The sequence below is a fragment of the Acinetobacter sp. NIPH1876 genome, assembly GCF_022808535.1.
GTDB classification, from domain to species: domain Bacteria; phylum Pseudomonadota; class Gammaproteobacteria; order Pseudomonadales; family Moraxellaceae; genus Acinetobacter; species Acinetobacter higginsii.
This window is the reverse complement of record NZ_JALGBR010000002.1, coordinates 288,358-346,028: the sequence shown is the minus strand read 5'-3', so window position 1 is coordinate 346,028 and position 57,671 is coordinate 288,358. Positions and strand designations below refer to the sequence as shown.

Sequence of the window (57,671 nt, the reverse complement as noted above, 5' to 3'; positions counted from 1 at the left end):
GTTGTAATTGTTGAGCATGATATTCAGCTGTTCTTTGTTAAATCCCAGATTACGTAAGCCTCCACTGCCTAAGCGACAATCATAACTGCTCATAATATTGGTTGGCGTGGTTTTGGTGGCTTTAGGTGAACAAACATGGCTGAGACCGAAGGCGTGTCCCATTTCATGGATACTGGCAGCTTGGGTTTGGTAATTCAGACGTTGCCAATCAATCAAAATAAATGGTTGTCCTTGATTGCGGAATCCCCAACTGGTGATATCAGCATCTTTTAATTTTTCACCATAAGAATCATAAATAATAAACAGCACTTCTTTGCTCTTTCGGCGAGGGAAGCAAGTTCTGACCGCACTTGGCAGATTGTCTGGAACAATTGCTTTCGCTTGGCTTAATTGGTTGGCGAGATCACATTTGCGTTTACTAAAATCTTGATAGGAATAATAACGATGAATTTTAAACTTAAAGATTTTTTGATTATTTTCATCGACAAAGTATTGGTTCAAGATCGCCAGTTCTTTATACATTTGTGCTTTACGATCTAGGGCTTTTACTTCTGGACGATTGCTGGTCACAATAAAACTGACATTGACCACAGGTAAATGGTCTGCATCTAGCGGATACTGATACGGTAATTTTTTTATCGGGGCTTTTTGAGTGGTACAAGATGCACTAAAGATCAGACATAATAGCGTCAGGGCAGTGATTTTTAACCGCATTTTTTGTTCTCTCAAATGGTCGCGTTTTAATTATTGTAAAGCTAGCTTTTCGCATGATTTTGATTATCTTAGCAGATTTTTGGAGCTTGTATGGTGCAAGATACCAATGAACTACATCGGCAAATTTTAGAAGTGATTGCCTTGATTCCTTATGGAAAAGTGGCAAGTTATGGACAAATTGCCAAATTGGCTGGTTTACCCAAACATCCACGTTTAGTGGGTTATGTACTCAAGCATTTAGATAAAGACAGTGAAATTCCTTGGTATCGTGTGATTAACTCACAAGGAAAAATCAGTGTGACCCGAATCAATGAGAAAGGTGAAAATGTTCAGCAATGTTTATTAGAAGCAGAAGGGGTGTATTTATTAAATGGCAAGGTCAGTTTAAAAATATTTGCTTGGCAGCCTTAAATCGTTTTGGACAGATCAGAATTAATATTGAAATTAATTTACGGTTTATTTACAATCTGGATACATAAAGTTACATTGAAATAATTTTGGTATTTAAATGAAAAAACTGTCTGTTATTTTCGGGGTTGTCGCACTGAGTTTATCTGGATGTGCAAGTATTATCTCGGGTAAAACCCAAACCATGACTTTCCAAAGTACGCCAGAACTTAGTGATATTACGATTTTAAATCGTGATGGCAAGAAAATCCATGTTGGAAAAGCACCTGTAACCGTGAGCCTGAATCGTGGAGCCGGTTTCTTTGTTCCTGAAAGATATACAGTTATCTTTGAAAAAGAAGGTTATGAAAAGAAAGAAATCAAAGTTACTTCGAGCATGAATGGTTGGTACATCGGGAATATTTTATTTGGTGGGGTAATTGGCTTGTTAATTGTCGATCCTGCGACAGGGGCGATGTATAGTTTAAATACAAAAGATACCAATGTTGTTCTAAATAACTTAAAGAAAGAAAATCTTCAAGCCAATGCTCAATCATTAACAATCGTTTCTACAAATGTGCTTTCTGAAGAAGTTTTAGAAAAAGCAAAACCAATTCAATAAAAAGCTTAGTAATAAAACAATTAAAAAGCATGATAAATATTTATCATGCTTTTTAATATATCTAAATGATTAATATGAATTATCAACGCACAATTAATACTGGAATGTGGCTTTCTGCTAAAACTTTCTGTGCCACACTACCGAGTACAAATTGTTTAAAACCTGTGCGGCCATGAGAACCCATAATAATCAAATCTGCACCTAGGTTTTGCGCTGCACCAATAATTTCCTGATGGACTGAAAAACCTTCCAGAATTTGGGTTGCAACGGTCAGACCGTGTTCTTCAAATTTTTGCTCAGCTTTCGTTAAATTCTCTTGAACATAACCTCTGACACGTTCAATCAAATCATTGCTTTGTCCCATACGAATATAGGCATCTGCAAGATAAGGATCTAAGGTCATCACTTCGACAACCGTCAGTTCACTGTTTAAGGCTTTGGCCAGTTGTGCTGCTTCTCGAATGACATTTGCTGCAATTTCAGAGTCATCGATCGCCACTAAGATTTTTTGATAAGCCATGAGGGATACTCCTTATATTTATGATTTTGAATTGAATTTCGGGATTAAAAATTGTTTAAAATACAGACTATATTTCTATATTAAACCTGTTGTTAAAAAAATAAAACCTAGCATTTTTATAGGGATAGTTATTATTTATAGCATTATGGTTAAGCTTGAAAGAGTTTAAGAATAGATGAAATTTCCATAAAAATAAAAGCATGTATCATCATGATTTATCTATAAAAGCTGGCTTAATTGCACTCAAAGAATTGAATCAGCGCATCCACATCATCCGTCTGTAATTGTTCACGCATTTTTAAAATCTGCTTTTCATCTAAATCATAAAGTTTAAGGGAAAGCAGTTTTTCAATGTCTTGTTCAGGAAAGCGGTATTTGATGACTTTGGCTGGGACACCCCCGACAATGGCATAAGGGGGCACATCTTGGGTGACCACAGCACCTGTTGCTATCACAGCACCTTCACCGAGTTTCACCCCTTGCATGATCATGGCACGGCTGCCAATCCAGCAACCATCGGCTATGACTGTATCACCCGCAGGTTGAAAGCTACGTGTATCAAAAGGAAAGGTTGAAATCCAGTCAGGGCGGTGCAGTTGGTTGCCACCCATCATAATCACGCATTCCGCGCCAAAGCAGACAAAGTTACCGATATGCAGCTGATCAATTGGCTTTTCAGGTGTAGCCGCTTTGTCATGCAGATAACGCACCACACAGCGTTCGAAACCCTGATCCCAGTAAGCTGAATAATAGGAGTAATTGCCTTTGATATGGATATTTGGATTGTTTACTGTTTTAGCAATAAATTCGAACTCGCACCAGTGTTTAACAGGAGAGTTGATTAATGGATCCATATCTAGACAAAATATTAAAAGAAAGCCGTAGCATTATAGCTCTTATATAAGGAGAGAGTGCTAGTAGGAGAAAAATTTCCAAAGCCAAGTAAACAAACGTTGAATTTGATTGGGAAATACAAAGCCTAGAACTGCACAAAGTAGAGCTGTATTCAAAATAATGAGCGCAGAGCTGGTCGTAGAATTCACATGAAACCCCCATGTGATGGCAATCCCAATACCCAGAATAATTCCTGCAATTGCATACATAAATGCACTTATGAGTCGATCTTGCATTCTTTATCTCATTGTTATTGTATTTAGAAATAGAATGCCTGAAACAAAAGAACTCTTCAAATAATGAAGAGTTCTTTAATCACTTAATCAGGTGGATGAATTAGATATATTCCACACTCACAATTTCGTATTCAACTTCACCTTGAGGTGTTTGAATTTTTGCTTCGTCGCCTTCGTTTTTACCTAGAAGACCACGTGCAATCGGTGAGTTCACTGAGATTTTATTGATTTTAAAATCTGCTTCATCATCACCGACGATTTTATAAGTCTTACGTTCTTCGGTATCAAGATTTTCAATCGTTACAGTCACGCCAAAGACAACACGGCCATTTTGCTCAAGTGTTTTGACATCAATTTCTTGTACTGCGCCCAGTTTACCTTCGATATCCTGAATACGACCTTCGCAGAAACCTTGCTGTTCACGCGCAGCATGATATTCAGCATTTTCCTTTAAATCACCGTGTTCACGAGCTTCAGCAATCGCTTGGATAATACGTGGGCGATCCACTGTCTTGAGCTGTTGTAATTCTTTCTCTAAGGCAACCTTGCCTTCGGGAGTCATAGGATAACGTTGCATTATGGTCCCCTCTAAATTGGTTGGGAAAATACAGGATTAAAAAAAGAAAAAGCCCGCCACCGATAAGGTGACGGGACTTTATCGGTAGAGAATTAACCTACAGTTTGTAAATCTTGCAAGCGGTATACATCCATTGGCAATTTCACAGCAAATGCTTGGCAAACTGCTTCTGCACCGTTAATTGTCGTGGTGTAATACACCTTGCCTTGGAGGGCAGCACGACGAATCATGGCAGAGTCATACTGAGCTTGTTTGCCTTCAGTTGTGTTGACAATAAGATGAATTTCACCATTTTTCAAGCGGTCGACAATATGTGGGCGACCTTCGGTCACTTTATTGACGGCTTCGCACTCAATGCCTGCTTCTTTTAATACACGATGTGTACCATTGGTTGCAACAAGCTTAAAGCCATACTCGATCAACTGTTTCGCGATGTTGGCAATGTATTTCTTATCTGATTCACGAACCGATAAGAATGCATGTTTCACTTCGCCTTCAGTTGGTAAGCCAGGTAAACGTTCATTCGAACCAAGAACCGCTTTATAGAATGCTTCGCCAAATGTTTTACCAACGCCCATCACTTCACCTGTAGATTTCATCTCAGGCCCAAGCATTGGATCTACGCCAGGGAATTTAGCGAATGGGAATACTGCTTCTTTAACTGCAAAATGCGTTGGAATGATTTCTTTGGTGAAACCTTGTGATTCCAACGATTGACCCGCCATACAGCGAGCAGCAACTTTTGCTAAAGAGTCACCAATACACTTCGATACGAAAGGAACGGTACGTGATGCACGTGGGTTCACTTCAAGTACATAAATGTCGTTGCCTTTAACAGCAAACTGAACGTTCATCAAACCGATAACGCCAAGTTCTTTTGCCATCGCAACAGTTTGACGACGCATTTCATCCTGTACTTCTTGAGAAAGCGAGTACGGAGGAATCGAACATGCTGAGTCACCTGAGTGAATACCAGCTTGTTCAATGTGCTGCATGATACCGCCGATCACAACGTCTTTACCGTCAGATACGCAGTCCACGTCAACTTCAGTTGCATCGTCAAGGAAACGGTCAAGCAGGACAGGGGCTTCATTCGACGCTTGTACTGCTTCACGAAGGTAACGTTTAAGCTCTTCTTCGTTATAGACGATTTCCATTGCACGACCACCCAATACATAAGATGGACGAACAACCAGTGGATAACCCACTTTAGCTGCTTCTGAAATACCTTCTTCAGCAGATTTTACAATGCTGTTGTTTGGTTGACGAAGTTGAAGACGTTGAATCATTTGCTGGAAACGTTCACGGTCTTCTGCACGGTCAATTGCATCAGGAGATGTACCAATGATTGGTGTACCTGCTTCTTCCAAAGCACGTGCCAATTTCAAAGGTGTTTGACCACCGTACTGTACGATCACGCCTTTAGGCTTCTCGGTACGTACGATTTCAAGTACATCTTCAAGTGTTACAGGCTCGAAGTATAAACGGTCAGATGTGTCATAGTCGGTTGAAACCGTTTCAGGGTTACAGTTCACCATGATCGTTTCATAACCGTCTTCACGCATTGCAAGCGCAGCGTGTACACAGCAGTAGTCAAACTCGATCCCTTGACCAATACGGTTAGGACCACCACCAATCACCATGATCTTGTCACGGTTTGATGGATTCGCTTCACATTCTTCATCGTAAGTTGAATACATGTAAGCAGTACCCGATTCAAACTCGGCTGCACAGGTATCAACACGTTTGTAAACTGGATAGACACCCAAGTTCCAACGTTGCTTACGGAATTGTTTTTGTGAAATACCCATCAAGCCAGCAATACGAAGGTCAGATAAACCTTTGCGCTTGAATGAACGGATATTGTCAGCGTTTAAGTCACCAAAGCCTAAAGTCTTCACTTGTGCTTCAGTTTTAATGATGTCTTCGATTTGGATCAAGAACCAACGGTCGATCTTGGTTGCTTCGAATACGTCGTCTAATGAGAAACCATGACGGAATGCATCCGCAACGTACCAGATACGCTCTGGACCAGGAACTTTAAGCTCTTTTAGGATGATGTCTTTGGCATTGGCAGTACCAGCTTCAACTTTCTCGTCAAAGCCACTAACACCCACTTCAAGACCACGAAGTGCTTTTTGTACAGATTCTTGGAAGTTACGACCAATTGCCATCACTTCACCCACAGATTTCATCTGAGTCGTTAATACTGGCTCAGCTTGTGGGAATTTTTCGAAGTTAAAACGTGGAATCTTAGTGACAACATAGTCAATCGATGGTTCGAAAGATGCTGGTGTAATACCGCCAGTGATGTCATTTTTCAATTCATCAAGGGTATAACCTACGGCAAGTTTCGCTGCGATTTTTGCAATCGGGAAACCTGTTGCTTTAGACGCAAGTGCAGATGAGCGAGAAACACGTGGGTTCATCTCGATCACAACCATACGACCGTCTTTCGGGTTAATACCGAATTGAACGTTCGAACCACCAGTCTCTACACCGATTTCACGAAGAACTGCAACAGAGGCATTACGCATCAATTGATATTCTTTGTCTGTCAATGTTTGCGCAGGTGCAACCGTGATTGAGTCACCTGTGTGTACGCCCATTGGGTCAAAGTTTTCAATCGCACAGACGATGATACAGTTGTCGTTTTTGTCACGAACAACTTCCATCTCGTATTCTTTCCAACCAATTAACGATTCATCAATCAATAATTGTTTGGTTGGAGAAAGATCGAAACCACGTTCACAGATTTCTAGGAATTCTTCGCGGTTATAGGCAATACCACCACCTGAACCACCCATCGTGAATGATGGACGGATGATGACTGGGAAGCCAAAACCTGCTTGGATTGCCAAAGCCTCTTCCATTGTTTCTGCAATGGCTGCTTTTGGACATTCCAAGCCAATTTTACGCATCGCGATATCAAACAGTTTACGATCTTCTGCTTTTTCAATCGCGTCTTTTGATGCGCCAATTAGTTCTACATTATATTTTTCGAGAACGCCGTGCTCATCTAAGGCAAGGGCACAGTTCAATGCCGTTTGACCACCCATGGTTGGGAGGACTGCATCTGGGCGTTCTTTTTCAATGATTTGTGCAACTGTCTGCCAAGTGATTGGCTCGATATAGGTCGCATCCGCCATTGCAGGGTCAGTCATAATGGTCGCTGGGTTAGAGTTCACCAAAATAACGCGATAACCTTCTTCACGAAGCGCTTTACATGCTTGCGCACCAGAATAGTCAAATTCGCAGGCTTGACCAATGACAATAGGACCAGCACCAATAATTAAGATGCTTTTAATATCCGTACGTTTAGGCATTATTCGCTCCGTAATTACTTCTTAGCTGCTTCGATAAGTTCGATGAAATGATCGAACAATGGGGCACAGTCATGTGGACCAGGGCTGGCTTCAGGGTGACCCTGAAAACTGAATGCTGGTTTGTCAGTGCGATGAATACCTTGGTTTGTACCATCAAACAGTGAGCGATGTGTCACTTTTAAGTTTGCAGGTAAAGTACTCTCGTCAACAGCAAAGCCGTGGTTTTGAGAAGTAATCATCACTGTACCTTCCTCAAGGTTTTGTACAGGATGGTTAGCGCCGTGGTGACCATGATTCATTTTCATGGTTTTCGCGCCAGAAGCGAGAGCCAAAATTTGGTGACCCAAGCAAATACCGAATACAGGTAGATTGGTTGTATCAACAATGGTTTTCACTGCTTCAATTGCATAATCACATGCTGCTGGATCACCAGGACCATTTGATAAGAACACGCCATCTGGATTGAGTGCGAGCACTTTTTCAGCAGGAGTTTGTGCAGGAACAACAGTCAATTTACAACCACGGTCTGCAAGCATACGTAAGATGTTGGTTTTGACACCATAATCGTATGCAACAACATGAAATTTTAATTCTGGTTGAGTGAAACCTTCGCCCAAAGTCCAAGAGCCTTCAGTCCATTCAAAACCTGTTGGATCACAGCATTCTTTCGCAAGATCTAAACCGTTTAAACCACCAAATGCACGTGCTTTTGCAATTGCTTCTTCTTCTGTAATATTTTCGCCAGCAAGGATGCAACCATTTTGTGCACCTTTGTCGCGTAGAATACGAGTCAATTTACGCGTATCAATATCAGCAATCGCAACAACATTATGTTGTTCTAAATATTCACTCAGTGATTGTTCAGCACGGAAATTACTATGTAATAAAGGCAGATCACGAATAATTAAACCATTCGCCCATACTTTATGGATGCGACCTGATTCAACGTCTTCACTATTACAGCCAGTATTTCCAATATGAGGATAAGTCAACGTCACAATTTGTTGTGCGTAGCTTGGGTCGGTCAAAATTTCTTGATAACCAGTCATGGCAGTGTTAAAAACGACTTCACCAGTCGTACTACCCGATGCACCGATAGACGTTCCTTTAAAGATCGTTCCATCTGCGAGGGCTAAAATGGCGGGGGTGCTCAAACCAAAGCTCCTGAACTAAGACCACAAAAATAGGGCTGTAAAAAAGCGAGAAGACATAAAAAAAGGCAGGCCGTCTTTAAAAAAACATGCCCCTCCTTCCAGTCTGCTCGCTTGTAACTTAACAGCGCATTATACGCATGAGTCCGTGAAAAGTCTATGTGTTTTATTTATTAAAGTCAGAATTTCCCAATTTCTTTTATAAGCATTCGCTGGGCAGTGTCTATTGCAAAATCAATCATCCTTCTATCGATATCATGAGATATTATGCAAATTGTCAGACAATTTTTTTTGTGTTTGGGATGTGGCCGTTTTATCTTATATCTAGCCAAAAAATCAACAATCAATAAAGAGGGTAATCAAAATGGCTGAGAATCAAACGACACCTGCAACTGCTGAAGAAGTAAAAACTGCTGTAGTTGAAAAAACCACGAAAGCGAAAGAAGCTGTTGCTGAAAAGACTGCTGAAGTCAAAGAAGTGGTTGCTGAAAAAACTGCAAAAGCGAAAGAAGTCGTTGCAGAAAAAACAGCGAAGGCAAAAGAAGTGATTGCGGAAACTCAAGAGCAAGCGAAAGAAGTTATTGCTGAGACCCAAGGCCAAGTGAAAGAAGCGTTAGCTGAAACTCAAGAAAAAATTGAGGCTGAAGCGAAAGAATTGAATCAAAACATTCAAAACCAGCTGACTCAAATCAAGCAAGATCTTCTAGAGCGTATTGAAGTGATTAAGACTCAACTTAATTCATCGCAAGGTAACTTACTTGAACTTAAAAATGCATTGAAAATTGAATTAAATGCATTGATTGAAGACCTGACCAAGGTAAGCAAAGAACTGAAAGATGACATTAGCCAGATTTCAGTGAAGCACAAAGATACGTTGGTGGGTAGCTTTAAACGCACTAAAGAACAAGCGGTTGAAGCTTGGAATAAAGTACGTGCTAGCTAATTAATTGCAGGCATAAAAAAAGCGAGAATTTTTCTCGCTTTTTTTATTTTTAAATTTAAAACTGATGTAACCAATCACGTTTGTTATGAAAGTCAGCTTGAGGACTACTGTGTTGCATCGCAAAATACTGCATACCTTGCGTAGTTTCCAGAACAGCAGTCAAACCAAGATATATGTCAGCCCATTTTAATTCATGCTCGCGCATAAATTGTGACAAATCTAAACTGACATTTAAGCCATAATGAGTGCGCTGTAAATGATTCAATTCAATGTCATATGCTGCAATCGGCGGCATATTTTCAGGAAAACGATATTCTTCAAATTGATAAACTTGCCAAGCCTGAGAAGGTGATAGATTAATTTCCCGATAGAAATCTTGATCTTTCACGCCGACAAAAATTTCAAAGCAAGTGTGTTCCCATAAAAAGTCTTGACGTGGATGTGCTGTGACTTGATTTGGGTAAATCAGAAATTGATTTGGGTCACGAACCCAAAAACCAACATTTAAGGTTGCTGGTGTTTGTTGTTCAATTGCTCCAACGACCGTAATGGCACTAAAGCGATCAAAGGCAGACAGTTCATAACTTGCCATCGTAATTACTTATTATTTAAATGAGCAAAACGAACCAAGTTAGACAGGTGTTGGTTTTGTTTCGCTGCTTTTTTATAGAGCAAAACAATTTTACCAATTTTCTGTACAGATTCTGCACCAGTTGCTTCAACAATCGCGTCAATCACTGCTGCACGTGCGTCACGATCTTCACCTGCAATTTTGACTTTAATGAGTTCATGATCATTCAGCGCACGATTTGTTTCTTCAATGACGTTTTCTGTAAGACCTTGGCCACCAACCATTACTACTGGATTAAGTGCATGACCAATTTGACGTAAACGTTTACGTTCATGGATAGATAAAGCCGCCATTAAAAATACCTGATTGGAAAAACGACCTAGTATAACTTGCATCCCGATTCTAAGATAGATTCAGAAGGCAGGCACTTGAAACAAATATGTGAAAATTGCTGAAATATCCAATGATGATGATCGAAAAAAATCTGTAAAAGTTCGTGTGAATGAAGTACATCCGTACTGTAATGAGAGTAATTTTCACGTACAATGACTCATCAGAAGTTTTTTGAAATTTAGTGAGTTATGGCGACACGCATTACCAATCAAAAATTGTCTAAAAGCAGTCGTGTGTGGATGCGAGAGCACTTAGATGACCATTTTGTGAAGAAAGCACAAAAGGAAGGTTATCGCGCACGCGCGGCATATAAGTTACTTGAAATCCAAGAAAAATATAAAATGATCAAACCTGGGATGACGGTTGTCGACTTAGGCGCGGCACCAGGTAGTTGGTCGCAAATTGCAGGTAAATTGGTCGGCTCAAAAGGTCTAGTGATTGCTTCAGATATTCTGGCAATGGATGCTCTTCCAGATGTGACCTTCTTGCAAGGTGACTTCCGCGAGGAAGAAGTTTTCGAAAAATTGTTAAATATTTTAAATGGGCGTCAAGTAGACGTTGTAATTTCAGATATGGCCCCCAATACATCAGGTAATAGGGCTGTTGATCAACCGCGTCAAATTTACTTATGTGAATTGGCTTTGGATTTTGCTCAGAAAGTACTCGGACCCAACGGACAGTTTCTTGTTAAAGTGTTCCAAGGTTCAGGATTTGATGAGTTCAGAAAACAAGTGGTCGATGGTTTTGATGTATTAAAAACAGCCAAACCTGCGGCTTCACGTGCTCGATCGAAAGAAGTTTTTTTGATTGGTCAAGGTCGTAAAAAGGCATTGCAATAAAAGTGTACTTGCCAAGTTGTTAAAAATTGTGCATTTTGTACCTTTTAAGTTTTTTGCAACGCAAATTCATTGCTGTTTTTGTGAAGGTCAGCCAAGATTAGGTATGATCAAATTAGATTGATATGGGAATAAAGCCTTGAGCGATTACTTCAAGAATGCCGTATTGTGGCTCATCATACTCGGTGTTCTGATTTTGATTTTTAGCAACGTCAGTGACCGCAATAAGCCTGCAGCGATGAAATATTCTGATTTCGTTGCAGCGGTGAATGCTGGGCAAATTAAACAAGTCACAATTGACGGTTTAAATATTAATGGTGAAAAAACCAATGGCTCTGCCTTTGAGACGGTTCGTCCTCAAGTAGAAGACACTGAGTTGCTACCAAGCTTGAATAAACAAAATGTAGTTGTTGAAGGCACAGCGCCACAACGTCAAGGCATTTTGATGCAACTTCTCATTGCGAGTTTCCCTGTATTGCTCATCATCTTATTATTCATGTTCTTCATGCGTAATATGGGCGGTGGTGCAGGTGGCAAAAACGGTCCTATGAGTTTTGGTAAGTCAAAAGCAAAAATGTTATCTGAAGATCAAATCAAGTTAACATTTAGTGATGTTGCAGGCTGTGACGAAGCAAAACAAGAAGTGGTTGAAATCGTTGATTTCTTAAAAGACCCTGCTAAATTCAAACGCCTTGGTGCAACCATTCCACGTGGTGTACTGATGGTTGGTCCTCCAGGTACTGGTAAAACATTATTGGCGAAAGCCATTGCTGGCGAAGCTAAGGTTCCATTCTTTAGTATCTCTGGTTCTGACTTCGTTGAAATGTTTGTTGGTGTCGGTGCATCTCGTGTCCGTGACATGTTCGAGCAAGCAAAACGCCATGCGCCATGTATCATCTTTATTGATGAGATTGATGCAGTTGGTCGTCATCGTGGTTCGGGTACAGGTGGTGGTCATGATGAGCGTGAACAGACCCTGAACCAGATGCTTGTTGAAATGGACGGTTTTGAAGGCAATGAAGGCGTTATCGTTATTGCTGCAACCAACCGTGTTGATGTATTGGATAAAGCATTACTTCGTCCAGGCCGTTTTGACCGTCAAGTAATGGTGGGTTTACCAGACATTCGTGGTCGTGAACAAATCTTGAATGTTCACTTGAAGAAACTTCCTTCTGTTACAGGTGTAGATCTTAAAGTTCTTGCACGTGGTACGCCAGGATTCTCAGGTGCGCAACTTGCAAACTTAGTCAATGAAGCTGCATTGTTTGCTGCTCGCCGTAATAAAAATACGGTAGATATGCATGACTTTGAAGATGCAAAAGACAAGATCTACATGGGTCCAGAACGTAAATCGATGGTGATTCGTGAAGAAGAACGTCGTGCGACGGCTTACCATGAAGCTGGTCATGCGATTGTTGCTGAAATTTTGCCAGGTACAGACCCAGTGCATAAAGTAACGATCATGCCACGTGGTTGGGCATTGGGTGTGACTTGGCAGTTGCCTGAGCAAGACCAGACCAGCCACTATAAAGATAAGATGTTGAATGAACTTTCAATCTTGTTTGGTGGTCGTATTGCAGAAGAAGTGTTCATTAACCAAATGTCGACAGGTGCATCGAATGACTTTGAACGTGCAACCAAAATGGCACGTGCAATGGTAACCAAGTATGGTATGTCGGATCGCCTTGGTGTCATGGTGTATGAAGATGAAAACCAAAATGGTTTCTTCGGTAATGTGGGTAGCCGTACGATTTCTGAAGCAACTCAACAAAAAGTTGATGAAGAAGTACGCCGTATCTTGGATGAACAGTATAAAGTTGCACGTGACATCTTGGAAAATAATAAAGATATCGCTCATGCAATGGTGAAAGCGTTGATGGATTGGGAAACAATCGACCGTGATCAAATCCGTGACATCATGGAAGGTCGTGAGCCGCAACCACCTAAAGTTTATGTTGCTGAAAATCCAGTGGCTGCATTTGAACCACCTAAAGATGGTCCATCTACTCCACCACCATTACCGGCAATGGGCTAATCAAAGATAAAATAAAAAGAGCGACTTCGGTCGCTCTTTTTTTGTCTCAATTTTGGCCTAAACTGAAAATAAATCATCAACGTTCTAGAGGCGGTCTTGTTAAAATAAGCCTGTCAAAGTAGGAAGAGTCTTGATCATGCAGTTGATGCCCTTATCACAATGTCAGTTACAGTGTGGCCGTTTTAGCTTAGACCTCTCCCAACCCCAAGTGATGGGGATTTTAAATGTCACGCCTGATTCATTTAGTGATGGTGGGCAACATCATCAAAAAGACCAAGCTATTCAACATGCATTGCAGATGATGCAAGATGGTGCCAGCATTATTGATATCGGTGGCGAGTCGACTCGTCCGAATGCTTCAGTAGTTGCATTGGAAGAAGAAATTCGTCGTGTGATTCCTGTGGTTGAAGCATTATCTAAATACGATGTGATCATCTCGATTGATACCAGTCAGCCAGAAGTGATGCGTGCAGCCGTTCAAGCAGGAGCGCATATCTGGAATGATGTGCGTGCATTAACTCGGCCTCAGGCCTTAGAAACGGCTGCTGAATTAAATATCCCAGTGGTGTTGATGCATATGCGCGGTGAACCCACCAATATGAACCAGTTGGATCAATATCAGGATGTGACCGAAGAGGTAATTTACGAGCTACAACAACGCTTAGATCAAGCGATTGCAGTTGGGGTGAGAAAAGAAAATATTATTATCGACCCTGGTTTTGGCTTCGCTAAAAATGCACAGCAAAATTTCCAATTACTGAATGAGTTCTGGAAACTCAATCGCATGGGTTATCCGATCTTATCGGGCCTATCACGTAAACGTTTTATTGGTGAAGCCTTAGATGGTGTGCCTGCACAGGAACGTGCTGTAGGGAGCGTAATGGGGCATCTATTGAGTATTCAGCAGGGAGCAAGTATTGTTCGGGCGCATGATGTTAAAGCCACCAGCGATGCGATTAAAGTCTGGAACAGGATGCAAAATCATTAAGCTTGTATGCGTCAGTAGGGCCCAAGGGCTCTATTGACTTGCTGAATCAGATTAAATATAACAAATGTATAATGAAGATGAGTAATATTAAAAATGGAAAATAAAACAATCACATATAAAAGTTTATGGGTGTTTGCCCTGATTCTGAGTCTTGGTTTCATTGTTTCTGCCGGTGTGATGGGTTATGCGCTTAAACAGTTTAATAGCACTAAAAATTCAATTACAGTCAAAGGCTTAGCTGAAAAGCCGATTCAAGCCGATTCTGCACGTTGGGAAATCAACTTACAAACCAACCACACTTCTGACACGATTCCAGAAGCCTATCAATTACTTGATCAACAAATGAAAGCATTACAGGCCTTCTTTGTTGAACATGGTTTTAAAGCCGCAGATATGCAACTCGGAAATAAACGTTCTGATTCTTATTATGAGGAAGTCGATACAGGTGAAGGGCGTACCAAGCGGGAGTTTAAAGGCTATATTGCCTTGCAGTCTTTGGTGATCAGCAGTCGAGATATCAAGAAAATAGAACAGGCGGCAAAAGATGCTTATTTACTGGATGAAAAAGGCATTTCGATTGAACAAAAACCTGAATATCTGGTGTCGAATTTAGAAGAAATCAAAATGTCCTTGATTGCCAATGCCACCAAAAATGCCTATAGCCGAGCCAATGAGTTTGCCAAAGTTGGTGGGGTAAAGGTCGGGATGATGCGTTCAGCCAGCCAAGGTGCATTTTATATCCTGCCTGAAAGTGGTTCTGACGATGACAGTGATTATGGGGGCGCTTATGACAAAGCCACCATTAATAAAATTGCCCGCGTGGTGGTCACCATCAATTATGCGATTGAATAACGTTTCAGTCTTGAATTAAACCAAGCTCCTTTAAATTAAATAGATCGAAGGAAAGATACATACAAATACCATGTATCTTTCTTTTTTTGCATACAATCTTTGAATATCACCTTCATTTGAAAAGACAAAATAGAATTTAGGAATTTAAGCATGCACCAATCCACAAAAATATTAACACTGAGTTTGCTCAGTTGCATGATCATGGCTTGTAGTAGTCCTGTCAAACACAATGACCAAGTGATGATTGAAACAACGATGCCTGTATCGCCGTCACCGATTACCCAGTCAAATCAAGGCTTGGCTCAGACGCGTAAAATGATTGCACCTGCATCTTATATTGCAGTGATGCCAACGATGGAGAGACCACGGTTAGAGCAGAATACTGAAAAATACCAAAAAAATGAGGTCAATCCGGTTCATCGCGTGGCGGATCAAGCTGTTTCAACTTTTAGTATTGATGTGGATACGGGTAGTTATACCAATACCCGCCGTTTTTTGAATGATGGTCGTTTGCCACCTGTTGATGCGGTTCGTGCTGAGGAGATGATCAATTATTTTGATTATCAATATCCACAGCCGAATAGCATTCATCCATTTTCTGTCACCACGGAAACTGTAGATTCGCCTTGGAAGGAAAATGCCAAGCTGATTAAGATTGGTATTCAGGCTAAAGATCTCACCACCAAACAATTACCTCCTGCCAATCTGGTATTTTTGGTGGATGTCTCAGGTAGTATGGATGCGCCTGATAAGTTACCTTTAGTCAAACAAACCCTGCGTTTACTCACCGAGCAATTACGTCCTCAAGACAAAGTCACCATTATTACTTATGCCAGCGGTGAAAAACTGGTTTTAGAGCCAACGTCTGGAAATGAAAAAGACAAGATTTTAGCCGTGATTAATGCCTTGCAGGCAAGCGGAGCAACCGCGGGTGAACAAGCGATTCAACTGGCCTATAAACAAGCTGAAAAAGCTTTAGTGAAAAACGGAATTAACCGAATTTTATTGGCGACAGATGGTGACTTTAATGTAGGCATCACTGACTTCAATACCTTAAAAGGCATGGTTGCGGAGAAACGTAAAAGTGGGATTTCTTTAACCACATTGGGTTTTGGTACGGGCAACTATAATGAGCAGTTGATGGAGCAATTGGCAGATGCTGGGGATGGAAACTACAGCTATATCGATAATAAAAATGAAGCGAAAAAAGTAGTACAGCGTCAGCTTTCGTCGACATTGGCAACTGTTGCTCAGGATGTCAAAATTCAGGTGGAATTTAACCCTGCAACGGTGAAAGAATATCGCCTAGTCGGTTATGAAAATCGGATGCTAAAGCAGGAAGATTTCAATAATGATAAAGTTGATGCTGGTGATATTGGCGCAGGCCATAATGTCACTGCAATTTATGAAATCATTCCAGTTGGTCAGCAAGGTTGGCTCAATGATTCACGTTATCAGGAATCTTCGAAAACAGATACAGCGAAAAAGTCTGAATATGCTTTTGTAAACTTGCGCTATAAATTACCAAACCAAGAAAAAAGTATTTTGCTCAATCAAGCAGTCAAGGCTGAAAGCAAAACCCTTGCACAGGCCAATAACGATACTCGGTTTGCGATTGCAGTAGCGTCGTATGCGCAGCAACTAAAAGGTGGGCAATATAATGGTGCCATGGGCTGGGATCAAATTATTCAGTTGGCACAACAATCTGCCAAGCCTGATCCTTATCAAATGCGAGAGGAGTTCGTAGAGCTGGCGAAGATTGCCAAAAGCTTGAGTGCGAAAAAAGATTAAACATTGTTTTAAAAAAGCGGTTAGAAAAAACCGCTTTTTTTATGACTTAATATCGTGATTTTGGCTAAATTATGTTATAAGCATGGCGTTTTATTGGCATATTATTTTTTATGTTTGAAAATTTACTCCTCCCCATGTTTGACGATGAATATTATCCCGATATTCTCGTTGCCGAAGTGAAACAGCATATCCAGCAGTTTTCAAAAAAGGTCAGTCGTACAGACCTATCTGAAACGGAAATCTATCGTTATGCACATCAGACCATGATTGAAATTAACGAGATGAAGCCGCAGTTTGAAGATTTGGAATCAAGCTTGGATGACACCGCCGCAGATTATATTGCTGAAGCGATGATGATGGTGGTGCAAGATGTCGGCTACCTAGATGTTGAAATGGAAGAATTGATTGCCAATCGAGAGTGGTAAATTTCACTCTCGTTGGTTTTTATAATAACAACAACTAATTCGTAGCTGCTCCATGCCAAAGTTTTGGTAACACAATTTGCCCTGAAATCCATGCTTCAATTTTGGGCTGTTGTATTTTTTGATAATACAGACTTTCGCTATTGATCAATAAGCCTAGCGTATCTCCCTCATTGAGTTGTCCATACACACTCGGTAATTCGATGCTTTGTGTTTTGCTGTTTTGAGCCGCTAAACCCAATCGAATCTGATCGTAACTTTTCTTCTTCGCTGGATTAAACGGCACAGTTTGATCATTTAAAATCGTATATTTCTCTGTCATCTTTGATTTGATCGCAACTGAGATAAATAAGGTTGTATCTGCATATTCAGGCGTTGTTTCCATATTTAAGGAAACAACTGGCGAACCTGTCATCGATGCTGATTGCTGTGCTGTGTGAATCGGTATAAATACCGCTTGGTTTGCTGTCGGTGCGATCCAAGTTTTTTTCAGATCGTAGCTGGTTACAGGTTTAAGATCGGCAAAATGATTGACAGGACTTTGATCGACACATAATTCAGGTAATGATTCGGCTGGTGGTTGATCTTTTAGCTTCTGGTTAAACCAAGTCAAAATGGTTTTTTGTAGATTGTACTGCTGTTGATTGCCACAGCGAACCGATTTGCCAATATACCAAAAAGGGGTACTGCCTAAGGGAGAGTGCTGGGTAAAGGGCTGTAAATGGCCGCCTTGTACCCCAATCAAATGCACTTCATGTTGCGCCTGTTGGATACATTGTGCTGCTTTAATCCCTTCATTAAAAGGGAAGAGCACATCTCTGAAGCCTTGAATAATTAAGGCATCTGCCTGAGGGGCTTGATTATGACTGCAAAACCAGCTGGCTTGATGGGTGTTGAGAAAATCATAAGTCGATTGCTTTAATTGACCTTGCTGCGTATCCAGATAGGCCTGTTTCAATTCAGGATCAAATTTATTCCAATTCCACCAGTCGCCTATTAGATTGAGGAAAGCAATCCAGTTACTTTTAGGCACGCCATTGGGGGCGAGGCTATGCACAATGTCATACCACGTGGTAATTGGTACAATCGCCTGTAAACGTGGATCTAAAGCTGAAGCTAGATACTGCACACCACCGGCATAGGACTCACCAATCATACCGGTACGGACGCCGTTTTGATTTTTGGTTAGTTGCGGCAGGTTTTTTTCTGCCCAGTTCATCATGGTGATGACATCTTGTGCTTCTTTTTCTGGATCAGTCAGACGAATTTTTCCCTGACTGTCTCCATGTCCACGCTGGTCATAGCTAATCACCCAATAACCATTCTGCCAAGCGGTTTTTGCCACTTGGCCTGTTGGCAAAAGAAAGCCATATAAACTGAGTTAGGGCCGTTTCATTCGAGACAGACCAAAGCCATGCGTATGTAAAAGTAATGGAGCTGTTTGATCTGATGTTAAATGCGGTTGATACACAGTAAATGCGAGTACTGTGCCATCAGGTGCAGTGGTTTTTGCTTGATAATAGCGCTGTTTGAGTTCCGCTGTTTTAAGCGTTATTGAATTGGGCTGTATCGTCGCATGCACACAACCCTGTAACACCAATACCAGACTACAGCAAAGCCATAAAACGTAAGAACGCATCGATTATTTCATCCTTGAACAAATCTTTGAGATGTCACGCAGAGCGTTGGGACAGTGTACTTGAGCCGATCAATAGATACTATCACGGATCGGAGGTGTTACCTGACCGATCCGTTTGCATATTTATTGTGGGCGTGGTCGGTTTCGATAGGCATAAAGAAACAGACCGAAACACAGCAACATTAAACCTATGATCAGATGTGAACTGAGAGGCTCATGATTGAACAAAAAGCCCCAACAGGTGGCAAACACAGGCGTCAGAATGGTGATCAGCATCACTGTAGTTGGGTTGAGTTTTTGAATTAAATGAAAGTAAAAAATCATGGCCAGCACAGAAGAAAATAAGGCGCTATACAGCAGGGCCAAACTGGTTTGCAGACTCGGGAACTGCGTTGGTGCCTCAGCGAGAAAAAAAGGTAATAAACACAGATAGCCAAACCATGAAACCAGAGTTGAGCCTGTGGTTTGAATGATTGGATGAATTTCTGCGCCAACTTTGGCAACGCTAAACATTGAAAGTACATAGAGTAGAACCGCAATGATTTCATATAACACCCCAACTGAATCCAGCTGAATATGATCAGCACCTATACCGAGTGTCAGAGACAAGCCAAAAATTGCTAGTGTGAGTCCGTACCATTGACGTTTTAAAAAACGTTCGCGTTTTAGAATAAAGACGGCAATCAAACCTGACCAGAGTGGCGCCGTACCATAAATAATCGAAATCATACCCGATGAAACACGGGTTGCGCCCATATAGCAGAAGGTCATAGAGCCAAATAAGCCAACCGCACCTGCGCCATAACTGATCAAGGCCTGAGGTGTCAGAATAAGTTTTTGTCGGAAATAAAACAGGCAAATTAATGCCAACGGAATGGCGATACTAAAGCGGAAAAACAGTCCCCAAGCCCAATGAATTTCGTGCACAGTCAAAACCGCGGCCAAAGGCGTGAATGACCAGATCAGCACGACTGCAATAAATTGACCGACTGTAGCAAGGCGAGGGGAAACGAGGGCCACAGCCGGTTGTATCTGTGTGCTGGATATAAAATTCTTTTCGGGTAACTGGCTCATGTTGAGGTTCCTGTTATAACAACGGTAGATGGGGTTAAAAAATTTAGGCAACAAAAAAGGTCGCTGTTGAGGCGACCTTGGGATTCAAATGATGCTTTTTTAATGGGGCATCGGATGAAGTTGTACAAAGTCTCCTCGCATAAAAATGCAGACACGTCGCCATGCTGCATGGGCAGAAATAGCATGCGAAATCACGATGACGGGTGCGAAAGACACTTTGTTGCTGAACATATCAACATTCTTAAATTAGCTTTAGATTTTTATAGCATAGGCTTTGGGTGAAAAATAGTCGTTTTCTCAAATAAAGATAAAAATATAAGCAAAGTAAATAAACAATTGGGCATTGCTAAAATTGCAGATTTTTCCATAATGTTGCCATCAAATTCTGAAAGATGTTTGCTCTTGTCTGCCTTTGAAATTTTTGCGGTAGTGATTAGTCTGATTGGTGTGACCTTGACCATTCGACGCAATATGTGGTGCTGGTGGTTTAACTTTTTGGCGTGTAGTTTGTATGCCTATTTTTTCTTTACCATCAAGTTATATGGTGAAACGATCCTGCAATTTTTCTTTATTGCGATGAATCTTTATGGATTCTATTACTGGCTTAAAGGCAAACGTCAAGACCATGATATTCGGATTGAACCGATTGCCAAGACCACTGTATTGGCGCAAATGTGCTTGCCGCTGATTTTTGGTCTGTTGTTTGGCTTGATTCTTAAACACTTTACCGATGCTGCTGTACCGATGTTAGATTCACAATTGGTGGCATTTAGTTTACTTGCTACCTACTGGACCAGTCGTAAGCATATTGCCACTTGGATTCTCTGGATTTTTGTCAACATTATCTATGTCGGTATGTTTATTTACAAAGAGGTTTTCCTGACCGCGGGACTCTATGCGGCTTTTGTTGGATTGGCAGCCTATGGTTGGTGGCAATGGCAACAGGTCAAACAAAAACAAAAGTTTCAGCTATAAATAACAAGGGCAGCTTAGCTGCCCTTGTTATTGTGGATAAAGATTATTTCGTCGTTGCCTGATAGATCTGTACGGCTTGACGGCCTAAGGCTGGATCATCGGTAAATACGCCATCAACCCCCGCTTTAAAATAAAGCTGCATTTCTTTAATGGACCCTGTGCTGCAACGCTCAGCTGCTTTTGCAACATCAGCACTACATTTCAGTGTATCGGGTAGGAAGTTGTTTTCTGGACGGAAGGTATAAGGATGTACTTTTAAATTCACTTTATGTGCATCCGAAATAAACGAAGTGGTCTGTGTCATTGCTGCATCTTTAAATACATAGACTTTCCATGGACCGACACCATTGGCATAAGCCGAAACATCTTTAAGACCCTGTGCCGTTGCCAGATCCGCATAGGTTTTAGGATTATTTTGCACAACATAATCTGCTGGTCTTGCTTCTGGCGCATCATAGAGCTGAATCAATTGTGCATGCTTAACACTCTTGTGTAAGTCGAGTTGGCTCTTTAAGTATTTTAAATTTCCAACTTCAAACGACTGTAAATAAATAGGCGCAATATCTCGGCTGTATTGATACTTAGATAAGGTTTTTAGTAAAGCATCTTCCATCGCCAAATTCTGTTGCTGGAAGTAGGTCGGATGTTTAGTTTCAATATATAGACCAATGATTTTGCCTGTTTTTTTATAATGTGCTTCTGCCAGTTCAATGATTTGTTCTAAGGTTGGAATAGCATAGAGATCATTATACTTCTGGTTGTCTGGTCGGAATTGTGGAATACGTTCACGGGCTTTGAGTTGCTGTAACTCTTTTAAAGTGAAGTCTTCGGTAAACCAACCTTCTAAAGTGACCCCATCAATGACTTTGGTTTTTTTACGATCTGCAAATTGAGGTAGGGTGGAAACATTGGTGGTCCCACCAATTTCATTTTCATGGCGTGCGACCAAGACACCATCTTTGGTTGAAACCAAGTCGGGTTCAATAAAATCAGCGCCGTCATCTATGGCTTTTTGATAAGAGGCGAGGGTATGTTCTGGTCGAAGTGCACTGGCACCACGATGTCCAATCACTAAAATTTTTGGCAATTGATATTCAGGTGGCGTGGTCTTACTTTGATTATTATTGTCATCATTACAGCCTGCAAGACTGAGCAGGCAGAGACAAAGCGCAGCTTTTTTTAACATGAACAAACTCATCAGTTTTTATTTAAGCGGCTAGTTTGAAAGCGAAAGTTATCAAATCAATGACAGTTGCATGATGCTTTTATGAAATTATCAAGAATTTTAAAATGTCTGTGTGATTTATAGCAAATATCCAGTCGCAGGATTGCTCACAACTGGATGTCTAATCATGATTTTAGGATTTATGCTTCCAATACGGCCAATTGATCTCAGGGATAAACTGATAGTCTTTATCTTGCCAATAAGATTGTCCAAGCGATGATTTATCTTTTAGTCCCATAATGTGCATTAAATTGTTATCAAGTTCGGCGGTATTGATGGTTCTGTCTTTATTGACACCAGTGGCGAGCATTTTATCTGCCCACATGATCACCGGAACCTGATAGCCTGCTTTGGTATTGGGACTATGCCCAGCATAGTCAATCTCATGCCCCACTTCATTGCCGTGATCTGATACAACCGTGAATGATCTAAAGTCGGGTACGGCATCGGCTCTCAGCGTATCTAAAAATCGTGCTAGCAGAGAATCTTCATATAGCACGGCATTGTCATAATCATTACGTAAGGAACGAATCCAAGGGTCAATATCCCGATCTTTAAGTTCGACTTCGACTTGATCATTACTGGTGCTGGTAAATTTATTGAATGCAGCAGGGTAACGTTCTTTATAATTTGGATGCGCACCAATTAGATGAAGAATGATTAACTTTTTCGGATCTGGATCTGCAAGTGCTTGCTGATAATCAGGAATTAAGCTTTCGTCCAAAGAGGTACTACTGCGTCCAGAGCGATTGTTTTTATACACGGCTTTGTCCGCATAGGAACCAAATAAAGAAGATAGATAAGTATCATCTTGGTTACTGAGCCAATAAATTTTATATCCTGCAGCGCGTGCATAAGCCAGAACACTTTCAGGTGAATATTTGTCGTGTTCAGCAGCAGGACTTTCGGTCAACAAGACCCGTAATGCATTAATGGTCGATGGTGATGGTGAGAAGGCATTACAGAATACTTTGATGTCAGCCAGTCGTTTGGCTAATTCAGGTGTGGTATCGCGTGCATAACCACACACCCCTAGATTCAAACTGGTTAGGCTTTCAGAAAGTACCAGTACATGGGTTTGTTTGCCTACTGCTTGTTGGGTCAGTGCAAGATTTTGTTTAGCACTGACATCCCATTGCTGATGGACATCTTTATGTTGCTTAATTCTATTTTGGAAATCTTCAATTTTAGTCTCAAACTCAGTCCAAAAAATAATGGGGTGGACTTTGCGTGAAGGTTTCATCAAATAGCTGGTCACGGTCAGTAACATCAATAAAATAATACAACTGCGATAAATGCGACTGTGCCAGAGCTGACTAAAATGGGCAGGCTGAACCAGTTTAAATACGGAAAAGCTATAAATAGTCAGCACACTGAGTAAAGCAAACACTACTGCAGCAATCGTAACCAGATGTAGCTGTAAGAATCCCAAAATTTCTTGATGGTTGGTATTGGCTATCGCTTCAATAACAAAATAGGCTTCGTTATCGCTATTAAATAAAAACCAAGTACTGGAACGTAGTAAGGCATCTAACCAAGCAATAAACCACCAAGCAATGGTTAGGACATACCAATATGTTTTCTGGCGCGTAATTGCCAAATAAATAAACAAAACACCAGGGAGAGATAAAAAGCCGAGCCTTAAACCATCAGATAAATTACCTGCGGCAATCAGCAAGCCGCCTGTAATGAATGCAGGCAGCAAAATCAGCAGCAGAATATTCAAGTTTTTAAAGCTGGCCTTCATATATGCCTAGTACTGTGGGGGAGAAAAGTTAAGCGGCTAATATCGGTTTAACGGGGGGAGTGTGTCAATTCTAAATTAAGAAGTATTTGATTGCACAGTAAATTAAATTAATTAGCACAGCTAAACTGTTAAATGAGTGCAAAGATCATGCATGAAGTTATGCAGAAGAGTCTCAAAATCCATTATTTCTCCTCAATTTCTGCTTTTTGAAATGATATGTTAATAGGGATGGTGTTTGCTTGAAAGCTCGGTAATGATCATAGTTTGAACGTACTCGTATTCTCTCTATCTTTTTGAAAAATTGACTGTTTCTAGAACGGAATAAACAGCCATGTTATCTAAGTTTTTTATTCATCGCCCGATCTTTGCTGGTGTACTGGCTATCATCGTCATGGCTGTCGGTCTCTTTTCAATTCTAAAGTTACCGGTGGAGCGTTATCCCGATATTGCGCCACCACGAATTACTGTTGCGGCAAATTATAGTGGTGCAGATGCACAAGCGGTTGAAGACAGTGTTACTCAAGTTTTAGAACAACAAATTAAAGGCATTGATCATCTGCTGTATTTCAACTCTAGCAGTGATGCCAGTGGTAATAGCCGAATCAGTCTGTTCTTTGATCAAGGTACAGATCCAGATCAAGCACAGGTTCAGGTACAAAATGCGATTAATGGCGCGATTAACCGCTTACCCGAAGATGTACAACGACAAGGCGTTAATGTTCGCAAGTCGCTGAGCGATTCATTTATGGTGATCGGTCTGGGAGATAAATCAGGGCGTTCAACCAATTTAGATATTTCAGATTATTTAACCAATAACTTTGAGTTAAATCTCAGTCGAATCGAAGGGATTGGCGAGGTCAGTGTATTCGGATCGCAATATGCCATGCGTATTTGGCTCGATCCACAACGCTTAGAACGTTATCAATTACAAGTCAGTGAAGTGCGCACTGCTTTGGAAAACCAGAATGCACAGGTAGCAGCAGGTGCGATTGGGGATTTACCTGCCGCTCAAGATCAATATTTAAATGCCAAAGTCACCTCGGGTTCTTTATTACGAACACCAGAACAGTTTGAAAATATCATTGTCAAAGCCAATACAGATGGCAGCTTTGTTTACTTAAAAGATGTCGCTCGTGTCGAAGTCGGTGCTGAAAACTATCAGGTGTTTAACCGTCTAAATGGTTATCCTGCATCGGGGCTTTCACTGTCCTTGACGGTCGGGGCCAATGTGATGCAAGTTGCTGATGCAGTGTATAAGGAAGTGGCACGCTTAGAAAAAGCGCTACCTGAAGGCTATTTTGTGGTCTATCCACGAGATGATACGCCTTTCGTAAAAGAGTCGATGTCGCAAGTGGTATCAACCCTGATCGAAGCCATTGGTTTGGTTGTCTTGGTGATGTTTATCTTCCTGCAAAACTGGCGGGCTACTTTAATTCCTGCGGTTACCGTGCCAGTGGTAATTCTCGGAACTTTCGCCGTTTTAGCGGTTTTAGGGATGAGCATCAATACATTGACTTTGTTTGCGATGGTGTTGGCGATTGGTTTGTTGGTCGATGACGCGATTGTGGTGGTGGAAAACGTTGAGCGGCTGATGCATGAACAGCAACTCAGTGCCAAGGAAGCCTCAATTCAGTCCATGCATGAGATCAGTGGTGCCTTGGTCGGGATTACTTTGGTACTGACCGCCGTATTTATTCCAATGTCTTTCTTTAGTGGTGCAACAGGGATTATTTACCGCCAGTTCTCGATTACGCTTGTGGTCGCGATGGGACTTTCATTACTGGTGGCTTTGATCCTAACCCCAGCCTTATGTGCGATTTTATTAAAGCCTCAGCAGAAACAGGCGCGTTGGGCGATCAAGTTCAATCAGGGTTTGGACTATATTAAAACGCGTTATCTCAATGTTTCACAAAAAGTCATTAACTTAAAAACCATTTCTCTATTGGGTATTGTACTGCTGATCGGTAGCTTTATTTGGGTTTATCGTGATCTGCCAACCAGCTTCTTACCTCAAGAAGATCAAGGCTTGTTAGGGGTTCAATTTCGTTTACCGGAAGGGACACCAATGAGCAAGACTGAAGAAGTCGGAAAACAAATTTCAGATTATTTTCTTGAACATGAAAAGGCCAACCTGAACGGAGTGATGGTGATTCATGGGCGTAACTTTTCAGGTACAGGACAGAATTTGGGTCAGGCCTTTGTATCGCTTAAACATTGGAATGATCGCAAAGGTGCAGAAAATAGCGCACAGCAAATTCGTGCGCGTGCAATGAAGTATTTCTCCCAAAATAATCAAGCGCGCATTATGGTGCTGATGCCTTCGGTGATTCGTGGGCTCGGGAACTCTGACAAAATGGAGTTTTGGCTACAGGACACCAAAGGCTTGGGTCGAGAAAGTTTATTGAACTCTTTCCGAAGTTTGCAGCAGCAAGGGAATGCACTACCTTCGGTCGAAAACCTTGATAAAAAAGGCAATGATGATCAGGCCGTATTGAATATCAAGATTGATCATAAAGCTGCGATGATTCATGGTCTCAATGTCAGTGAAATTAACCGCACCCTCTCGACAGCGTGGAGTGGTAGCTATATCAATGACTTTATTGATCGTGGGCGTATTAAACGGGTCTATTTACAAGGTGATGCACCGTATCGTTCTAAGCCAGAAGACCTGAATTACTGGTATGTCAAAAATGCCAATGGGCAGATGGTACCCTTCTCGCAATTTAGTCAGATTGCTTGGCAAGGTGCACCACCGATGTTGGAACGTTTTATGGGCTATCCTGCCATCAGTTTGGAAGCAGATGCAGCCAATGGCTTTAGTAGCGGGCAGGGGATGCAGGCCATTCGTGGTCTGGTGGATCAAATGCCTGATGTCGGTTTGGAATGGAGTGGATTGTCTTATCAAGAACAGGAATCCAGTAATCAGGCAATCTGGTTATATCTGGTGTCTGTAGCCTTTATTTTCCTCTGTCTTGCTGCGCTGTATGAAAGCTGGTCGATTCCTTCAGTGGTCATGGCCGCGATTCCACTTGGGATTGGAGGAACCATTCTATTTAGTTATTGGTTTGGTTTCGCCAATGATATCTACTTCCAGATTGCGCTGCTCACCACCATTGGCCTATCCTGTAAAAATGCGATTTTAATGGTTGAGTTCGCAGCAAGTTTACAGCAGCAAGGCCGGACTGCACTAGAGGCTGCCTTACAGGCTGCGGGTCTCCGTCTCAGACCGATTTTGATGACCTCGATTGCCTTTGGTGCAGGCGTGATTCCATTGATGTTCTCCAGTGGTGCGGGTGCATTGAGCCGACAAGCGATTGGCTATAGTGTGTTTGGTGGAGTTGTATTTGGTACGATTCTGGTGCTGATCTTTATTCCATTTATGTATGTACTGGTCAGAACCTTGTTTAAGCCTAAAGATAAGGTTGTGTTGGCTAAATAAGAGCACTATAAATTAGTGGCAGACATGAATAATTCGTTCCTCTAATAAAGGTTCGAATTGTTCATTTTTGTTGTCTAAGTTGAGAATATAAAAAAATATTTGTAGTATTGCCGTGCCGTATAAGCGGCCTAATGAGGTTTGATTCCCTAAATGGACACGCAGAGTTGTAGTTTATTTCAAATTACACATTTTTATATTAATCAAAATCTGAATGAAGTTTTCTATTCGATCGTAAAATAATACGCTGCGTTTAGTCCTTCATTGCAGATACTTTGTAGTGAAGAGGCGAATATGAGCTACAACAACTTTTTATATTTATTAAGCGACGCACTTAAAAATAATCATATTGAACTGGCACTTGCATCAGTTGAAACATTTCAAGCAGTCGATATTGCAGATGTATTGACACAGCTCTCGGCTGAACAAAGTCAATTGCTGCTCACGCATTTACCCGATCGAGCCTACGTATTTTCCTATCTTCCACCCAATGAACAAGTCAAATTGGCTCAAGCGATGCCTAGAAATATTCTGGCAGAGATTATTGGAGAAATGTCATCGGACAAACGCGCTGACGTGTTTAAGTGTTTAGATGAAGAGCAACAAAATGCGCTATTACCAGCCCTAGCACAGGCCGAGAGAGAAGATATCCGTCAACTGTCATCCTATTTAGAGGGAACAGCAGGGGCAATCATGAGCTCCGAATATGCGACCTTAAAACCGAATATGACGGTCATGGATGCAATCAGAATGTTGCGCCTTGAAGCCCCCGATACGGAAATGATTTATTTCGCTTATGTGTTGGATGAAGCACGCAAAATTCTCGGAGTTTTATCTTTAAAGCAATTGATACTTGCACCTGAAGAGCAAAATATTAATGAGCTCATGGAAACCAATGTCTTAACCGCTTATGTGGATACAGACCAAGATGAAGTGGCAAAAACCATTGCACGTTATGATTTATTAGCGCTGCCGATTATCGATCATCAAAACATGATGGTCGGGATCGTGACCTATGATGATGCAATGGACGTTGCCAGCGAAGAAGCAACAGAAGACTTCTTAAAAGTCGGTGCGGTCAATGCATCCTCTAAGCTGAGTATTAAATCAGCACCGATTCTGCAACTCTATCAGAAACGGGTATTTTGGTTGGTCTTTCTCGTGTTTGGTAGTTTGCTGTCGGGGATCGGTATTGCTCACTATGAAGATGTGATTGCGAAAAATCTGGTATTGGTTTTCTTTTTGCCCTTATTGGTGGGAAGCGGAGGAAATGCAGGTTCTCAGTCTTCAACCTTGATGGTTCGAGCCTTAGCAACGGGTGATGTGCAATTTAAAGACTGGTTTTATTTACTCGGACGTGAAAGTTTAGTTGCACTGTGCTTAGGTGGCACCATGGCGGTTGCAGTGTCATTACTGGGTTATTTCCGTGGTGATGAAATGGTGGCCTTGGTACTGGCGCTGAGTATGATGGGCATTGTACTGATGGGCTGTCTGATTGGTATGAGCTTGCCGTTTATCTTAAATAAGGCTGGACTTGACCCTGCCAGTGCTTCTGCGCCGTTGGTCACCTCAATTTGTGATGCGACAGGGGTATTGGTGTATTTATTTATCGCCTCGATGATTTTATTCTGAGTCGTAATAATAATTGTACCGACAAAATTTAAAAACTACTTTATTCTCAAGCATAAACATGGCTTTTAGGTTGAGTGAATGACGGCTCCAACACAACAAAAAAAATTAACTCAGCAGCAAGCGATTGCTGTCGAACGTGATTTAGCAAAGTTTGCCAACACCATGGACAGTTTGGTTCGGATTCCGTTCACCAAACAAGGTGTTGGAGCCGATGCTGCACTGAGCACCATTCCTTTTGCAGGTGATATCGCAGGTTTTATTTTAACGCTGTATGCGTTTAAAAAGGCGAGGGAGGTCGGTGTACCACAGCATAAACTGAAGGGTGTGGTCAAACTGGCAATCATGGATATGTTGGTCGGTTTCGTACCAATTGTCGGCACTTTATTTGATGTATTTATTCGTCCGAGCCGCAAGACGCTTGAAATTGTACATGCGCATATCCGTGAGGAATATCAAGTGCATAGTGATATTCATGTGGTCCATCCATTCTTACATGAATCACTTGAGCAGAAGCAAAAAAGCTCGGCATTTTGGCGTAATCCGATCGTGAGCTGGATTTGGTTACGTATCCCAGATTTGTTGGGAATTGCAGTCCTTATCTTATTGGTTGTCGCGGTTTGGGCCGGTTTCAGTTATCTGTGGCAGTTTTATCAATCTTTCCAAGCACACTAGATTTTTAAGCAAAAATAAAGCCTCCGTGATGGAGGCTTTATTGTTTATCTGATACTGATTATTGAACATTTAATTGCTGTAATGCAGCAACACGTTGTTCAATGGTTGGGTGAGTTTGGAATAAAGCAGCTAAGCTAAAGCCTTGTTCCTTACCTTCCGCAATCGCAAATGCTTTCATTTCTTTCGGCATTTGATCTGGCATTTCTGATTCTGCTTGTAAACGAAGTAGAGCAGAGATCATTGCTTGTTTACCTGCTAAACGTGCGCCGGCTTCATCTGCGCGATATTCACGTTGACGAGAGAACCACATCACGATGGCAGAGGCCATAATACCGAATACGATGTCGAGTACGATGGTAATAGCAAAATAAGCAAGGCCTGGTGCTTCACCTTCTTCACGACCAAATACATTACGGTCGATGAAGTCACCTGCAATACGTGCAAAGAACATGACAAAGGCGTTCACTACACCTTGAATCAGCGCAAGGGTCACCATGTCACCGTTTGCAACGTGACCGATTTCGTGCGCGAGTACTGCACGAAGTTCATCTTTGTTCATACGCTCAAGTAAGCCAGTTGAAACAGCTACTAATGCGTCATTTTTATTCCAACCTGTCGCAAATGCATTGGATTGGTAAGAAGGGAAAATACCCACTTCAGGCATGTTAATACCTGCACGTTGCGATAATTGCGCCACTTCTTGTAATAACCAAGCTTCTGCTTGACTACGGGGTGCATTTGGGTCAATTAATTCTGTCCCAGTGGTTTTTTTAGCCATCCACTTCGACATGAACAGGGAAATAATAGAACCCACCATACCAAAGACAAAACAGATGACTAAAAGGTTGCCTAGATTCAAGCCCCCTGCGCCATGGTAACTACCGACACCGAAGAGTGACAAGATAATGCCAGCTACAACCAGTACCGCGAGGTTGGTTAGCAAGAACAAACCAATCCGCATCATTGAGAAAACCCTCTTATAAAGAAAAAGTGATCTGATTTATAAATTATAAATCATAACGCTAATATGCAGGGCGAATTGTAAAAATTCAAGCAAAAAGTGGGCGCAGATACATTTAGCCTATAAAACGATGAATTGGCTATGAAACAGTGACTTAAATGAAATTTTGTCTAAAAAATATCAGGTAAAATCATTCTGTGAGAATCGTTGGCCTGAATTGTTAGTCACTGAGGCGTATTCTGGCAGATGCAGTGGCATTGGTGGTGGTATATGTCCCTGATGGTGCATCGGTAAAGGTACCATCTGCAAGGGTAATAATTTGGCGATTATATTGTTTTGGTGCTGGTGCAACTTCTACAGCTTCGGTGGATGGCGTGGTGTAATTGGCAGATTGTGCAATCACTTGTGTCGCGGCGCTCGATGAAGATGAGCCGATACTTGATGCATATAGATTTTGATAACGGCTGGTGACACGACGCACATAGTCTTGGGTTTCACGAAATGGAGGAATGCCACCATATTTATCGACATTGCCTTCACCTGCGTTATATGCGGCGATTGCAAGTTGCGTATTGCCATTAAACCGTTTAAGTAACCAACTTAAATATTTTGCACCAGCAAAAATGTTTTGTTGTGGGTCATAGGCATTATTCACATTAAAGCGGCGTGCAGTCGCTGGCATCAGTTGCATTAAACCTTGCGCTCCTACTGGAGAGCGGGCATTGATATTAAAGCCTGATTCCGTATGCATGACCGCTTTAATTAATCCCTCAGAGACACCATGTTGCTGTGCCGCTTGGCGAATCAATGGATCGAATGCATTTTTATTACGGCTATAGCTCGGAAGCACTGAAGCCTCACTTGCACCCCAGTTACTATAACTATGGATATTACTGTCGGGATAGTAGGTTGCTTTCACCACTTTTAAATGGCTATATTCTGCTTTCTTCTTATTGGTCAGCAGCGTTGTACCATTGTTGTCTTTAAATTGATAAATCGTCTGCCCAGCATAGCTTGGTGCTATGCCATTAAAAAAACCGATTGTCCCCAAGCAAAGGGTAAAAAAATATGTTGTTTTGTTCATCATTATAATATTCACGAAAGGATGAGCATAAGTTCTTCACAGCAGTGTAACAAAAAAAAGTAAAAAAAGAACTTTCGCTACAATTTTTTTATTTTCGACTGTTAGACAAAAATCAAGTCATTTTGTTCGAATGTTCAGCAAAAAAAATTAAAATATTTTTTTTAAAAACTAAGTCTTGACTTATCTAAGTCATTGATTTTGTTTTTATAAAATCATTGGTTAAAAAATGATCAATCTAATCGGAAGCCTTATTTTAAGATAAAAAGAGTTTGTCAATAGCGAAGAAATCCACAAATTTATCCACAGCTTTTGTGGACAACTGTGGAAAAGTTTGAAATATAAGCAATCCAGGCGAATCTGAATTTTTTTGATCAGAATTTTACCAGTATGAAACTCAAATATGACGATTGGAAGAAATTGAAAAATTCTTTAGATGCGCATTTTTTCGGAATGAGATAAAATCTTGCGGGTATTTTTGTTTATGAGTAAATCACGTCTATGTACGCGCCAGTGGAATCCAACCAAGGATTTAATTTCAAGCCAGAACTTCCGACAAGTTCAGCGTATTATCGCCTGTTGAAAAAGCTTCGTCGTCAGGTTGGGCATGCAATTCGTGATTACAACATGATCGAAGACGGTGATAAGGTCATGGTTTGTGTGTCTGGCGGTAAAGACAGCTATACCTTATTGGATATCTTGCTGCAGTTTAAACGGATTGCACCGATCAATTTTGATGTTGTGGCTGTGAATCTGGATCAAAAGCAACCGGGCTTCCCAGAAGATATCTTGCCGCGCTATATGGAAGAGAACAATATTCCATATTACATTCTTGAAAAAGATACTTATACCATTACCAAGCGTTTAACTCCTGAAGGCAAGACCTACTGTGCAGTATGCTCTCGTTTACGCCGTGGTTCGCTGTATGGCTTCGCTCAAGAAATTGGTGCAACTAAGGTTGCATTAGGTCATCACCGTGATGACATCATGGCAACATTCTTCTTGAACTTGTTCCATGGTGGTAGTTTGAAGGCGATGCCGCCAAAATTACTTTCATCGGATAAAAAGAATATTCTGATTCGTCCTTTGGCGTATGTCGAAGAGAAAGACATTATCAAATATGCGGATTTACGCCAGTTCCCGATTATTCCGTGTAACTTGTGTGGCTCACAAGAGAACTTACAACGCGCCATTATCAATGACATGTTGCGTGAATGGGATAAGCAGCATCCAAAGCGTTTACACAGTATTTTTGGTGCCTTACAGAATGTGTCTCCATCACAATTGGCGGACCGTGAGCTATTCGATTTTGAAGCGTTGGATGCTCAACGTGAGTTTGATATGAAAGACCCAGAAGAGTTGAAAAATCGCTTAGATGTGGTCAATCTCAGTTTTGCTGTTGAGTAAAGTGTAAAAGTTTTTGAAAAGGTACTTGTTAAGTACCTTTTTTTTATCAAAATTTTAAAAATTGAATCACGCGTACAAAAAATCATAGCCTAAAATAAAAATTACATGCTATAACAGGGCACGAGCAAATTGCTTCATGAGATGTCGTCTGGATAGATGGCACAAGAAATTGAACAAATACATTTGAGGAATAATCATGGCTGCATTTTTAACTGATGATTGGTTTGCAACTGTTGAAAAACTTACTGCTGAAGCAGGTGATTTAAACTTGCCACCAGCACTTGCGAATTTAGCGATTAACTTGGTTGTAACAGATGCAGCTGGTAATACAGAGTTGGCTTTAGATGCGGGTAAAATCCAAAAGGGTTTATCTTCAAATGCTAAAACAACTTTGAACATGGATGCTGAAACTTTACGTAAAGTATTCTTGGAATTTGATATGGCTGCTGCGATGCAAGCATTCATGACTGGTAAAATCAAAGTGCAAGGCGATATGTCTCAGCTTATGGCTTTACAAACAGCTAAGCCAAGCCAAGAGCAAAAAGATTTATTCAAGAAAGTACTTGAGCTTACTGCTTAAGTCTTCCTGAATAAAAAAAGCTTACCCAGAGGTAAGCTTTTTTTATATCTATTCAGTTATACATCAATACGGCTATTGGTCTTGAGATGTTCTAAATAGGTACGAATACGCGTCACATATTGTACGGCTTGTTTATAGCGACCATTTCGAGCTTGGTTACGCTGTAAATAGTCATATAAATTGACCCACTGATTCGGGTCTTTGCCTTGTGCACGGATACGTTTCTGAATCTGGCTGACTGCACCAGGACCCATATTGTATGCAACCAAAGCATACCAGTTACGGTCTGGATAAGGTACATTGCCAAATTGATCTAACATCAGATCAAAGTACTTTGCACCACCTTGAATACTTTGCAGTGGATCTGAGCGATTGCTTACGCCCATTGCTTTGGCTGTGCTGTTGGTCAACATCATTAAACCACGTACGCCAGTGGGAGAAACTGAGCTTGGTTTAAGATAAGACTCTTGATAGCCAATTGCTGCGAGTAAGTGCCAATCTAAATTGTATTTAGATGCGCTTTGCTTAAAGCTGGCCTTATAAATCGGTAAGCGTTGTTTCAAATCTCTTTGAATCGTAGACCAAGACTCTGGTTTAACCACATTGCGGTTATAGAATGAGGCCAATTGCTGGGTTGTACCCGATTGCTTACTTTGACAGATAAAACCACTCGCCGTGAGTGTAAGGGGATCATCAGCTTGCTTAAACACCCAGTTTAACTGAGGATTTAAACCATTTTTGCTTAAGCTTGCTTGATCGCCACAACTTGCTGAAAATGAAACCAGTTGTTTATTTTCAATCGTAGCCAGATTGGCTGTTGTCATGGCAATGTTCGCTTTACCTTGAGCAACCCATTTCAATGCCGTGGCATTGTCAGGAACGGTTTTGAAATCAAGCTTTACATTTAAGCTTTGTGCGTAATTACGCACGAGATCATAACCAAAACCATGTTGGAATTGACCGTCTTTAAAGACTGTGGTTGGGTTTTCAACTGCAACGACAGTTAAAACGTTGGTATTCACAACCGTATTGTATTGATGTGATTTTTCAGCATTCAAGCTATTGAAAGGAAGGATTGCAGCTCCTAACGCTAAAGCTTGAAAAGGTCGTTTGGAAGATAAAGAGTTAAGGCTAGGCCTCGACCCAGAACTTGAATTACTGTGCATGTTGTCTCCGCTACAGGTAATTTATGCCCAAAAAGTTCAGCAAAACACTGCCTTAACTTTTAAAAGTTGATAAATTCAATAAGGGTGGGCAAGTCATGAACGTCATTCAGTAATGACATTGAGTTAAAGGGAAAGATGGTACAAATGTTTCACAACATTTACAAAGTGTATAAAAAATAAACAAAAACAAACTTAGGGGCGCATATTAAGCGGCAAAACTAAGAATGTCAAATTTTGCACAATAAAAAATTGAGAGTTACATCACAAACCTATGATTTGGAAAAGAATAAAATTTATACACTTTAGTGGTGGTGAAATAAGGAATACAATGCAAAAACTTGTAAATGGACTGTTGTATTAACGTATTTGGGCTTATGAAATCGAATTTAATTACACGTAATGGACATGACCTTTTGGTTGCTGAGCTAAAAAAGCTTTGGCATGACGAACGTCCTGAAATAACTAAAAAAGTAAACTGGGCGGCAAGCCTTGGTGATCGCTCGGAAAATGCTGATTATCAATATAATAAACAAATACTTAGAAAAATAGATCGTCGGGTTCGTTACTTAGGAAAACGTTTAGAAGAATTAAAAATTGTCGATTATGTACCTGAGCAGGAGGGGAAGGTCTACTTTGGTGCTTGGGTGGAAATTGAAAATGATGCAGGGGAACAAAAAAAATTGCGTCTCGTGGGTGTCGATGAAATCTACGATCATCATCCGCAACATATTTCGATTGAGTCACCTATGGCGCGTGCTTTACTGGGGAAACAAGTGGATGATGAGGTTGAAGTGCATACGCCGTTGGGAAAAAAACTGTGGTATATCAACTCAATTCGCTATGAAAAACCTGAAAATGCTTAAAATTACAGGGTGTTGATTTTATTTTGAGCGGTTGATGCATTATTTTGAATAAAAGATTTGCCAAGTTGAACTTTTATTTATATGATAGCCGCCATTGGAAGCGTGGCAGAGCGGTTTAATGCACCGGTCTTGAAAACCGACGAGGGTGTGAGTCCTCCGTGAGTTCGAATCTCACCGCTTCCGCCAAATATTTAAATAAGCCCTTGTTTTTACAAGGGCTTGTTTTTTATCTATGATTTTACCCCTCAACCTACCCCTCATCAAACATTGGATTAGGTGATATCTAAAGAGACATCTTTTTACTTATTTGGACATCATATTAGTTGAAAGAAAATTTCTAGTAGAATTCCAAACTGATTTTAAGGTGGGGAATTTTGCAAATATCCACTTTGGTCTTATGCTTGAATGGTCTGTTGTATTTGGTTTTTTACTGTTGCTTATCTTTACTTTCATCTTGGATGAGTTTTCTTGATCTTATACATTCTGTTTATGAGATTTTATCGATTCATAATTATGGGCAGACTGTAAAAAAATAAATCTACCCATATTCTTTAGATGCTTGTAAGTGATGTTAAACCCATAAATTTGATGATACTGGTATATCATACGGACTGTTAAGTTGTCTGCATCCTTACAGATTGATGATCTCATATAAATTTTCTGGTGATAAATTTTTCACCATATCATTTAGACCTTTACTTAGACTTGCTTTACTAAATGTATGTTCATAAAGTATGTCCCTCATACCACAAGTGATAAATATTGTTGCTTTTTTAGGCTTTATGGTTTTTATATCTTTATCATTTTCAAGTAATTCATAAAGCGTTTGGAACAAATCGGAAAAATAATCCATGCCTGTATGATTGATTGAGTTGCGACGATCTTGATTGATAGCATTCTCAATTATAGTTTGGTTTGCAGAGCCGTGAATTTCACTTAGCATAAATTTAGAATAATTCGCTGATTCAAACTGCTGGATGTTACCCTTGTTGATCTTTGTTTCAAAAATTTTATCGTAGTAAATCAGGCTGATTAGCGCAGTAAGAATTGCATCAGCTCTTTTGAGTACTTCAAGTGAATTTGCACAATCATCTAAAATGATGCTCAAGCTATGAATTTTTTCAGAAACCTTATTGTCAATAATAGGCTGGGCATCTGTCCCATTTCTCTGATTATCTAATCTTGTAGCCATAAATTCATGTATAAATTTACTTAAAAGCACAGGCAGATTGCTAACATCCTCTTCTAGATTTAGATGAAGATTTATGAACTTTGAAGGTGGCAAATTGGCATCTAACGGAGAGCATCCAATAAATGATTTTGTGGACTTCTGTAGTGGTGTACCATAAATTTTCAATCCTTTAATTGCATTCCTAACTTCGTGATATGAAGGGACTTGAGTTATATTTGTGCCTTTTATATCTTTGCTATTCTTAAAATTATGATATTCAATATAAATTTTAAGATAATCCAAAAATAGAGATTTAATATCCCAGAATGGTAACAAGTCAGGTAAGAAATACTTTTCGTTCAAAATACGTTTGAGGTTTGTCGAAAAATTGGGGAATTGTGTCCATTCTTCATAACTTTTGATGTTTTCCCAAAATATGCAATAAAGTTCTTCAAATATTGATGTTAGTTCATCTGGTTGAAGTAAATGGTTTAACAAAAATATATCTTCATCCACTAATTGCCTTGTTTGACAATATCCCATTACATGGTTGAGTAACTGTCTGCCAAAGACAATTATCTCTACTTCAATCTTGATTTGCTCAATAGGTAGTGACTTTCTTTCTTTATATTTTTCAGTTAGCAGGTTGACCAGTTGCCTCAATATTACATCCCTAATACGTATTAACTCGTTATACAGATTTGGGAAAGTTGCTTGAAACTCTCTTGCTTTTACAGCTTGCTTTACTAATTTTTGCATTACAGGGTGAGCTATTCTGTAAATTTCATGATCGAAGACGGGATTACTCATTTAAATACGCTACTTAACAATTGTGAATCTTGTTTTGCTGATGTTTCTGAGGATTCTAGAGCATATTTATATCCGAAGACATCCACATCAGGTTTAAATCGGAGTAAACAATGCAAACCTCAGAAACCAAAAAAAATCAGATTCTTAGAATGAAAGGAGTAACAGAATTAGTCTGTTTAAGTAAATCAAGTCTGTATGACAAAATGAACCCGAAATCCAAGAGATATGATTCGTCTTTTCCTCGTCCGATTAGATTGGGACTATCAGCCGTTGGTTGGTTAGAGCAGGACATAATTGATTGGATCAATTCAAAAAAAAGCTAACCAGATTAGCAAGATATCTTTACAACTCTCACATACCCTATTAACCCTTATAACACTGTAATTCCTTGATTTCGAGGTCATGGGATTACAGTGATTTTTACGCCTGACCATTTGTGTTACTTATATGATCAGTATATCTAATAATATTAATTATTATATAAATTGACTTAATTAACAAATTGTTAGGTGTAATTACGTACAGAGAAGTTCATTATTATGAATCAATCATCCTATCTTATGAGTAATAATCAAACACCTGCTTTAGCACATGAATACTTAACACAAGTACCTGAACACTTTCTAAATCAGCAGACTGAAATAACTGATACTGATTCATCTAATCAGCCCATTCAGATTACAGCACCATTGGAAGAGCAACAGTCTTTACTCAATTCAATGTATGAAGAATGCTTCAATGCAGCAGACGATCAGCATTCAAGCTCATTGGCATTGGATTACTTATTAGATTTCAACACTGAATATAACCAATATGAAATTCGATCAAATCCTGAAGCTGAGAAAATATTCTCAGAAATTGAATTAGTAAAACAAATCTTAAAACACAACTATGTGCAGGCTTATCGTAAGATCAAAGGCACTCTGTATCATGGATGGTATGAGCCTATTGATAAAAAATTCATTGAATTATTAAAGCAAATACTCATCCAAGGGTTTGATCCTCTAGAGCATTATGATTGTGAGCATCATAAGATTGTTATGCAAGCGTATAACGAAATTCTAAAGGGTTATTTTCATGCTGATTTTTATCTACATTACCCCAATGATATTATTCAGCTAAGAAATACTGATGGAACAATAACTTCAATTTGTTATGCAGAATTAATTAATCTATTCATTGAACGTTTGTATTTGCTAACTCAAGAAAAGGAATTCAAATACCAACAGAAAAAACGAAGGGAACGTTCCCAATATCAGCAAAAGGTCGCTACAGAATGTGTAGATACGATACTGGCTAAACATTCGAGAATTGTCATTGCTCGTGTCGATTTTCGTTATGGAAAAACACAAAACCCTGAACTTGCCCAAGTCAAAGCAGATTTAATCACATGCCTTCGTTATTTAAAGCGTACTTCAAATTTACGTATATTGGGCTATCTATGGAAATTGGAATTTGCCGAAAAAACGGGCTATCACTACCACTGTTTTTTCTTTCTCGATGGTCGTAAACACTCACAGGACATTAAGTTAGCACAACAGATTGGTGAGGTCTGGAAAAGAGTGATTGGTGATGAGGGGACTTACTATAATTGCAATATTGATGCTCACAATGGCAAATACAAAGATGTCGGTATTGGCACCTTACATCGCAGTGATAAACAAAAATACGAGTATTTGATTAAAGCCATCCGTTATATAACCAAAAGAGACCAATTCATTGTGCATAAAAGGATTAAGCAGGATGAAGAGAATGAGCAAAACCTTAGAAATGATAAAGCCTACTTCATACGTGTATTTGGTAAAAATATTGCTAAGGATGTTGCGATAAAAATGGGTAAATCTCTTAAAAATACTGGTCAAAAGGAGGCATGAAATGACTCATTATTCAGCGACTCCTCAAGCACACTATATACCGCAGACACCAATTATCCCATTCATGCTGGATGTTAATACTCATTTGTTCTTAGGACAGAGTATTCAAAATGCAGCTCAAATTGAAAATGGGAAACTAGCGGTTATGGATAAACGATCACCCAAATGTTTGGATAAGAATTATCGTATATTTTTAAATTCTCTACCTTGGCTGCATTATCACCGTTTGGTATTACATGGATTTCAACTAAATCCTTATTGGGCTGCAATCTTTGATACAGTAGGCTTTTCTCATTACGGTAATATGAATTACCTTGTAGAGAATGCAGAGCTTATTCATGATCAATTTAAACATAAGTTTCTGAAACGACGGATTGCACTGGAATATACAAAATTTATTGAACCAATTAATGAAAGTATTAAATTCCAAAAGGCATTGTTTAAACGTTGTCTAGACAAACATAAGCAGATCAATTGTATGATCTATGATTTACCTTGTATGTTTACTATTCCCTTACAATTTGATGCCGAAGTTAAATTACCAAAACTTGCTAGTAAATGGCTGGAAAGATTACATCAATCCGAAGAATTAGCTGGCAAGCTGTATGATGTGCAATGGCGTATTGTGAAATCACTGAATGGATTTTATTCAGTCCATGCCATCATTTATGTGATTGGTGATGAGTGTAAATATTCTGATTTTATCTTACGGGTATGGAGAGGGGCTTGTTTACACAAGGGACATGAGCTTGTGCAAGGATCACCTTATTTGGTTTGGGAAAAACACTGTTACTTTGCGGACAGTGATATGCGTAGCTACTGGAGTAAACAGCTTGAGTTTCTAAATGGCCCCCTCAAACTTTATCGGTATATGAGTCAGCATATTTCCTATTTATGGCAAAGCTATACAGGGAATATCCCTGCTAAGTAAACTTTTCAAATATAAGGCGCTCTGATTAGAACGCCTTTTTTATGCTTGTATAAATCGCTGTGATTAAATCTCTAAAAATTATAGGTATAGGTCAAACCACTGTTGGTGGTGATGGTCACTTCACGGACATATTCAGCGGAACAGCCCAAGTAGACTTTTGCCACTGAGCCATAGCGCATATTTTGGTAATCGTAAGTGCCTTTGCTTCTGCAATTACCACGGTTGATTAAAACCCCTGTGATGGTGGTTGGCGCATCGTTCAAGGACATGATGTTTAACAAATCGGTATAGCCTGTCATGGAGTATTGTGATTCTTCACGACGGACACGGACTTCAAATTGTTCTTGTACAGTGGGTTCAGTCCCTTCCTCAGCATTATATGACTCATCTTCCAGAAAGGATTTATCAACGGCTGGAAAATCATCTTCAGATTGAGGCGGAGTTTCAGTCGCATCAGCAGTGCTATGCTCACTTGTTTGAGTTGGGGTATCCTTTGGTTTTGGTGCATCGTTACCTGAATTACACGCAGTTAAAGTCAGTAGCAACACACTGGATAAAACAATCGATGGAATAAAATTCATTACACATGCCTATATTTAATCGAATATTGTGATCTACAGGGTTGGGTGAAAGCCCAACTCTGTGTATTTAATTGTTTGGTCAATCAATTTTTTACTTTTTATAAAAGTGGGAATTACTCATCGATCTTTTTAAATACCTTTTCGATCGGCGTGTAGTTTTCCAAGCTAAAATCAAAAGGAATTGGCTTTTTCAGTGTCACATCAAATTGCTTTAATCGAGCATTTTCTATGCCGTTGAAATGTTTGCGTTGAAAGGACATGGTGCTCGGTTCAAGGATGGCAATCGGTTCATTCGCAGAATCAGCTTGAGTGTTGTTGGCCTGATAAATGACTAAGCTCTCTAATTCCAATTTATGATTATTGAAGTTAAAAATGTAACCGACATACTTCTGTCCACCAGCCGTAATAATATTTTGTGCTAACTCTGGCGTGGATGGGGCTGTGAAATTCACAATAAGATCAGATGCGAAATTCATATTCTCAAAATGTAATTGTTTCGAATCAGCATCGTAATAAACAAAATTATCAATCGGACCATTTGGTCGATCATTCGGTGTATAGCTGCTTGGCATAAACAGACTTTGACCAGACGTAGCATTTAAACTGAGTTCTAAAAGCTTCAAGTCATAATTTAGATGGGCATTTTTAGTATCCAACTCATTTTGAAGTGTCTGAATACGTTGTTGATATTGTTCTGTACTCTCAAATTGATCTTTTTGTGGTGGAGTCACCTGCATTGTCGATCTTATATAATTGATTGCCGTATCATGCGCTGCACGCAAAGAATAGTCATCACCTAAAGCAAAAGTGAATGCAGGAAACTGTTGATCAGTATGTCCGATCACTAAAACTTGATTGTTTTTTAAAGCCAGCACATTTCTTAAATCATTGAGAATGGACTGGAAATACACGCAGTTTGCACAATAATCTGCAACATCGTCATTTTCAGCAAACATCTGCAATCCATAGATGGTTTTATACGGTGGATAAAAGGAAAAATACCCCTCATCTTTGATGAGTTCCTGAAAGTCTTCTCCAGTCTTTGTTAGCGGAGGTGTAATTTTATTGCGAGCGATAATCAAAGGAGAAGAAACAGCCTGTGCAGGGACAGCATCATTCAATGACATGTTTTCAATCTTTTGAGATAGTTCTTTATTCTCTACATCATCTTGTTGTGGTTTTGAGCAGCCGACCAACGCAAGGCTGGTGAGCAGCGCAATTGAAATGTATTTCATCCTATTATTTTCCCCATCCAATATTTTTTAAGTTTTTAAAAATGAATTATGAAATTGCCTGTAATTTCAAATACATTTTGCTTGGCTGTCATAGGCTCTAGCGATGCTGTTACTGAGCACAATAAGGACAACCAAAATAAGCTGTGCGATGAATTTCATGATTTTTATCCAGCACAAAACACCACTGACCAAAATGGATGCAGCAGTTAATTGATGCCTTGAGTCAATCAGGACACAGTGAAAGCGTGTGATAAATGAATTGGAATAAAATGCCTGAGAGGCAGAGAAAGTGCAGGGGAATAATAAAGCACAGTAAATTGCGTCATGGTTGACTCCTAGATGAATTAGAAGTTCTACCGAATCACTGTCAATTGATTATGGTGGCAGAACGAAAAGGGGTTGACAGACTGGACATCTAGAACCAGCACGCGCGAACGCGTCCCCCTCCCGTTCTACCGCAAAGGGGGACGAGAAGGTTTTTACACATACAAAGAATACTCAGATGAATAAACTCCGATGCGCTAGATGAGCGGTCTGTCAAAACCGACTGACAATGTAGGTCAGCCCTTGCATCATAATCGCTGCTAAAAAACAGGTCAATTGATCTGTTTAATCATCATTCAAAAATTGCCTAAAACTGATGAAAAAAAACGCATTCTAAAAAAATACAAATACATAGCATCTAATTGAGAACAGTGTTTCTCCATTTGAGATAGCACCAATACATGCTTCAGCTACATTGCAATCATTTTGCCTGCTTCCCCAGCAGGTTTTTTTATTCATTTACAGGAAATACCACAATGAGTTTGCCATGTCCTTATTGCCAGTCCCGAGAGACGGTACTGCTTGAATCAACCCAACATTTACCCAGTACCTCAACCAATAACCCCATTTCCAATAGTGTGATGTCACCGATGGCACTTGCCACATTAGGAGTGAGTGTTTCCAAAAGCCTGAATATTCCTCCAATTGCAGGTGCAATCGTTGGGGTACTGATTGGCGGTATCTGGATGTTGATCACTGAAGATGAACAGCAACAACCGCTTCACCCAACTTATCGCAAACAGTATTACTGCAACAACTGTGACCGCAGCTTTAGCCCGAATTTACGCAATTAAGTATTTAGCAAAATTTAAATCGAACCCTTTTACCCATTCAAAATCGATACAGGAATTATTCTTATGGCACATTTAGTTGAAACTATGGCATTCACTGGACAAACCCCTTGGCATGGGTTAGGCAATGAACTCACACCAAACCAACCCATCGAGGTTTGGGCACAACAAGCAGGCATGGACTGGCGGATAGAATCCTCGGATGTCAATTACATGGCACAGAATGAACGTGGACAAAGCATCATCATGCCTTTTGAAGAACAACGAGTGCTTTACCGTTCAGATACGCATGCACCTTTATCCGTGGTCAGCCAACGCTTTCAAGAAGTCCAACCGATGGAAATCCTACACTTCTACAAAGACCTGACGGAGCAATCAGGCTTTGAACTGGAAACCGCAGGGGTACTGAAAGGTGGCAAGAAATTCTGGGCATTAGCCAAGACTGGACAGACTTCAGCACTCAAGGGTAAGGATGTGAGTAATGGCTATATTCTACTAGCGACGGCTTGTGATGGCACTCTAGCAACCACTGCACAGTTCACCAGTATCCGGGTGGTATGTAACAATACTTTGGCAATTGCTCTCAAAGGACAAAATACCAGTGCAGGTGTGGTTAAAGTCCCACACAGCACTCGTTTCGATGCTGAGAAAGTTAAACAACAGTTGGGTATTTCAGTCCGTGCATGGGATGAACACATGTATGAAATGAAACAACTGAGCCAGCGTAAGGTAACTCAGCAGGAAGCAGCAGCCTTCTTTGATGCGGTGTTTAACAATACCAACCTAACTATGGCTGAACAAGATGAAAGCATCATTCAGTTCTATCGAAATGCTGCTATGCCAAACCAAGGCATCAACACCCCAACCAAAGCGGACAATAAAACCGAGCCAAATGGACGTGCCATGTCGAAAGTCATGACCATGTTTAACGGACATGGACGTGGTGCAGAACTGAGTTCAGCCAAGGATACCGCTTATGGATTATTGTGCAGCATCACCGAGTTCTGTGACCATGAACGTCGAGCGATGAGTACCGATCATCGACTCGATTCAGCATGGTTTGGTGCAGGGGCTGCCATTAAACAGCGTGGTCTGGAACAGGCATTGAGAATGATTGCCTAAATTCAGTTTCAATTAAGCCAGCTCCATTAGCCTAAGCATACAGTAACACCGTACAAGCACAGCAACACCTTTAGCCGCACCCTCATGCGGCTTTTTTATGCCCAAAATTCAGCTTTTACGATTTTATCGATACAGGAATAATTGCAATGAATAGTCATACTCAAATTCAAAACACGCTAAATAACCCACCACTACAACCCTATTTACCGAATCTAAATCAATCCATTCAGCAGATTGAGGTGGGAACCCGAACCAAACGAGATCGACCGAATACGCAACCACGAAAGACCAAAGCCCTTACAGCAAAAAGACTTGCCAACACCAAACAGATGAACTATCAACAATGGTTAGAAGTCAGAAAACAGGGTATTGGCAGCAGTGATGCAGCAACGGCCTGTGGACTGAATCCCTATATGTCGATGCTGGAACTGTGGATGATCAAGACAGGGCGGATGCAACAAAACATCGAGGATGAAAGTGCAGGTTACGCACCCTTGTACTGGGGAAAAAAGCTAGAACCTTTGGTGGCTGAATACTACAGCATGCACACCAATCATAAAGTCCGTCGAGTTAATGCAGTATTGCAACACCCTGATGAAGACAAACAGTTTATGTTGGCGAACTTGGATTATGCTGTAGTCGGTAATGAAGAAGTGCAAATTTTGGAATGTAAAACCGTGGGGGAATATGGCGCAAAACTATGGCGAGATGGCGTGCCTTTATATGTGCTGTGTCAGGTACAGCATCAATTGGCAGTGACAGGTAAACAGGCAGCGCATATTTGTGCCTTGATCTGTGGGCATGAAACCAAAATCTATAAAGTGACTCGTAATGAAACTGTGATTCAGCACATCATTAATGCGGAACGTCATTTCTGGCAATGTGTCGAAACAGGTATTCCACCCAGTGTAGATGCTTCGGATTCAGCAGCTAAAGCCTTGCAACAACTTTATCCTGAACAGATTCCATTAACAGTAGAAGACCTGACCCAAAATGAACAAGCTAATTATTTGTTTAATCAGTTACTAGAGGAGCGACATAAAGTTGAACAACACCAGCAGTATTTTGATGAACTGAAACATCAACTACAAATGATGATGAAAGAAGCAGAGCGAGCGGTATTTACAGGTGGTTCAGTCACATGGAAGAAATCACAAGACTCAATCAGCCTAGACAGTAAATCATTGCTTAAACAGCATCCTGAATACCTACAGCAATTTCCCCAAACCAAAGCAGGAACACGACGCTTTCAGATTTATCCGAATGGTGGATAGGGCTGATACCCAAGTAACCCATTTCAATTTAACTAACACCCCAACCAACTGATCCCATACCCCAAACAAGTATGGGATTTTTTATGCCCAAAATTTATTTATCCAAATTTAAACGCCATTTCAACATCTATATAGAGTACATCATCATGATTAAAGGTTTAGCTATTACCCCACCTGTGTTGGGGCGTATCAGTATCGGCAAAATTGTCGAAAAGAATGGAAAACGTCTGCCTGAAAAAGATGATCAATTTACCATTACCAGCCAAATCCAAAATAAAGATGGGTGGGTCAAACATCCACTGGATGAGCAACTACGTGCCAAAGCGCCCAATCAGAACCAAAAGCTGAGAAGCATTCCAGTCCGCATGATCTTCAATGATCCCGATCTCAACTTAAGAGCAGAGTACAGCCTATTTGACCGCCAAACTGGACGTTTAATCTGTTCAGGCAATGGCGAAAGCTGTCAGCGACTCGGTCAAAATGGCATTGAACAACATCCTTGTCCATCCCCTGATTTATGTCCATTGGCACAGGGTGGATTATGCAAGCCCTATGGCAGACTCTACGTCAACTTAGATGAATCAGATGAGTTTGGTACTTTCATCTTTAGAACCACAGGCTTTAACAGCATCCGCACTTTGGCAGCTCGACTTCGTTACTATCACGCAGCATCGGGTGACTTACTTTCTTGTTTGCCATTGCAATTGACCTTGCGAGGTAAAAGCACCACACAAAGTTACCGTACCCCGATCTACTACGTGGATCTGACTTTACGTGATGGCACAAACCTGAAAGATGCGATTAGTTCAGCCAAACAGATGGATGAACAAAGTAAGACAGCAGGGTTCTATCAGGAGGCTTTGGATCATGTGGCACGGCAGGGTTATGGTAATGCCTGCTTTGAGGTGGGAGGTGAAGAGGGTTTGGATATAGTGGAGGAGTTTTACAGCGTTGAATCTCAAACAGAGCATCAGCAAACGCATGATCTCACTCATGTTCAAGATATTCAGAAAGGCTTACAGCAGTCGGTTCAAGCTCTGAATTAAATACTGTTGGGGGCTAAGAAGCCCCCAACAGTAATATTGCTACTATTTTTTATTAAAAAATTTGAACTACTTATTGAATCAATAAACATTACTTAAGTATCGTTTATTTGGAGGGCGGTAGTACGTTAGGCTTTTGTAACATTAATCCATTTATAACTTTTTGTTGTCTACTATCTTCATTACGTAGTTGTTTATCTTTAGAATGATGGTCTTTATTCTCTTCGACTTTGGTGTCGCCATGATTATGATCAGTGATATTACGTAATTCGGTATCATCTAAGGAGCGAATCGTTTTTGAAGTGCTAGGTTCAGCCCATGATGTCGTATTCAAAAAAATGAAAAATAATAAATTGTACTTCATCCATGAAGTCATAGCGTGATCCTTTTTTACTCAATACCGACTACAGTGGTGATATAACCAGTGGCTAAAAGAATTGATAGACCTAATGACATCTCAAATAAAATGGCATAGCCCAATTGTTTCGCAAATTTCGGGTCTTGTAAGCGAGGTGTGAAATACCATTTGTTAAAGGCTGCTAACAATAAAATACTTAGGACAAATAATATTTTAATAATAAATCCATGCCCATAAGGTGTATTGATTAGAGTATTAAAATCTTTAAAGAGTAATAAAGCAATACTAAGACCACAAGCGATGAGTATTCCTACAATAAAGGCTGCTATTTGCCCAAATAGATGCATACGTTCTTTAAGTGGTAAGCCATTAATTTTTTTGCTTGTTTTCCATAATGGATAAAGCGACCCCATCCATAAGGACATTACAAGTACATGTATTGATAACAAAGCTTGAGCGAATAAGGGTAAATTCGTGACGTGTCCGAGTTGTGAAAAACTTAAAACGATTGGTGTGAGCAGTATGGTAAAGATTGCTCCTTCAGTTTTGGAAATATCAATCGTCCCTTTACTAAGTTTGACTATCATAAATATGAGTAAAAGTGCAAAACTGATTGATCGAATGATAGAGACATGTCCAGTAGGAGTATTGACTAGTATATTTATATAGTTGCTATCCCACATACCTGAAAGGCCAGTGTTGGCAAAACTTCCTATAAGAATGAAGAAGCCGAGAACACTTGAAAAAAGGCCTAAACCTGTACCAATAGTCATGTATTTTAGAATAGTCTCCTTGATTTCAACATAACGTCCAAGTAAGAAATAGCAGAAAGCACCGCCAATAACAAATGCAATCCCTAAATATAAAATGACTTTAACCAACCATGTTGCATATATCCAAGTCTCAGGAATCATATTTTTCTCCCTTTATTATAGCAACATGCCAGCAAGCTGCTGGCATGTTGACTATTTTCACTCATTGTTATTTTGCCGATTTAATAGTGAAATTATATTCACCATTCATGTTATGGCCATCGGTACCCATTGTGGTCCAAACCACCGTATATTTTCCTTTTTTTAGTTTTGGAACCGCTACGTCAAATGATTTTTTCATATCATGAGTTATTTGGTAGTTCAAAGGGATATCCTTACGTTGGGCATCAAGTAACTTAACGTTCATTAGCATGACTTCTTCACCAAAATTGAGTGTTATGTTTTTTGGTTGACTTGCTACAGAAGCATTGATCGCAGGAATTGCACTTTCAAGTTTCACGTGTGCAAATGCACTTGAAGCAGTAACAATCAGTGTTGCACCTACGAGAGTGTTACGTAGAGCTGACATTTTATTTTTGAAAATTTTCATTTCTTCATCCTCTTTAAACTAATCTTGGGCTCAGTAATGACCGAATGAAATGCATCAATTGGTTGCTTGGTCATCACCTTTCTCATGCTTATTATTAAAGGATGAGAGAAACATCCCGATGACTTCAAAATTACATTTTTGTCATTTTAAAAATTAAAAAACCACAAGTGGTACACTGGCTTTAAAGAAAACAATGATCACTAAACAAACTAATAAGAGGGAGTCTATTTCCATCTTAATGAAATTATTAATTTAAAAAATTAAATATGAAGGAGGCTTTTATGGACCATCATCATGAAAACAAAGTACTCAATAACAGACTTACTGACCCTGTCTGTGGTATGACAGTTACAGAAGCATCCAAGTTTTATGAAGAAGTTAAAAATAGAACTTTTTACTTTTGTAGTGAGAAATGCCACATAAAGTTTAAAAGTGATCCTCATTTTTATATTACTAAAGTTGAGAATGTAGTTACGTTAAAAGAACCACAAAAGAGGGATGGTGAGGATTCAAATGAAGTTAATCAGCCTGCTCATGTTAATACCTTCACGATATACACTTGTCCAATGCATCCTGAAATTAGACAGAACCATGCGGGAAATTGTCCGATCTGTGGTATGTCGTTAGAGCCTTTACTTCCTGACTTAGATGACGCTGATGAAAACCCAGAACTCAAGAATTTTAAGCATAGATTTTGGTGGACCTTACCGCTAACCATTATTGTAGTTTTCTTAGCAATGTTTGGTCATCAATTGAACTGGTTCGAAATGCAGGTGCAAAGCTGGATTGAACTTTTTCTTACCTTGCCAATAGTTTTTTGGGCGGGATGGCCATTTTTTGTTAGATGTTGGCAGTCAATCTGGAATCGGAGTCCAAATATGTGGACCTTGATTGGAATAGGTACAGGAGCTGCTTTTATATACAGCCTTGTTGGAACAATAGTACCTCAAGTATTTCCAGACTCATTTGTATCTATGGGGCGTGTTGCTGTGTATTTTGAGGCGACCGCAGCGATTATTTCTCTCACATTGTTAGGTCAAGTGCTAGAGTTAAAAGCACGTTCCCAAACTTCAGCGGCAATTAAATCCCTACTTGGGCTAGCACCTAAAACAGCAAGAAAAATCAGTGTTGATGGTATAGAAGAAGATATTCCACTATCTCATGTACACGTAGGCGATTTATTACGGATACGCCCCGGTGAAAAAGTTCCTGTTGATGGAGTCATTACAGAAGGTTCAAGCTCTGTAGATGAATCGATGTTAACTGGTGAACCTGTGCCAGTTACAAAACGTGTGGGTGATCAAGTCATTGGTGCAACAATGAACATGAATGGTTCATTGGTGATGCGATCAGAAAAAGTTGGATCATCAACCGTACTTTCTCAAATCGTGCAAATGGTTGCTCAGGCTCAACGTTCAAAAGCACCTATGCAGCGGATGGCGGATCATGTTGCAGGACGATTTGTTATGGGGGTTATAGGTATTGCTGTTCTAACTTTTTTGGGGTGGGGGCTATTCGGACCTGAACCTAGTTGGGTTTATGGATTAATCAATGCAGTAGCTGTTTTAATCATCGCATGCCCATGTGCTTTGGGATTAGCTACGCCAATGTCAATTATGGTAGCAACAGGGCGAGGTGCATCAAATGGAGTACTTTTTCGAGACGCTGCCGCAATAGAGAATCTACGTAAAATTGATACATTGATTATTGATAAAACAGGAACTTTGACAGAAGGACAACCATCATTCAATAAAGTAGTAGCCACTTCAGGATATGAAAAGAATGAAGTCCTCCGTTTAGCTGCGAGTTTAGATCAGGGCAGTGAGCATCCTTTAGCAAATGCAATTGTACGTGCCGCCCGTGAGCGAAATCTTACTTTAAGTAAACCTACTTCATTTGAATCAGGTTCAGGTATTGGTGTTAATGGAGAGATAAACGGACAAAAATTAGCGCTAGGCAATACGGCACTGATGAAGCAATTAGGGATATCTGTTAACACTCTTATTCCACAAGCAGAGGTATTAAGAGCTGAAGGTGCCAGTGTTATGTATTTGGCAGCCGATGGAAAACTGCTAGGTCTTCTGGCAGTTTCAGATCCAATCAAAGCAAGCACTCCAGAGGCCCTTTTATCGTTGGAAGACTCAGGTTTAAGAATCATCATGGCAACAGGTGATGGGCTAACTACAGCAAAATCAGTTGGGGCTAAGTTAGGAATTAGTGAGGTTTATGGTGAGGTTAAACCTGCTGATAAATTAGATTTGGTCACAAAATTGCAAAAAGAAGGGAGAATTGTTGCTATGGCTGGTGATGGAATTAATGATGCACCAGCCTTGGCTCAAGCTGATATTGGAATCGCAATGGGCACGGGTACTGATGTAGCAATGAATAGTGCCCAAGTTACATTAGTAAAAGGTGACTTACGTGGTATTGAAATTGCTCGTTCTTTATCAGAGGCAACTGTTAAAAATATGAAACAAAACTTGATGTTTGCTTTCCTCTATAATGGATTAGGTATCCCTTTGGCTGCTGGTGTACTGTATCCATTTACTGGCTGGTTACTCTCGCCTATGATTGCTGCATTAGCAATGAGCCTAAGCTCAGCATCGGTAATTGGTAATGCCTTACGATTACGTCATCAAAAATAATCACGACTTACCACTCATTAGCGTAAGTTAATGAGTGGTAAGCATCATTAGAATGAGTGCTTAATAACCGAGATATCACTAATTTTTAAAGATAATTTTAAAAGAAATATGTCCCTCGTTATAAGTCGCTTGAATGGAAGCTCCATGCACATCAAGAATAGATTTGGTAATTGCTAAACCAAGGCCAGTACCTTCTTCAACTCTCTGTCTAGATACATCTGTTCGATAAAAACGATCGAATAACCGATTAAGTTGTTCTGATGATAGTGGGGAGCTTTCATTTTCAATGATGAATGTTGTTGTATCAAAGTTTTGTTGGCATGTGATTTTGATGACCGAATCTGATTTGCCATATTTAATTGCATTCGATAACAAATTACTTAAAGCGCGGCGTAGCATTAAAGGATCACCTTTTATACTACCTGAACCACTCTGTTCGAGTGACATTCCCTTTTCAGCAGCGATAGCATCATAAAAATCAAATAATGCTGAAACTTCTTTAACTAAATTAACCTGTTGTAGGTTAGGTAAATGTAGACCATGTTCTGCTTTTGCCAAAAATAGCATATCAGAGACCATGCGAGCTAAATGCTCAAACTCTTCTAAATTTGAAAATAGAACTTCCTGATAAGTATTAATATTTCGACTACGAGATAAACATACTTGAGTTTGAGTCATCAAATTGTTAATAGGTGTTCTTATTTCATGAGCAAGATCAGATGAAAAATCTGAAAGTTTTTCTACTGCGGCTTCTAGCCGATCTAACATATCATTAAAAGCGACAGCCAGTGATTTAAGTTCGGTTGGAGTATTTTCGACTTCTAAACGTTCAGAAAGATGTTGGGCTGAGATACCCTCTGCTACTTTTGCCATTTGTTGTACTGGACGTAGCCCTCGCCATGCTGCGAACCACCCTAAGAACATTAAACAAATTGTACCCACAAATCCAATGTATAAAAGTTGACGTCTAAAGTCATTTAAGAAATGTAGATGCTCAGAGGTATCGATTCCAACAATAATCTGAGCTGATATAAACGAGTCATTATGATCAAAAGTCTTTTTATAAATTAAGCCACGATAAGTCTTATTTTTAATTTTCCATTCAAGCCATGGATCTTGTTTTGATTTGTTGAGTGCTTGGGGATGAATTACTGATGGTGCTGAGCTAAAAATAACTTGACCTGTTGGACGTTCAATCTGAACAATCAGATCGTGATGTCCAATTAAGGCATCTTTTAAATATAAATTTAGTTCTTGAGAGTTAGATGGGTTCTGTTCAAGTAGATTCTCTATAAGTTGAATTTTGCCTTCTAATTGAGTTCGGTCTTGAGCTTCAAAATGATGCATTACGAGCTTGTGAATAACCAACCCCATAATCATTAAGATGATAACAGTAGAAAGAGAAAAGATGATTGCTATACGAAAGCTGATTGCATTAAACAATTTACGAGTCATCTTCTACCTCTAAAACATACCCCATTCCACGTATGTTCTGTATCAGCTTTGGGCTAAAATTACTGTCAATTTTACTGCGCAAACGTTTGATAGCGACTTCTACAACGTTGGTATCACTATCAAAATTCATGTCCCATATTTGAGAGGCAATGAGCGTACGAGGTAATATCTCACCACGTCTACGCATAAATAATTCCATCAGCGCGAATTCTTTAGCTGTTAAGTCAATACGTTGCCCAGCGCGAGTGACGCGGCGTTTACGAAGATCAAGTTCAAGATCAGCAATTGTAATAAGGTTACTATCTTCTTTTTGTTGTCCCCGTCGGAGTAAGCTTTTAATTCGTGCTAATAACTCAGCAAAAGCAAAAGGCTTGACTAGATAATCATCAGCACCTAAATCCAAGCCTTTCACACGATCTTCAATTTGATCACGTGCTGAAAGAAAAAGAATAGGCATAGTTTTGCCACTTTTTCGGATATCATAAATGATATCCCAACCATCTAGCTTTGGAAGCATCACATCTAAAATGATGAGGTCATATTCTTCGGAAAGCGCTTGATGTTTACCAGATAATCCATCCGTTACCCAATCCGTTATATACCCAGCTTCAGATAGACCTTGTTTAAGGTAGTCACCGGTTTTTTGTTCATCTTCAACTAGTAAGATTCTCATTGATAAAAATCCCATATCACTCATTAAGAACATAATAACGTTATAAATACGTGATTCGTTGTAGATTACAAAAATGTCATTTTCATGTCACATAGATGTTTAGTGAAGGCCTTTAAGGTATTTACATAAAGTTAATTTTTGGAGCAAAACATGAAAACTCTATTCAGCCGTAGCTTAACCACTCTTATGTGTGTTGGTACTTTAATTGTAGGAACTCAGTCTTGGGCAGCAGATGTGAAACAAGGAACTACAGTTGTGTCTGAAATTAAAGCCGATTCAAAGACGCAAGAGAAATGTCAAAAACCTTGTAATATGAAGAATGATGATAAAACCCAACAGGATCATAGTCAGCATGAGCATGGTAACATGACGGATATGTCTCAGATGGATCATTCTAAGATGATGAATATGGGGCAATCTAAAATGAGTAATATGGATAATTCCAGTATGATGAACATGGACCACTCAAAGATGAACATGTCAAATACATCAAATAAATAACAAATACGATAAATGAAAGATCGGGGGAAATTAAAGCGAATAATAGGTTTGCTTGATTCTCCCATCCTTATATTAGATAGGTGAAATAAATGTCTACAAAATTAACGCATGTCCTTTTAATAGGAGTCGGTTTATTTTCATCAACTTGGGTTGTGGCAGCAGTTAAAGAATATGATTTAACAATCGCTGAGCAAACGGTGAATATCACAGGTAAGCCTTTAAAACGAATTACGGTTAATGGGAAATTTGTTGCACCTCTTCTTGAGTTTGAGGAAGGTGATGATGCTATTATTCGTGTCCATAACAAGCTAAAAAAACAAGATTCTTCTATTCATTGGCACGGGTTAATTCTACCGGGCATCATGGATGGCGTACCCGGATTTAATCAGTTTGACGGTATTGCCCCTAATAAGACCTACGAATATAAGTTTAAGGTACGCCAAAATGGTACCTATTGGTATCATTCGCATAGTAAAGGTCAAGAACAAGAGGGCTTGTATGGTCCGTTAGTCATTTACCCCAAAAATAGGACACCTTTAACTGTAGCTGAGAAAACAGATAAGGATTATGTCGTATTACTTTCAGATTTTCATGATTCAACTAGTGATAAAATCATGAATAATCTAAAGAAAGAAGCTGACTATTATCAGAACCGTCGTGAAACTGTTTTTGATGTTTTTAAACAAATTAAAAAAGATGGTTTAAAAGCAACATGGCAAGACCGTTCGATGTGGAACCAGATGCGAATGCTCAAGACAGATATGTCTGATGTGACAAAATATACTTTTTTGATGAATGGTAAGACTCCAGAACAAAATTGGACTGGTAATTTTAAGACGGGTGAAAAAGTACGTCTTCGGTTTATTAATGCCTCAGCAATGTCATTCTTTGACGTCAGAATCCCTAACTTGAAAATGACGGTAGTCAGTGCAGATGGGCAACCAGTGAAACCTGTTCCGGTTGATGAATTCAGAATAGGGACGGCTGAAACGTATGATGTTATTGTAGAACCCAAACAATCAAATTATCAAATTGAAGCAGAATCAATTGATAGGAGTGGTTTTTCAGTTGGTTCCTTACATGATGAGAATACTCCTCCAATAAATCAAATCAAAATGCCGAAGTCACGTCCTCGTTCTTTATTAACTATGGAAGATATGGGGATGGGGCATGATATGTCTTCTATGGCGGGCATGAATCACGACATGTCTTCAATGAAAGGCATGGATCATGATATGTCGCCTATGACAGACAGCTCAAAAGATCAGTCAATGTCTGGAATGAACCATGACATGTCTTCAATGAAAGGCATGGATCACGATATGTCGTCTATGACAGACAGCTCAAAAGATCAATCTATGTCAGGTATGAACCATGGCATGCAAATGACTACATCTAATGCACCTACACAAGAAAAGAATGGTGATGTTGTATATGGCTGGGCAAATGCTTCAACACCTGTTGGTCAAAAAGCACTTCAATATAGTGACTTACAATCTTTAAAGCCTCAACCAGATACTCGTGCCCCTGAACGTGAAATGGAAATCCGTCTTGGTGGGAACATGGAGCGCTATATTTGGACAATTAATGGTAAGAAGTTTAATGAAACAGAACCATTCAAAGTGAAATACGGGGAACGTATACGCTTGAAATTTGTGAATGACAGTATGATGGCTCACCCAATGCACTTGCACGGTATGTTTATGCAGCTTGAAAATGGTCAAGATCCAAGTAATATGCCAAATAAACACACGATCATTGTGCCACCGGGGAAAACAGTTACAACTTTACTTACTGCTGATGAATTGGGTGAATGGGCTATCCACTGCCATTTGTTATATCACATGGCAGCTGGAATGATGAACAAACTCATTGTGGCAAATGTAGATAGCAATGATGATGATACGAAAAGTATCGTTGCCCAACCTCAAACTAGCCATGAGGGAGTGAATCAACATGCACATCACTAAACAGTTATATTCAAAAACAATTTTATCTGTTGCTTTAATTGGCTTAGCGGGTATGGCATTTGCGAATGATAATTCGACTGAAAATCTAAATAAGAGTACGTCAAGTATGAGTGTGCTTTTACGCGAATCAGGCGGATTAGGCTATGTTGAACGTAATACTGATCAAAAGTCTTCAAACAGCAAAGGGTCTGAAACTTTAGCTTTTAGCCAAAATCATATGAACGAGCATGGTGGGCAAATTTATCAGACAACTAAATTTTCCAATGAGTGGATAGTTGATAAAGATGGAAAGGGCAGCTTAGGTTCGAGTTTCGAGGCATTGATTGGAACAGATGAAAATCGAATGTTTGTTGAAGCTAATATGAATAAAGCGGAGAGTAATGATCCCAAATATGATGTATCAGCTCTTTACAGTAGAAATGTTGCACCATTTTGGGATGTACAAGCTGGGGTAAGGTATAGTGAGGACAAAAATAACCGTAATAGTAATCGCATTGATGGCGTTATTGGATTATTAGGCCTTGCACCTTATTTCTTTGAGACAAAAGCCTACCTTTATGGTGGTGAAAATAATTTTTGGGGAGCCAGTTTTGAGTTTGATCGAGATCTATTACTCACTCAAAAGCTAATTACTCAGCCATATATTGCAGCAGATATTGTGTTTAATGATAATTCTGATTTTGCTACAAAGTCAGGTTTGTCTGAGTTAAAGACAGGTCTAAAAACTCGTTACGAGATTAATAAGCGTATAAGACCATTTGTTGATGTCGCTTATCAATATGAAAAAGGACAGAAATTAACAACTTTTCAAGAAGCTACAAATTCTGAAAAGGGGTGGTTATACGGGGCAGGTATTGAATTAGTTTTCTAAATATTTTATTAAGAATGAATAATGGTGATATTCCATTATTCATTCTTAATTATTTTAAACTTACGGATAACCCTTCAAGTACTTTACAAGAGTTAATTTCCAAAAAACCAGAGCATTTGCTTCTTAAATCAGAAAGTTGTTGCTTAAGCTGAATCTGTTTTTGGATATTCTGCTCTAATTGATGAATATGTTTATCAACTAAGATGTTAATAGAACTACAGTTTCCACAAGGTTTGTCTTTGTATGCTAATAAAATTTTTATTTCGTCCAAGCTCATATTCAAAGTTCGGCAATTAAGAATAAATAGAAGTCGCTCTAAGTGGTCTTTGTTATAAAGTCGATAATTAGCTTCCGAACGATTAGGGGCTAGTAATAAAGCTTCTTTTTCATAAAACCGTATTGTAACAACAGGGCAACCGGATAGCTGAGATAATTCACCAATTTTTAAGTTCATTTCAAGTCACCTGATCTATTGACTCTATAGTAGCTATAGGGATTTTAATATGCAATACGTGAAGATATGACTATAGGCACATCAATGAGTGGTTGCGGTTGTAATCAAGAAAGTTCTTGTGAAGACACTAAGCAAAAACAAAATGAATCAAAAACAGATTCTTGTAAAATTAAAGATTTAGCTACAGAAGAAAGTGAAAGTTCTTGTTGCGATAATGAGGTACAGCAAGAACCTAACCCTGATGAAAAAGATTCATGCGGTAGTAAGCAGTCGAATTCATGCTGTGGTTCGGATTCGATAACTTCACCTGAAAAGATTAGGGGGAGTGAAGATACAGCGACTTTCATCAGTGACTATAGCATCCCGAAAATGGATTGTTCCGCAGAGGAACAAATGGTTCGGATGACTTTATCTTCATTGGTAGATGTTAAGAGCTTGGTTTTTGATTTGCCGAACCGAAACCTAAAAGTTCTGCATAATGGTGAAAGTAATGAAATCACTGCAAAACTT

The 57,671-nt window shown here is 39.8% G+C and carries 52 protein-coding genes, 1 tRNA gene and 1 pseudogene (2 of these 54 only partly in view); 29 read left to right on the top strand and 25 right to left on the bottom strand.

All coding sequences use genetic code 11. The annotated features are described in order from the left end of the window. Positions 1-714, bottom strand: the 5' portion of a protein-coding gene (locus MN869_RS03875; RefSeq protein ID WP_004801614.1) for a hypothetical protein. The gene continues 12 nt to the left of window position 1, outside the view; only the first 714 of its 726 coding nucleotides appear in the window; the start codon lies at positions 712-714; its stop codon lies beyond the left edge, outside the window. A 90-nt stretch (positions 715-804) separates the two neighbouring features. Here MN869_RS03875 and MN869_RS03870 point away from each other — a divergent pair, with 90 nt between their 5' ends. Continuing rightward, positions 805-1,125, top strand: coding sequence for an MGMT family protein (locus MN869_RS03870; protein WP_005322789.1), 321 nt, complete (start codon positions 805-807; stop codon positions 1,123-1,125). 97 nt (positions 1,126-1,222) lie between these two features. After that, positions 1,223-1,723, top strand: a complete 501-nt coding sequence (locus MN869_RS03865) for a hypothetical protein (protein WP_241305735.1) — start codon at positions 1,223-1,225, stop codon at positions 1,721-1,723. Between the two features lie 82 nt (positions 1,724-1,805). On the opposite strand, the gene MN869_RS03860 is transcribed toward MN869_RS03865, so the two are convergent. The 6 genes from MN869_RS03860 to carA form a co-directional block, all read right to left on the bottom strand. After that, entirely contained in the window at positions 1,806-2,243 is a 438-nt protein-coding gene (locus MN869_RS03860; protein WP_005322791.1) for a universal stress protein, read from the bottom strand. A 233-nt stretch (positions 2,244-2,476) separates the two neighbouring features. After that, the gene (locus tag MN869_RS03855) at positions 2,477-3,097 is read right to left on the bottom strand and encodes a CatB-related O-acetyltransferase (RefSeq protein ID WP_005322793.1); all 621 of its coding nucleotides are present in this window, start codon (positions 3,095-3,097) and stop codon (positions 2,477-2,479) included. A gap of 60 nt (positions 3,098-3,157) precedes the next feature. Continuing rightward, positions 3,158-3,373 carry a hypothetical protein gene (locus MN869_RS03850; RefSeq protein WP_005322794.1) on the bottom strand — a complete coding sequence of 72 codons (216 nt, stop codon included), beginning with the start codon at positions 3,371-3,373 and terminating at the stop codon, positions 3,158-3,160. A gap of 100 nt (positions 3,374-3,473) precedes the next feature. Next, positions 3,474-3,950: a transcription elongation factor GreA gene (greA, locus tag MN869_RS03845; RefSeq protein ID WP_004651928.1), complete on the bottom strand. Its 477-nt coding sequence runs from the start codon at positions 3,948-3,950 to the stop codon at positions 3,474-3,476. Positions 3,951-4,042: 92 nt separating this feature from the next. Beyond that, positions 4,043-7,276 carry a carbamoyl-phosphate synthase large subunit gene (carB, locus tag MN869_RS03840; protein WP_241305734.1) on the bottom strand — a complete coding sequence of 1,078 codons (3,234 nt, stop codon included), beginning with the start codon at positions 7,274-7,276 and terminating at the stop codon, positions 4,043-4,045. Positions 7,277-7,290: 14 nt separating this feature from the next. Next, complete coding sequence (carA, locus tag MN869_RS03835) at positions 7,291-8,430, bottom strand: glutamine-hydrolyzing carbamoyl-phosphate synthase small subunit (protein ID WP_004801601.1); 1,140 nt, start codon at positions 8,428-8,430, stop codon at positions 7,291-7,293. Between the two features lie 361 nt (positions 8,431-8,791). Here carA and MN869_RS03830 point away from each other — a divergent pair, with 361 nt between their 5' ends. Beyond that, complete coding sequence (locus MN869_RS03830) at positions 8,792-9,370, top strand: hypothetical protein (RefSeq protein ID WP_004801599.1); 579 nt, start codon at positions 8,792-8,794, stop codon at positions 9,368-9,370. A gap of 55 nt (positions 9,371-9,425) precedes the next feature. Here the strand turns inward: MN869_RS03830 and MN869_RS03825 are convergent, their stop codons facing one another. Together MN869_RS03825 and yhbY are read right to left on the bottom strand one after the other, a co-directional pair. Continuing rightward, positions 9,426-9,962, bottom strand: coding sequence for a DOMON-like domain-containing protein (locus tag MN869_RS03825; protein WP_005202000.1), 537 nt, complete (start codon positions 9,960-9,962; stop codon positions 9,426-9,428). 5 nt (positions 9,963-9,967) lie between these two features. Then, complete coding sequence (yhbY, locus tag MN869_RS03820; protein ID WP_004651934.1) at positions 9,968-10,294, bottom strand: ribosome assembly RNA-binding protein YhbY; 327 nt, start codon at positions 10,292-10,294, stop codon at positions 9,968-9,970. A 228-nt stretch (positions 10,295-10,522) separates the two neighbouring features. Between yhbY and rlmE the strand changes: the two genes are divergently transcribed. From rlmE to MN869_RS03790, 6 genes are all read left to right on the top strand, one after another. Further along, entirely contained in the window at positions 10,523-11,173 is a 651-nt protein-coding gene (rlmE, locus tag MN869_RS03815) for a 23S rRNA (uridine(2552)-2'-O)-methyltransferase RlmE (RefSeq protein WP_005202002.1), read from the top strand. Between the two features lie 136 nt (positions 11,174-11,309). Then, a complete protein-coding gene (ftsH, locus tag MN869_RS03810; protein WP_004801591.1) occupies positions 11,310-13,205 on the top strand; it encodes an ATP-dependent zinc metalloprotease FtsH in 1,896 nt (631 codons plus the stop codon). Positions 13,206-13,341: 136 nt separating this feature from the next. Beyond that, entirely contained in the window at positions 13,342-14,193 is an 852-nt protein-coding gene (folP, locus tag MN869_RS03805; RefSeq protein WP_005322797.1) for a dihydropteroate synthase, read from the top strand. A 93-nt stretch (positions 14,194-14,286) separates the two neighbouring features. Then, the gene (locus MN869_RS03800; RefSeq protein ID WP_004801588.1) at positions 14,287-15,045 is read left to right on the top strand and encodes an SIMPL domain-containing protein; all 759 of its coding nucleotides are present in this window, start codon (positions 14,287-14,289) and stop codon (positions 15,043-15,045) included. A gap of 150 nt (positions 15,046-15,195) precedes the next feature. Beyond that, positions 15,196-16,836: a VWA domain-containing protein gene (locus MN869_RS03795; RefSeq protein ID WP_241305733.1), complete on the top strand. Its 1,641-nt coding sequence runs from the start codon at positions 15,196-15,198 to the stop codon at positions 16,834-16,836. Between the two features lie 110 nt (positions 16,837-16,946). Next, positions 16,947-17,261: a DUF5713 family protein gene (locus MN869_RS03790; protein ID WP_004801585.1), complete on the top strand. Its 315-nt coding sequence runs from the start codon at positions 16,947-16,949 to the stop codon at positions 17,259-17,261. Positions 17,262-17,295: 34 nt separating this feature from the next. On the opposite strand, the pseudogene MN869_RS03785 reads toward MN869_RS03790, so the two are convergent. Both MN869_RS03785 and MN869_RS03780 read right to left on the bottom strand, forming a co-directional pair. Beyond that, positions 17,296-18,897: pseudogene (locus tag MN869_RS03785) on the bottom strand (CocE/NonD family hydrolase). Positions 18,898-19,020: 123 nt separating this feature from the next. Further along, positions 19,021-19,971, bottom strand: a complete 951-nt coding sequence (locus MN869_RS03780) for a DMT family transporter (protein WP_241272798.1) — start codon at positions 19,969-19,971, stop codon at positions 19,021-19,023. A 402-nt stretch (positions 19,972-20,373) separates the two neighbouring features. Here MN869_RS03780 and pnuC point away from each other — a divergent pair, with 402 nt between their 5' ends. Next, entirely contained in the window at positions 20,374-20,946 is a 573-nt protein-coding gene (pnuC, locus tag MN869_RS03775; RefSeq protein ID WP_241305731.1) for a nicotinamide riboside transporter PnuC, read from the top strand. 43 nt (positions 20,947-20,989) lie between these two features. Here the strand turns inward: pnuC and MN869_RS03770 are convergent, their stop codons facing one another. Both MN869_RS03770 and MN869_RS03765 read right to left on the bottom strand, forming a co-directional pair. Next, positions 20,990-22,132: a glycerophosphodiester phosphodiesterase gene (locus MN869_RS03770; protein WP_241305730.1), complete on the bottom strand. Its 1,143-nt coding sequence runs from the start codon at positions 22,130-22,132 to the stop codon at positions 20,990-20,992. A 172-nt stretch (positions 22,133-22,304) separates the two neighbouring features. Beyond that, on the bottom strand, positions 22,305-23,918 hold the full coding sequence (locus MN869_RS03765; RefSeq protein WP_241305729.1) for a phosphoethanolamine transferase: 1,614 nt from the start codon (positions 23,916-23,918) through the stop codon (positions 22,305-22,307). A gap of 331 nt (positions 23,919-24,249) precedes the next feature. Between MN869_RS03765 and MN869_RS03760 the strand changes: the two genes are divergently transcribed. The 3 genes from MN869_RS03760 to MN869_RS03750 all read left to right on the top strand — a co-directional run bounded on the left by MN869_RS03760 (position 24,250) and on the right by MN869_RS03750 (position 29,658). Further along, positions 24,250-27,357 carry an efflux RND transporter permease subunit gene (locus MN869_RS03760; RefSeq protein WP_241305728.1) on the top strand — a complete coding sequence of 1,036 codons (3,108 nt, stop codon included), beginning with the start codon at positions 24,250-24,252 and terminating at the stop codon, positions 27,355-27,357. 291 nt (positions 27,358-27,648) lie between these two features. Continuing rightward, complete coding sequence (gene mgtE / locus MN869_RS03755) at positions 27,649-28,986, top strand: magnesium transporter (RefSeq protein ID WP_004801570.1); 1,338 nt, start codon at positions 27,649-27,651, stop codon at positions 28,984-28,986. Positions 28,987-29,064: 78 nt separating this feature from the next. Further along, positions 29,065-29,658 (top strand): DUF4112 domain-containing protein, encoded by a 594-nt coding sequence (locus MN869_RS03750; protein ID WP_004801568.1) that lies wholly within the window; start codon positions 29,065-29,067, stop codon positions 29,656-29,658. A gap of 58 nt (positions 29,659-29,716) precedes the next feature. Here MN869_RS03750 and htpX read toward each other — a convergent pair whose 3' ends face one another. Together htpX and MN869_RS03740 are read right to left on the bottom strand one after the other, a co-directional pair. Continuing rightward, entirely contained in the window at positions 29,717-30,622 is a 906-nt protein-coding gene (htpX, locus tag MN869_RS03745; protein WP_004801567.1) for a protease HtpX, read from the bottom strand. A gap of 217 nt (positions 30,623-30,839) precedes the next feature. Then, on the bottom strand, positions 30,840-31,703 hold the full coding sequence (locus MN869_RS03740) for a lytic transglycosylase domain-containing protein (RefSeq protein WP_241305737.1): 864 nt from the start codon (positions 31,701-31,703) through the stop codon (positions 30,840-30,842). Positions 31,704-32,201: 498 nt separating this feature from the next. Here MN869_RS03740 and ttcA point away from each other — a divergent pair, with 498 nt between their 5' ends. Together ttcA and MN869_RS03730 are read left to right on the top strand one after the other, a co-directional pair. Continuing rightward, positions 32,202-33,107: a tRNA 2-thiocytidine(32) synthetase TtcA gene (gene ttcA, locus MN869_RS03735; RefSeq protein WP_033134300.1), complete on the top strand. Its 906-nt coding sequence runs from the start codon at positions 32,202-32,204 to the stop codon at positions 33,105-33,107. Positions 33,108-33,303: 196 nt separating this feature from the next. Continuing rightward, complete coding sequence (locus MN869_RS03730) at positions 33,304-33,687, top strand: SCP2 sterol-binding domain-containing protein (protein WP_004801562.1); 384 nt, start codon at positions 33,304-33,306, stop codon at positions 33,685-33,687. Between the two features lie 56 nt (positions 33,688-33,743). Here the strand turns inward: MN869_RS03730 and MN869_RS03725 are convergent, their stop codons facing one another. After that, positions 33,744-34,853, bottom strand: coding sequence for a transglycosylase SLT domain-containing protein (locus MN869_RS03725; protein WP_033134299.1), 1,110 nt, complete (start codon positions 34,851-34,853; stop codon positions 33,744-33,746). 374 nt (positions 34,854-35,227) lie between these two features. Here MN869_RS03725 and greB point away from each other — a divergent pair, with 374 nt between their 5' ends. Both greB and MN869_RS03715 read left to right on the top strand, forming a co-directional pair. After that, on the top strand, positions 35,228-35,716 hold the full coding sequence (greB, locus tag MN869_RS03720) for a transcription elongation factor GreB (protein ID WP_005184373.1): 489 nt from the start codon (positions 35,228-35,230) through the stop codon (positions 35,714-35,716). A gap of 96 nt (positions 35,717-35,812) precedes the next feature. Beyond that, positions 35,813-35,902: transfer RNA gene (locus MN869_RS03715), tRNA-Ser, on the top strand. Positions 35,903-36,347: 445 nt separating this feature from the next. Here the strand turns inward: MN869_RS03715 and MN869_RS03710 are convergent. Continuing rightward, on the bottom strand, positions 36,348-37,697 hold the full coding sequence (locus MN869_RS03710) for a hypothetical protein (protein WP_004801557.1): 1,350 nt from the start codon (positions 37,695-37,697) through the stop codon (positions 36,348-36,350). 110 nt (positions 37,698-37,807) lie between these two features. Between MN869_RS03710 and MN869_RS03705 the strand changes: the two genes are divergently transcribed. The 3 genes from MN869_RS03705 to MN869_RS03695 all read left to right on the top strand — a co-directional run bounded on the left by MN869_RS03705 (position 37,808) and on the right by MN869_RS03695 (position 40,502). Further along, positions 37,808-38,020 carry an AlpA family phage regulatory protein gene (locus MN869_RS03705; RefSeq protein ID WP_004699696.1) on the top strand — a complete coding sequence of 71 codons (213 nt, stop codon included), beginning with the start codon at positions 37,808-37,810 and terminating at the stop codon, positions 38,018-38,020. A 216-nt stretch (positions 38,021-38,236) separates the two neighbouring features. Further along, positions 38,237-39,571 (top strand): inovirus-type Gp2 protein, encoded by a 1,335-nt coding sequence (locus MN869_RS03700; protein WP_004699698.1) that lies wholly within the window; start codon positions 38,237-38,239, stop codon positions 39,569-39,571. A 1-nt stretch (position 39,572) separates the two neighbouring features. Further along, positions 39,573-40,502, top strand: a complete 930-nt coding sequence (locus MN869_RS03695; protein ID WP_004699700.1) for a hypothetical protein — start codon at positions 39,573-39,575, stop codon at positions 40,500-40,502. 71 nt (positions 40,503-40,573) lie between these two features. On the opposite strand, the gene MN869_RS03690 is transcribed toward MN869_RS03695, so the two are convergent. Together MN869_RS03690 and MN869_RS03685 are read right to left on the bottom strand one after the other, a co-directional pair. After that, positions 40,574-41,083, bottom strand: a complete 510-nt coding sequence (locus tag MN869_RS03690; RefSeq protein WP_004699703.1) for a hypothetical protein — start codon at positions 41,081-41,083, stop codon at positions 40,574-40,576. Positions 41,084-41,196: 113 nt separating this feature from the next. Continuing rightward, the gene (locus MN869_RS03685; RefSeq protein ID WP_005003187.1) at positions 41,197-42,318 is read right to left on the bottom strand and encodes a hypothetical protein; all 1,122 of its coding nucleotides are present in this window, start codon (positions 42,316-42,318) and stop codon (positions 41,197-41,199) included. An 800-nt stretch (positions 42,319-43,118) separates the two neighbouring features. On the opposite strand from MN869_RS03685, the gene MN869_RS03680 reads away from it, so the two are divergent. From MN869_RS03680 to MN869_RS03665, 4 genes are all read left to right on the top strand, one after another. Next, positions 43,119-43,436, top strand: coding sequence for a hypothetical protein (locus MN869_RS03680; protein ID WP_004801552.1), 318 nt, complete (start codon positions 43,119-43,121; stop codon positions 43,434-43,436). Positions 43,437-43,499: 63 nt separating this feature from the next. Further along, positions 43,500-44,555, top strand: coding sequence for a DUF932 domain-containing protein (locus MN869_RS03675; protein ID WP_004801549.1), 1,056 nt, complete (start codon positions 43,500-43,502; stop codon positions 44,553-44,555). 146 nt (positions 44,556-44,701) lie between these two features. After that, positions 44,702-45,829, top strand: coding sequence for a lambda-exonuclease family protein (locus tag MN869_RS03670; RefSeq protein WP_004801545.1), 1,128 nt, complete (start codon positions 44,702-44,704; stop codon positions 45,827-45,829). A gap of 146 nt (positions 45,830-45,975) precedes the next feature. Next, entirely contained in the window at positions 45,976-46,875 is a 900-nt protein-coding gene (locus MN869_RS03665; protein WP_004801544.1) for a hypothetical protein, read from the top strand. A gap of 103 nt (positions 46,876-46,978) precedes the next feature. On the opposite strand, the gene MN869_RS03660 is transcribed toward MN869_RS03665, so the two are convergent. From MN869_RS03660 to MN869_RS03650, 3 genes are all read right to left on the bottom strand, one after another. Then, positions 46,979-47,248 carry a hypothetical protein gene (locus MN869_RS03660; RefSeq protein ID WP_004722342.1) on the bottom strand — a complete coding sequence of 90 codons (270 nt, stop codon included), beginning with the start codon at positions 47,246-47,248 and terminating at the stop codon, positions 46,979-46,981. Between the two features lie 14 nt (positions 47,249-47,262). Further along, a complete protein-coding gene (locus tag MN869_RS03655) occupies positions 47,263-48,144 on the bottom strand; it encodes a CopD family protein (protein ID WP_004801541.1) in 882 nt (293 codons plus the stop codon). Between the two features lie 67 nt (positions 48,145-48,211). Then, positions 48,212-48,592, bottom strand: a complete 381-nt coding sequence (locus MN869_RS03650) for a copper resistance protein CopC (RefSeq protein WP_004722340.1) — start codon at positions 48,590-48,592, stop codon at positions 48,212-48,214. A gap of 281 nt (positions 48,593-48,873) precedes the next feature. Here MN869_RS03650 and MN869_RS03645 point away from each other — a divergent pair, with 281 nt between their 5' ends. Then, the gene (locus MN869_RS03645) at positions 48,874-51,237 is read left to right on the top strand and encodes a heavy metal translocating P-type ATPase (RefSeq protein ID WP_005003192.1); all 2,364 of its coding nucleotides are present in this window, start codon (positions 48,874-48,876) and stop codon (positions 51,235-51,237) included. Positions 51,238-51,315: 78 nt separating this feature from the next. On the opposite strand, the gene MN869_RS03640 is transcribed toward MN869_RS03645, so the two are convergent. After that, the gene (locus MN869_RS03640; RefSeq protein WP_004801537.1) at positions 51,316-52,692 is read right to left on the bottom strand and encodes a heavy metal sensor histidine kinase; all 1,377 of its coding nucleotides are present in this window, start codon (positions 52,690-52,692) and stop codon (positions 51,316-51,318) included. After that, entirely contained in the window at positions 52,682-53,365 is a 684-nt protein-coding gene (locus tag MN869_RS03635; protein ID WP_004722337.1) for a heavy metal response regulator transcription factor, read from the bottom strand. Before MN869_RS03635 ends, MN869_RS03640 begins: the two co-directional genes overlap by 11 nt. Positions 53,366-53,515: 150 nt before the next feature. Here MN869_RS03635 and MN869_RS03630 point away from each other — a divergent pair, with 150 nt between their 5' ends. From MN869_RS03630 to MN869_RS03620, 3 genes are all read left to right on the top strand, one after another. Beyond that, the gene (locus MN869_RS03630; RefSeq protein ID WP_004801531.1) at positions 53,516-53,866 is read left to right on the top strand and encodes a hypothetical protein; all 351 of its coding nucleotides are present in this window, start codon (positions 53,516-53,518) and stop codon (positions 53,864-53,866) included. 89 nt (positions 53,867-53,955) lie between these two features. Next, positions 53,956-55,836, top strand: coding sequence for a copper resistance system multicopper oxidase (locus tag MN869_RS03625; RefSeq protein WP_005003194.1), 1,881 nt, complete (start codon positions 53,956-53,958; stop codon positions 55,834-55,836). After that, a complete protein-coding gene (locus tag MN869_RS03620; RefSeq protein ID WP_004801527.1) occupies positions 55,823-56,707 on the top strand; it encodes a copper resistance protein B in 885 nt (294 codons plus the stop codon). Before MN869_RS03625 ends, MN869_RS03620 begins: the two co-directional genes overlap by 14 nt. A 49-nt stretch (positions 56,708-56,756) precedes the next feature. On the opposite strand, the gene cadR is transcribed toward MN869_RS03620, so the two are convergent. Continuing rightward, on the bottom strand, positions 56,757-57,161 hold the full coding sequence (cadR, locus tag MN869_RS03615; RefSeq protein WP_004699715.1) for a Cd(II)/Pb(II)-responsive transcriptional regulator: 405 nt from the start codon (positions 57,159-57,161) through the stop codon (positions 56,757-56,759). Positions 57,162-57,245: 84 nt separating this feature from the next. Between cadR and MN869_RS03610 the strand changes: the two genes are divergently transcribed. Beyond that, positions 57,246-57,671 carry the beginning of a cation diffusion facilitator family transporter gene (locus MN869_RS03610; RefSeq protein ID WP_004699717.1) on the top strand. 855 nt of this gene lie beyond the right edge of the window, so the window shows 426 of its 1,281 coding nt (coding positions 1-426); the start codon lies at positions 57,246-57,248; its stop codon lies off the right edge, out of view.

What these genes read in the sequence shown, in the direction of transcription:
- MN869_RS03730 (WP_004801562.1), top strand. Translation starts at nt 33,304, where the DNA reads ATGGCTGCATTTTTAACTGATGATTGGTTTGCAACTGTTGAAAAACTT.
- MN869_RS03760 (WP_241305728.1), top strand. Translation starts at nt 24,250, where the DNA reads ATGTTATCTAAGTTTTTTATTCATCGCCCGATCTTTGCTGGTGTACTG.
- MN869_RS03655 (WP_004801541.1), bottom strand. Translation starts at nt 48,144, where the DNA reads ATGATTCCTGAGACTTGGATATATGCAACATGGTTGGTTAAAGTCATT.
- MN869_RS03620 (WP_004801527.1), top strand. Translation starts at nt 55,823, where the DNA reads ATGCACATCACTAAACAGTTATATTCAAAAACAATTTTATCTGTTGCT.
- mgtE (WP_004801570.1), top strand. Translation starts at nt 27,649, where the DNA reads ATGAGCTACAACAACTTTTTATATTTATTAAGCGACGCACTTAAAAAT.
- htpX (WP_004801567.1), bottom strand. Translation starts at nt 30,622, where the DNA reads ATGATGCGGATTGGTTTGTTCTTGCTAACCAACCTCGCGGTACTGGTT.
- MN869_RS03625 (WP_005003194.1), top strand. Translation starts at nt 53,956, where the DNA reads ATGTCTACAAAATTAACGCATGTCCTTTTAATAGGAGTCGGTTTATTT.
- MN869_RS03870 (WP_005322789.1), top strand. Translation starts at nt 805, where the DNA reads ATGGTGCAAGATACCAATGAACTACATCGGCAAATTTTAGAAGTGATT.
- MN869_RS03790 (WP_004801585.1), top strand. Translation starts at nt 16,947, where the DNA reads ATGTTTGAAAATTTACTCCTCCCCATGTTTGACGATGAATATTATCCC.
- MN869_RS03640 (WP_004801537.1), bottom strand. Translation starts at nt 52,692, where the DNA reads ATGACTCGTAAATTGTTTAATGCAATCAGCTTTCGTATAGCAATCATC.
- MN869_RS03765 (WP_241305729.1), bottom strand. Translation starts at nt 23,918, where the DNA reads ATGAAGGCCAGCTTTAAAAACTTGAATATTCTGCTGCTGATTTTGCTG.
- MN869_RS03800 (WP_004801588.1), top strand. Translation starts at nt 14,287, where the DNA reads ATGGAAAATAAAACAATCACATATAAAAGTTTATGGGTGTTTGCCCTG.
- MN869_RS03630 (WP_004801531.1), top strand. Translation starts at nt 53,516, where the DNA reads ATGAAAACTCTATTCAGCCGTAGCTTAACCACTCTTATGTGTGTTGGT.
- MN869_RS03645 (WP_005003192.1), top strand. Translation starts at nt 48,874, where the DNA reads ATGGACCATCATCATGAAAACAAAGTACTCAATAACAGACTTACTGAC.
- MN869_RS03770 (WP_241305730.1), bottom strand. Translation starts at nt 22,132, where the DNA reads ATGTTAAAAAAAGCTGCGCTTTGTCTCTGCCTGCTCAGTCTTGCAGGC.
- rlmE (WP_005202002.1), top strand. Translation starts at nt 10,523, where the DNA reads ATGGCGACACGCATTACCAATCAAAAATTGTCTAAAAGCAGTCGTGTG.
- yhbY (WP_004651934.1), bottom strand. Translation starts at nt 10,294, where the DNA reads ATGGCGGCTTTATCTATCCATGAACGTAAACGTTTACGTCAAATTGGT.
- MN869_RS03740 (WP_241305737.1), bottom strand. Translation starts at nt 31,703, where the DNA reads ATGAACAAAACAACATATTTTTTTACCCTTTGCTTGGGGACAATCGGT.
- MN869_RS03830 (WP_004801599.1), top strand. Translation starts at nt 8,792, where the DNA reads ATGGCTGAGAATCAAACGACACCTGCAACTGCTGAAGAAGTAAAAACT.
- MN869_RS03725 (WP_033134299.1), bottom strand. Translation starts at nt 34,853, where the DNA reads ATGCACAGTAATTCAAGTTCTGGGTCGAGGCCTAGCCTTAACTCTTTA.
- greB (WP_005184373.1), top strand. Translation starts at nt 35,228, where the DNA reads ATGAAATCGAATTTAATTACACGTAATGGACATGACCTTTTGGTTGCT.
- MN869_RS03705 (WP_004699696.1), top strand. Translation starts at nt 37,808, where the DNA reads ATGCAAACCTCAGAAACCAAAAAAAATCAGATTCTTAGAATGAAAGGA.
- MN869_RS03665 (WP_004801544.1), top strand. Translation starts at nt 45,976, where the DNA reads ATGATTAAAGGTTTAGCTATTACCCCACCTGTGTTGGGGCGTATCAGT.
- MN869_RS03860 (WP_005322791.1), bottom strand. Translation starts at nt 2,243, where the DNA reads ATGGCTTATCAAAAAATCTTAGTGGCGATCGATGACTCTGAAATTGCA.
- MN869_RS03825 (WP_005202000.1), bottom strand. Translation starts at nt 9,962, where the DNA reads ATGGCAAGTTATGAACTGTCTGCCTTTGATCGCTTTAGTGCCATTACG.
- ttcA (WP_033134300.1), top strand. Translation starts at nt 32,202, where the DNA reads ATGTACGCGCCAGTGGAATCCAACCAAGGATTTAATTTCAAGCCAGAA.
- MN869_RS03680 (WP_004801552.1), top strand. Translation starts at nt 43,119, where the DNA reads ATGAGTTTGCCATGTCCTTATTGCCAGTCCCGAGAGACGGTACTGCTT.
- MN869_RS03795 (WP_241305733.1), top strand. Translation starts at nt 15,196, where the DNA reads ATGCACCAATCCACAAAAATATTAACACTGAGTTTGCTCAGTTGCATG.
- carB (WP_241305734.1), bottom strand. Translation starts at nt 7,276, where the DNA reads ATGCCTAAACGTACGGATATTAAAAGCATCTTAATTATTGGTGCTGGT.
- MN869_RS03695 (WP_004699700.1), top strand. Translation starts at nt 39,573, where the DNA reads ATGACTCATTATTCAGCGACTCCTCAAGCACACTATATACCGCAGACA.
- greA (WP_004651928.1), bottom strand. Translation starts at nt 3,950, where the DNA reads ATGCAACGTTATCCTATGACTCCCGAAGGCAAGGTTGCCTTAGAGAAA.
- cadR (WP_004699715.1), bottom strand. Translation starts at nt 57,161, where the DNA reads ATGAACTTAAAAATTGGTGAATTATCTCAGCTATCCGGTTGCCCTGTT.
- MN869_RS03650 (WP_004722340.1), bottom strand. Translation starts at nt 48,592, where the DNA reads ATGAAAATTTTCAAAAATAAAATGTCAGCTCTACGTAACACTCTCGTA.
- MN869_RS03780 (WP_241272798.1), bottom strand. Translation starts at nt 19,971, where the DNA reads ATGAGCCAGTTACCCGAAAAGAATTTTATATCCAGCACACAGATACAA.
- MN869_RS03700 (WP_004699698.1), top strand. Translation starts at nt 38,237, where the DNA reads ATGAATCAATCATCCTATCTTATGAGTAATAATCAAACACCTGCTTTA.
- MN869_RS03750 (WP_004801568.1), top strand. Translation starts at nt 29,065, where the DNA reads ATGACGGCTCCAACACAACAAAAAAAATTAACTCAGCAGCAAGCGATT.
- MN869_RS03675 (WP_004801549.1), top strand. Translation starts at nt 43,500, where the DNA reads ATGGCACATTTAGTTGAAACTATGGCATTCACTGGACAAACCCCTTGG.
- MN869_RS03865 (WP_241305735.1), top strand. Translation starts at nt 1,223, where the DNA reads ATGAAAAAACTGTCTGTTATTTTCGGGGTTGTCGCACTGAGTTTATCT.
- MN869_RS03690 (WP_004699703.1), bottom strand. Translation starts at nt 41,083, where the DNA reads ATGAATTTTATTCCATCGATTGTTTTATCCAGTGTGTTGCTACTGACT.
- MN869_RS03635 (WP_004722337.1), bottom strand. Translation starts at nt 53,365, where the DNA reads ATGAGAATCTTACTAGTTGAAGATGAACAAAAAACCGGTGACTACCTT.
- MN869_RS03710 (WP_004801557.1), bottom strand. Translation starts at nt 37,697, where the DNA reads ATGAGTAATCCCGTCTTCGATCATGAAATTTACAGAATAGCTCACCCT.
- MN869_RS03685 (WP_005003187.1), bottom strand. Translation starts at nt 42,318, where the DNA reads ATGAAATACATTTCAATTGCGCTGCTCACCAGCCTTGCGTTGGTCGGC.
- MN869_RS03850 (WP_005322794.1), bottom strand. Translation starts at nt 3,373, where the DNA reads ATGCAAGATCGACTCATAAGTGCATTTATGTATGCAATTGCAGGAATT.
- MN869_RS03670 (WP_004801545.1), top strand. Translation starts at nt 44,702, where the DNA reads ATGAATAGTCATACTCAAATTCAAAACACGCTAAATAACCCACCACTA.
- folP (WP_005322797.1), top strand. Translation starts at nt 13,342, where the DNA reads ATGCAGTTGATGCCCTTATCACAATGTCAGTTACAGTGTGGCCGTTTT.
- MN869_RS03660 (WP_004722342.1), bottom strand. Translation starts at nt 47,248, where the DNA reads ATGACTTCATGGATGAAGTACAATTTATTATTTTTCATTTTTTTGAAT.
- MN869_RS03855 (WP_005322793.1), bottom strand. Translation starts at nt 3,097, where the DNA reads ATGGATCCATTAATCAACTCTCCTGTTAAACACTGGTGCGAGTTCGAA.